Raw genomic sequence first — 55,892 nt, 5'->3', positions numbered from 1 at the left:
CGGTCTCGACCTGGCTCCCCTGGTCGCCGCGTTCGACGGCAGCACCCTGGTCACGACCGGCTCGCAGGTCAGCGCCAAGGACTTCCTGTCCGGTCTCCCCTCGCTCGGCGGCTCGGATCTGTATGACGAGATCGCCGAGCGCATCGGGGCTCGCAACGACGGCGAACGCGCCTGCGCGATCGAGCTCGCCCTCGAGGGTCTCTACCTGATCCGCAAGATCAGCAAGGACAGCGGGAACGGCGAAACCGTTTACGGCTGAGGAGGATTCGCAGCATGAGTCCACGATCGACATACGGCCGGTATGCCGGGGGGCCCGATCCCCTCGCCCCACCGGTGGACCTCGCCGACGCGCTCGACGCGATCGGCGAGGAGGTGATGGCGGGGTACTCGCCGGAGCAGGCGATGCGCGAATACCTGCAGCGGGGCAGCGACAAGCAGCGCGGCCTCGACGACCTGATGCGCCAGGTGCAGGAGAAGCGCGCCGAGATGCTCGCCAAGCACAACCTGAACGGCACCCTGGAGCAGATCAAGCAGCTGCTCGACGAGGCGGTGCTGGACGAGCGCAAGCAGCTCGCGCGTGACCTGGACGACGACGCGCGGTTCGCCGAGATGCGGATGGAGAACCTGCCGTCCTCGCCGGCCGCCGCGGTGAGCGAACTGTCGGACTACCAGTGGCGGTCCTCGGACGCGCGCGAGAAGTTCGAGCAGATCAAGGACCTGCTCGGGCGCGAGCTGCTCGACCAGCGGTTCGCGGGCATGAAGCAGGCGCTGGAGAACGCCACCGACGCCGACCGCGAGCGGGTCGGCGAGATGCTGCGCGACCTCAACGAGTTGCTGGAGAAGCGGTCGCTCGGCGAGGACACCGACGCCGACTTCGCCGAGTTCATGGACAAGCACGGCGAGTTCTTCCCGGAGAACCCGAGCAACCTCGACGAGCTGCTCGACGCCATGGCACAGCGCGCGGCCGCGGCCCAGCGGATGCTCAACTCGATGACGCCCGAGCAGCGCGAGGAGTTGATGCAACTGTCGCAGCAGGCGTTCGGCTCCCCCGAGCTAATGGACCAGTTGAGCCAGCTGGACGCCAACCTGCAGATGCTGCGCCCCGGCGAGGACTGGGGCGGGTCGGAGCAGTTCGAGGGTGAGCAGGGCCTCGGGCTCGGCGACGGCACCGGCGCGCTGCAGGACATCGCCGACCTGGACCGGCTGTCCGAGCAGCTCGACCAGCAGCGCTCGGGTGCGCGGCTGGACGACATCGATGTGGACGCGATCAACCGGATGCTTGGCGAGGAGGCCGCGGTCGACGCGCGCACCCTGCAGGAGTTGGAGCGCGCGCTGCGCGAGAGCGGCTACCTCAAGCGCGGCTCGGACGGCTCACTTCGCTTGTCCCCCAAGGCGATGCGTCAACTCGGCAAGGCTCTGCTGCGCGACGTCGCCAAGCAGATGTCCTCGCGCACCGGCCAGCGGGATCTGCGCCGGGCGGGAGCCGCCGGCGAGCGCACCGGCGCCAGTCGGGAGTGGCAGTTCGGCGACACCGAACCGTGGGATGTGACCCGCACGATCACCAACGCGGTGCAGCGCACGGTCGCCGACGGTGGCGACCCGCGCTGGCTGCGGCTGGACATCCGTGACGTCGAGGTCACCGAGACCGAGGCCCGCACCCAGGCCGCGGTCGCGCTGCTGGTCGACACGTCATACTCGATGATCCGCGCGGACCGGTGGGTGCCGATGAAGCGCACCGCGCTCGCTCTGCACCAGCTGATCTCGACCCGCTTCCGCGGCGATCACCTGCAGCTCATCGGCTTCGGCCGGCATGCCGAGGTGATGGACATCGAGGAGCTCACCGCGCTGGAGGGCATGCACTTCAAGGGCACCAACCTGCACCACGGCCTACTCCTCGCGAACCGGCACTTCCGCAAGCACCCGTCGGCGCAGCCGGTGCTGCTCATCGTCACCGACGGTGAACCCACCGCTCACCTCGAGCGGGACGGCAACTCCTTCTTCGACTACCCGCCCCACCCGATGACGATCGCGCTCACCGTGCGCGAGCTGGAGGCGGCCGGTCGGTTGGGAGCCCAGACGACCTTCTTCCAGTTGGGCGACGACCCCGGCCTGGGGCGCTTCCTGCAGGACCTTGCCCGCCGGGTCGAGGGCCGCGTGGTCACGCCGGACTTGGACGACCTGGGGTCCGCGGTCGTGGGTTCCTATCTCGGGTCGCGCACGCGGTTCGGCGACGAGCCGGACCTCGGCTGGTCCGATTGGTATGGCGGCCGCGGCTTCTGGTCCGGGTCCTAACCCGGCCGCGGCTTGGGTTGCTCAGACCGGGTCGAACCGTTCCCGCGCGGCCGCCATCCTGGCGAGCGCGACGACCGAGATCGCCAGCACGGCGAGGCTCGTGACCTCGCCGAACAGCGCGATCGGAGTCGAGCGCAACTCCTCGTCATACACCGCGACACCGAGCGCGACGCTCGCGAGCGGGTCGACGGCCGCGGTCCCGCCCACGACGGCGGACAGGGCCCCGCGTTGCAGCGCGGCCTGGGCGAGGAAGAGGGCGCACGCACCGCACGCGATCCAGGCGTAGAGCTCCCAGCTCAGGATGAGGTGGATCGGGCCTTGCTGCAGCCGGTCCGAACAGGCCTTGATGAGGACAGCGGTCGCGGCATACAGCAGCCCGACGGCACAGCCGAGCAGGGCGCCGCGGCGACCGCGGTCGGCGTGCCGCGACCACCACAGGCACCCGAGCACGGCAAGCACGAGGATCGCCCCGGCGATGAACGCCCGGATGTGGTGCGCCGGCGAGACCGGATTGGGCGCGCTGGTCGCGCCGGAGACGACGAGAAAGCTGATCACCGAGGCGACCAGCACGATGCCGACGCCGCCCTCGCGCCAGGTGAGCGGCGTGCCCGAGATGAAGTGGGCGAAGATCAGCGCGAACAGCACGGTCACCGCGAGCATCGGCTGCACGACCGACAGGGCGCCGTAGTGCAGGGCGATCACCTGCATCGCGAGCGCGCCGATGTCGGACAGAATGCCGCCGAGCCACAGCGGGTGGCGGACGGTGGCCTTGAGGAACGCCCCGATCCGCCTCAGTGAGAAGGACACCTCCGGGGCGTCGCCCGCGCTGCGATGCTTGAGGGCCGTGGACAGCGCCGCGAGCATCATCGACGCCGTGGCGAAGCCGATGACGGCGGTGTAGTTCACGGACGGTCCTGTCGCAGAGCGGCTCGGGCCCGGACAAGCTACCGCGCCGACCTGCACGAACCCTGCTCCCCCGCCATACCGATTGCCGCCCTGTGTCACCCTGGCGGGCGTGGCTGCACATCGCGAACCCGAGTGGGTCGAACACGCCCTGTGGTGGCACGTCTATCCGTTGGGCTTCCTCGGCGCCGACACGACCGGGGCGGTCCGGTCCGGCTCCCGGACCCTGCGCGACCTGATCCCGTGGCTGGACTACGTGCAGGCCCTGGGCCTCAACGGGATCGCGCTCGGGCCGATCTTCGAGTCGGCGACCCACGGCTATGACACCCGCGACTACTTCCGGATCGACTCGCGGCTGGGGTCCGAGGAGGACTTCGCGGCCCTCGTCGCCGCCTGCCGCGAGCGTGGGCTGCGGATCCAGCTCGACGGGGTCTTCAACCACATCGCCGCCGACCACCCCGATGCCGGGGGGCTCACCACTGGGTCCTCCTTCGAGGGGCACGACCGGCTCGCCGAGCTGGACCACTCCTCACCGGACGTCGTCCGGCTCGTCCAGGACGTGATGGTGCACTGGCTCGCGCGCGGAGCCGACAGTTGGCGACTCGATGCGGCGTATGCCGTGCCGCCCGCCTTCTGGTCGCAGGTGCTGCCGGCCGTGCGCGAGCAGCATCCCGACGCCTACGTGATGGGCGAGGTCATCCACGGCGACTATCCGGCGATCGTCTCGTCGTCAGGGATGGACAGCGTGACGCAGTACGAGCTGTGGAAGGCGATCTGGAGCGGGCTGCGCGACCAGAACCTCTTCGAACTCGCGCACGCCCTGCAGCGACACAACACCTTCCTGGACACCTTCGTGCCGTGGACCTTCACCGGCAACCACGACGTCACCCGGCTGGCCACCCAGCTCGACGGCGACGCGCTGCTGCCGCACGCACTCGTCGTGCTGATGACGGTCGGCGGCACCCCGGCGATCTACTACGGCGACGAGCAGGCCTTCCGCGGGCTCAAGGAGGAGCGCGAAGGCGGGGACGACGCCATACGCCCGCAGTTCCCTTCTGCCCCAGGCGAACTCGCGGCCGAAGGTGAGTGGATGTATCGGTTGCACCAGGAGCTGATCGGGCTGCGCCGCCGCCACCCCTGGCTGCACCGGGCGCGGGTGGAGCAGCTCTCGCTGGCGAACACGACCTTCGCCTATCGCGCCGTCGGCGAGAACGAGTCGTTGATCGTCGCGCTGTCCATCGGCGACGATCCGATCACGGTGAGCGGTGGTGAGCTGTTGTGCGGCAATGCTGCTCAGCGTGGCGACCAGTTCGAGGTCGCCCCCGGCAACTGGGCCGTCCTCACCCCTCCCGCCGGTTGAGGAAGGCCGAGGGACGAGGCCGCCTCGAAACCCGGTGCACCAGGGAGAGCCGCACCCTCTTGCCGATTGCGCGCTCAGGCCACCAGTTCGGCCAGATGGCGGGAGGTAGGCGGCCCGCTGGAGGGATGCTCCGGCGGGCGCTGGGCGGCGGCGCCGCACGCGCCGAAGGCGCCGCTCCCGTTGGGGCGCATCCCGAAGTGGGCCGCCGCTCCCGCCACCCAGCCCCGCCAGCATGGTTTCGACGCGCTCCCCCGCTTCGCTCCTCCGCTTGCTCAACCAGCGAGGGAGGGGTCTGCTCAACCGGCGGGAGGGGGCCTTGCTCAACCAACGAAGTTGGGCGGGCTAGAGCTCTTCGTGAGTGTCGGGGTCGCCGCCGAAGAGGCGTCCATCGTCCTTGCCGAGCGCGGTGATCGCCGCGACCTCGTCGGCGCTCAACGAGAAACCACCGACGTCGAGGTTCTCGCGCTGCCGCTCCGGCGTCGAGGACTTCGGCAGCGGCAGCGAGCCGATCTCCACATGCCACCGCAGCACCACCTGAGCCGGCGAAACCCCATGCGCCTCAGCGATTTTCGCGACCACCGGCTCCTCATACGGCTTGTCCCGCTTGCCGAGCGGGCTCCACGCCTCAGTCTGGATGCCGAGGTCGCGGTGGACCTGCAGCATCTGCGTCTGCGGGAAGTAGGGGTGCAACTCGATCTGGTTCACGGCGGGCGTGACACCGGTCTCGTCGATGATGCGTTGCAGGTGCTCGGCGGTGAAATTGCTGACGCCGATGGTGCGCACCTGTCCGCGCTGCTGGGCGTCGACGAGCGCGCGCCAGGCTTCGCCATACAGTCCGCGGCTCGGGTTCGGCCAGTGGATCAGCGCCAGGTCCAGCACGTCGACGCCGAACGCCGTCGCGGAGTCGCGCAGCGACTGCCGGGCCAGGTCGTAGGCGTGGAAGCGGCCTGGGATCTTGGTCGTCAGGCGCACCTCGTCGCGCGGCAGCCCGGAGCGGCGCAGTGCCTCCCCGACCTCGCGTTCGTTCTCGTAGTTGACGGCGGAGTCGAGCAGTCGATACCCGACCTCGAGCGCGCTCACCATCGCGGCGATGCCGTCGTCGCCCTTGAGTGGATAGGTGCCGAAGCCGATCGCGGGCAGCGTCGTTCCGTCATTGAGGGTGTAGGTCGGCAAACTCATGTCTCCAGCCTGCCTCACCCCGGGGGCACGCGCGGCGTCAGCCGCCCACCCGAGAAGAGATAGCCCCGTCCGTCGGGCAGCCGGCCGAAGCTCAGCGGCTGCCAGTTCTGCTCCGGTCCCGATCTCGCGACGAATTGCTCACCGCTCGGTCGGACCTCGTATTCTTCGTAAGGCCGTTCGGCGATCGCCAGCCGCGCTCCCGTGGCCCGCAGCTCGAGCACGAGACCGTCGCCCCGTTCGACAAGATCGAAGGAGAGTCCGGCTCGTTCGTAGTGACCGAGCACGCCCCGATCGTACGAATCGCCTTGTGGCGCAGGCAGATCCGGCGCCTTTACCCGCCATATCTGCTCGTATGCCGCGTCGAGCACCTCGCGCGCCGCCGCGGCGGAGGTGTCGAGATTTATGAAGAGACACACCGCCTCGGGCGCGTCGGCGGCCACCCGCAGGAAGGCGCATTGCCCGATCGTCATGCCGTCGTGGCCGAAGAACTCGCGCCCGCCGATCGCGTAGATCCGCCAGCCGAGACCGACGTCGGTCGAGCCGTCGCTGGTCACCGGGATCGGCACCTGCGGCTCGAGCATAGAGGCGTATGCCGGAGCCCGACCCACCTCGAGCGCGAACCGCACCAGGTCCTGCGCACTCAGGCAGAGCAGCCCGGCCGGGCCCATGCTGCGCGGCAGCTGCCAGGTGTGAACCGGGCGCGGCGGCGTGCCGGTGTGGCCGACGGCGGCCGAGTGCAGGATCGCGTCCTCCGGGAGGGTGAAGGTGTGTTCCAGCCCGAGGGGTTCGGTGAACCGGCGGCGCACCGTCTCCTCCCAGGTCGTGCCGTCGAGCGTGGCGACCAGATGCCCGAGCAGCGCGAAGCCCGCATTGCAATACGAATAACCCGTGCCTGGCGCCGTGATCTGCTCGGCGCCAGCCAGGGTGGCGACATAGCGCGCCAGGGCATCGTCGCCTCGCCCGGTGTCGTCGAAGCGGTCGCCGTCGAGGCCACTGGTGTGGTTCAACAGCTGCCGCACGGTGATGCGGTCGTCGATCGGGGCATCGGGCACGAGCTCGCGGATCGATTGGTCGAGATCCAACCCCCCTTCCCCGGCCAGTTGCAGCACCTGGGTGGCGGTCCACGGCTTGGTGATGGATCCGGCGTGAAACATCGAATCCCGTTGCACCGCAGCGCCGGTCGCGGTGTTGAGCACGCCGTGCGTGTGCACCTCCAGCGAATCACCGCGGGCGATGCCGAGCACGGCGCCCGGCACACCGTGCCGATCGCCCGCAGCGGACAGCACCTCGGCGAGCGGGCTCGGACTCACAACTGGTGGGCGATCCGCTCGGCGGCTTCGTGCAAGGGCGCGAGCGCCTCGCTGACGACCGCATCAGTCATCCGGGTGAGCGGGCCAGAGACCGACAGCGCGAGCCGCCGACCCGGGGCCGGCACCGACACCGCGACGCAGCGCACCCCAAGCTCCTGCTCCTGCTCGTCGAGCGCATAACCCCGCTCACGGGTCGCGTCGAGCTCGGCGTGGAAGGCGTCCCGGTCGGTGATGGTGTGCTCGGTGCGGGACGGCATACCGGTGCGGTCGAGCAGCGCATCGACCTCGTCCGCGGTCATCGTCGCCATGATCGCCTTGCCGACGCCCGTGGCGTGCGGCAGCACCGCCCGCCCGACCTCGGTGAACATCCGCATCGAGTTGTGCGAGGGCATGACCTGACCGATGTAGACGACTCGGTCGCCGTCGAGTTGAGCGACATTGGCCGACTCCCCGAGCCGGCGCACGACCTCCTCCAGCTGCGGCCGGGCCCACCGTCCGACCATCTGCGAGGTGACGTCACCGAGGCGAATCAGCTTGGGCCCCAACGAATATTCCCGGTTCGCCTCCTGCCGGACATAGCCGAGGTCGACGAGCGTGCGCACGATCCGGTGGATGGTCGGCAGCGGCATCTGCGCCATGGTCGCCAGCTGCGAGAGCCCCACCACCCCGCCGGCGTCGGCCATGGTCTCCAGCACGACGAACGCGCGCCCGAGCGACTGCACGCCCTTGCTGCGGGTCTCTCGCGCCGCGGAAGTCTGCTCTTGCGTCACGGAACGAGTGTATGCCGGGCCAGCGGCACCTGACCGCCGATCCAGACTCCCCCCAGGTCGGCGTCGGTGCCGAGTGCGAAGACCTTGGCCAGCGCGTCCTCGGCGTCCTTGGCGTGCTCCAGCGCACCGGCCAGCACACCATCGCTCCGCGGCGACACCCAGACCGCGTCGAATTCCTTGCCCACCGACAGGTCGCCGACCTGGTGCAGCCCGAGTGCGTCGGCACCCGCGGCGGTGGCCAGGTGCAGCAGGTGGGCCGCGGTCAGCGGTTCACCCTGGTTGCCGAGCAGCTGCTGCATGAAGTAGGCCTGCAAGCCCTCCTTCAACAGCGACAGCCCGGTCCCGGCACCGACATCGCTGCCGAGCGCCACCCGCACGCCGGCCAGCCGGTGCCGGCGCAGCGGGAACAGTCCGCTGCCCAGCGCGCTATTGCTCGTCGGGCAGTGCGCCACGCTGGTGCGGCGCGCCGCGAGCAACCGCAGCTCGTCGTCACTGGGGTGCACGTTGTGCGCGAGCACCGTTGAGCCACCGAGCAATCCGTACTTCTCGTAGGTCGACACGTAGTCCGTGCCATGCAGTTCCCGCACCCGCTCCACCTCGACCGGGTTCTCGTTGACATGCGAGGTCACGAAAACATCCGGCCGGGCATAGGCGACCGCACCGCAGGCGTCCAGCAGCTCCGATGACGACGACAGCGAGAAGCGCGGCGTCACGGCATACCGCAGACCCGTGTCAGCCCAGGCGTCGGCGAGGGCGACGGCATCGTCATACGCCCGCTGCGGAGTGGTCAGCAGCGACTCGGGCAGCACACGATCGGCGACCACGAGACCCGTCGTGATCCGCAACCCGCTCTCGTGCACTGCGTCGGCGAAAGCCTCCATCGCCGGGCGGAAGTGCGCCCCGAAGACCAGCGCGCTCGTCGTGCCCGCGGCGACCAGCCCGCGCAGGATCTCCGCGCCGACGGCCCGGGCGTATGCCGGGTCGGCCATCCGCGCCTCCTCGGGGAGGGCGCACTTGTCGAGCCAGTCCAGCAACGGCATCCCGAGCGCGCCGATGACCCGCACCTGAGGCAGGTGCACGTGGGTGTCGACGAAGCCCGGCAGCAGCAGTCCAGGGCGCAGGTCGACGACCTCGGCGTCGGGATAGTCCCGAACGACGTCAGCGAATCCGCCTCTCGCACAAACGATTCCGTCGTGCTCAACGGCAATCCCGCCATCATGATCGACGCGCAGCGCACCTCCCGTGAACGGGTCGTCCGGAGTGTCCAGAACGGTCGCACGGAAGATCCTCATCGCTGGACCCGCTCGGCCTGCGGCCACAGCGCGGCTGTGAGCTCGGCCGCCACGCTCAGTGCGATCATCGCCGGCGCCTTGCCGCCGATCGCCGGGTCACCGATCGGAGTCCGTATGCCGTCCACGCGCGCCTCGTCGTGTCCCTGCTCGAGCAACGCCTTGCGGAAGCGTGACCACTTCGCCCGGGATCCGATCAGCCCGACGGATGCCAGGTGCTCGCACCTGAGCGCAGCGTCACAGATGGCGGCGTCTTCGGCGTGGTCGTGGGTGAGCACGAGCACGTGGGTGCCGGGCGGAACTTCGCCGAGCACCAGCTCGGGGACCGGCGAGTCGTGGGTCACCACCTGCGCGATCGCGTCGGTGACCGCGAAAGCTGCCGCCGCGTGCGGTCGCGAGTCGACCAGGTGCAGTTCCACCGGATGCCGGGCCAAGATGTGGGCGAGCTCCAGCCCGACATGGCCCATGCCGAAGATCGCAATCGACGGCCGGACCGGCACCGGCTCGAGCAGGATCGACACCTCTCCCCCGCAGCACTGCTGTCCGAACTCGCCAGATGCCTTGTCCGACAACGGAATCGTCAGGGTCTGGGGGTCCACCGAGCCGCCGGTGATGAGTTCGCGGGCGCGGCTGATCGCCACCTGCTCGAGGTTGCCGCCGCCGATCGAGTCCCAGGTCTCGTCGGTGCCGACCACCATCTTGGCGCCCGCCGCCCGAGGCGCATGGCCCCGCACGGCCGTCAGCGTGACCAGCACTGCGGGGCGACGCGCGGACCGCAGGTGACCGAGCGCGGCATACCAATCCATCTCAGACTCCGACAGTTTCGCGCTCGGAGTCCGGGTGCCGGTCGCCCGCGGTGCGCGCGTGATCGACCGCAACATCGTCGTCGGGCGTCCACCCACCGGCGCGCGCGGACTCGATCGCCCAATAGACGGCTTCGGGGGTCGCCGGCGAGGCGAGGTCGACGCACACCCCAGGAGCGCCGAAGGCCGCGGCGGCCTGGCGGAGTGCCTCGCGCACCGAGAAGGCCAGCATCAGCGGGGGCTCGCCGACCGCCTTGGAGCCGTAGACCGCGCCGTCCTCGTGCGCATCCTCGAGCAGCCGGACGTTGAACTCGGCCGGCACCTCCGAGAAGCTCGGCAGCTTGTAGGTCGAGGCGGCCTGGGTGGCAAGGCGACCACGGGTTGGCCGGTCGGAGGTGTCCCACCGCAGGTCCTCCAGGGTCAGCCAGCCCGCGCCCTGCACGAAGCCGCCCTCAACCTGGCCGATGTCCACCAGCGGCGACAGCGAGTCGCCCACGTCGTGCACGATGTCCACCCGCCGGGTCGTGTAGGCACCGGTGAGGCCGTCGACCTCGACCTCGGTCGCAGCCACGCCATAGGCGAAGTATTTGAACGGCGAGCCCTGCATCACCGAGGAGTCCCAGTGCAGCCCCTCGGTGCGGTAGTAACCGGCCGCTGACAGCTGAACCCGTTGGAAATAGGCGGCTTTCACCAGTTCGTCCCACTCGATCGTCGCCTTGGTGCCGAGCCCGCTGACCACGCCGTCGGCGAACCGGATGTCCGCCGCGGGCACGCCGAGCTTGCCGCTTGCCACCACTCGCAACCGCTCGATGATCTGCTCGCACGCGTTCTTCACCGCCCCGCCGTTGAGGTCGGCACCTGAGGATGCGGCGGTGGCCGAGGTGTTAGGCACCTTGTCGGTTCGGGTCGGCGCGAGCCGCACCTTCGACAGCGGCAGCCCGAGCGCGGTGGCGGCGACCTGCAGCATCTTGGTGTGCAGGCCCTGACCCATCTCGGTGCCGCCGTGGTTGATCAGCACCGACCCGTCCTTGTAGACGAGCACGAGCGCCCCACCCTGGTTGAACGCGGTGAGGTTGAAGGAGATCCCGAATTTCACCGGCGTGATCGCCAGGCCGCGCTTGATGTCTTCGTGGCTGTCGTTGAAGCGCTGGACCTCGGCGAGTCGCGTCTCCAGGTCGCCGTCGCGCCATACCTGCTCCCAACAGGTCGCGGCCCGGGAGGCATGCCGGACCGGCTGGCCGTATGGCGTGGACTGGCCGTCGGTGTAGAAATTGCGCCGACGCAGCTCGTGTGCCGGTATGCCGAGCGCGGGGGCGCAGCGCCCGAGGATGTCCTCGAAGACGAGCATCCCCTGCGGACCGCCGAAACCGCGGAAGGCGGTCTGGGAGGTCTTGTGGGTCTTGGCAATCCGCCCGAGGGCGCGGAATTCGGGGATCCAATAGGCGTTGTCCAGATGACACAGCGCCCGCGCGAGCACCGGCTCGGACAGGTCGAGACTCCAGCCACCGTCGGCGGTGATGGTCGTGTCCAGCGCCTGCACTCGGCCCTCGTCGTCGAAGCCGACGCGCCAGGTGGCGTGGAACCCATGCCGCTTGCCGGACATGGTCATGTCTTGAGTTCGGTTGAGCCGCAACCGAACTGGCCGACCGGTGAGGGTCGCACCAAGCGCCGCGATGGCGGCGAAACCGTGCGGCTGCATCTCCTTGCCGCCGAAACCGCCGCCCATCCGCAGGCATTGCACGGTCACCGCGTGACCCGGCACACCGAGGACGTGCGACACGATGTCCTGGGTCTCACTGGGGTGTTGGGTGCTGCTCTGGATGAAGATCTGGCCGTTCTCGTCGACCACCGCGAGCGAGCAGTGCGTCTCGAGATAGAAGTGCTCCTGACCGGCGAACTCGAACTCCCCGCTGAAGACGCGCGTCGCCCGGGCAAATCCCGCGGACACATCACCGCGCTCCATGAGGGGCTGAGCGCCCTGAAAGCTTTCTGCCGCAATGGCTTCGGGCACGGTCATCAGGGCTGGCAGTGGCTCGTAATCGACCTCGACCGCCGCCGCGCCGAGCCGGGCCGCTTCCAGGGTTTCGCCGAGCACCCAGCAGATCGCGTGGCCGTGGAACATCACCTCGTCGGGGAAGAGCGGCTCGTCGTGCTTGATCCCGGCGTCGTTGACCCCCGGGACATCGGCGGCGGTGAGCACCCGGACCACCCCGGGCACGCGCAGCGCGGGCTCGACGTCGAGCCGGGTCACCTTCGCGTGCGCGACGGTTGACTGCACCGGATGCGCGTGCAGTATGCCGGGGTGCCGCACGACCAGGTCGTCCGTGTAGAGCGCGCGCCCGGTCACATGCTGGCTGGCGGCCTCGTGTGGAATCTCTTGTCCGACAACGGGTTTGCTCGGACGTTCAGACAGGGAGCTCATGCGGTGGCCTCCTGGGGGCTTTCGTCGCGGTGCAACCGCAGCAGAGCGGTGCCGAGCATCGCCTTGCGGTATGCCGAGCTGGCGCGGTGGTCGTCCATCGGCGTGCCTTCCTCGCGCAGGACGCCCGCCGCCCGCACGAAGGTCTCCCGGGACCACGGTGATCCTTCGAGCGCGGCCTCAGTGGCTAGGGCGCGGATGGGCGTGGCGGCGACTCCGCCGAGGCCGATTCGGGCCTTGCTGATGACGCCGGCCTCTGTCTCAAGCGCGAGGCCGACCGCGACGCTCGAGATGTCGTCGAAGCGTCGCTTGGCGATCTTGTGGAAGGCGGTGATCGGGCTGAGCGGCAACGGGATCCGCGCGGCCTTGATGAGTTCGTCCGGCGCGCACACGGTCTGTCGATAACCGGTGAAGTAGTCGGCCAGGGGCACGGTGCGCTCACCACCTGGCCCGGCGAGCACCAGCGATGCTTCGAGCGCGAGCAGGGCCGGTGGAGTGTCACCGATCGGCGAACCGGTGCCGAGGTTGCCGCCGATGGTTGCGCCATTGCGGATCAACCGGGACGCGAACTGCGGAAACAGCTTGTCCAGCAACGGGATTCGACCCTCAAGCTGGCGTTCGATCTCCGACAACGTCAGCGCAGCACCGATCTGGATGGCGTCCTCGCCGATGGTGAGCTCGCGCAGTTCGTCGAGCCGGTCGATCCCGATGAGGTATGCCGCGCGCGACCCGCGCAGGTTGGCCTCCACTCCCCAGTCGGTCGAGCCGGCGACCAGCACCGCGTCGGGGTGGGCGCTCAGCGCAGCCAGTGCCTCATCGAGCGTGCCGGGGCGCAGGAAGGTCGCACCGTCGACCGTGACTTCAGCAGTCGGGTGAGCAGGGGCCGGCGCGGCACACCGCGCTGCGAACCGGTCGTCGGTCTCCGGCGACCCCAGGGCGAAGGCTGCGTCCCGGATCGGCCGATATCCGGTGCAGCGGCACAGGTTGCCCGAGAGGGAGTGGATGTCGAAACCGTTGGCACCGTGCTCGGCATCGCCCTCGCCATGCCCTTCGCGACCGGGGCGGTAGTACTCGGACGCCATACTGCAGATGAATCCCGGTGTGCAGTAACCACATTGGGAGCCACCACGCACGGCCATCTCATGCTGCACGGGGTGCAGCGCGTCCGGCTCACCCAGGCCCTCGGAGGTGACGACCTCCTGGCTGGCGAAGGCGACCGCCGGGGTGAGGCAGGCGTTGAGCGCGGTCCACCGGCTGGCCTGGTCACCGTCGGGCCGGACCACGAGCACTGAGCAGGCACCGCACTCGCCTTCGGCGCATCCCTCTTTCGCGCCGGTCAGGCCTTGGGAGCGGACAAAATCGAGCAGGGACATCCACGGTGGTGTGCCGTGCAGGCTGTAGCTGGTCCCGTTCACCGAGACCGTTGGGCTGTCGGTCATGTCCCTCCTCGCGCCACGCCCCACGACGGAGCGCATCCTTCATGCTGCACCCACCCGAAGGCCGGGTGGAAGCATGGTTGCGGGTGAGATCACGTGCCGGTTATCCATGCAGAACACCACGTGACGCCGACCACACTAACCGGCGATGGCCGCTAATGGAACCCTTATTCCTCTATGTGGAATCTCGGGTTCCCCACAGGATGATGTTCGCCCGATCCCCTGGCGCCACCGCACCGACAAGTGCCGCATCGAAGGTTGCCAGCCGAAATCCATGCCGAGCGGCGCAGTTGACGAGGTGGAAGTCGGTGACGAGTTGGTGACCGATCGTCACCGACACGTCGGATCGCGGTGCGCAGCGACGTCCTCGTCGGTCACGACAGTTGCAGGATCGCCGACGAGAACCGGAGAGCTGGCGTAGCTGACATTGACGAGTGCGCGGCCGTCCGATGACCCGCCGCCGGCGAGCCCTCGCAACGCCAGGTCGGACACCGCACGACCGAGCGAGGTGCCCTGCGAGCGTGCCAATGATCGGGCCGCCGCCAGCACCTTGTCGTCGAGATCGAGCGTCGTACGCATCGCAACATCATGGCATCAGATGCAGCCGACAACACCCGGTGCGCCACCCGCCCACGTGGGCGTTTTGCGCAGGTCGCGAGGCGCTCCGGGTGCACCAATGGGCGTTTTGCGCCGGTCGCGAGGCGCCCCAGGCGCACCAATCGCCCACGTGGGCGTTTTGCGCCGGTCGCGAGGCGCCCCAGGCGCACCAATCGCCCACTTGGGCGTTTTGCGCCGGTCGCGAGGCGCCCGACGCACCCGGCCCAGCCGACCCGTCAGACGAACTGGCGCGACAACGTCATATGCCGGTTGACGTCCTTGTAGAGCAGATAGCGGAAGCGGCCCGGCCCACCGGCATAACAGGCCTGCGGGCAGAAGGCCCGCAGCCACATGTAGTCGCCCTCCTGCACTTCGACCCAGTCGGTGTTGAGCAAGTAGACCGCCTTGCCCTCCAGCACGTAGAGCCCGTGCTCCATCACATGCGTCTCGGGGAAGGTGATCGCGCCGCCCGGCTCGAAGGTCACGATGTTGACGTGCATGTCGTGCCGGATGTCGGCCGGGTCGGTGAACCGCTGGGTGCACCACTTGCCATCGGTGTCCGGCATGGCGCCCAGCTCGACATCACGCTCGTGAGTCACGAATGCCGGGGGCACTTCGATGCCGTCGATCTGCTGATAGGCCTTGCGGATCCAGTGGAATGATGCCTTCGCGCCGGTGCCATTGCGCAGCGTCCACTGCGCACCCGGCGGCAGGAAGGCATAGCTGCCGGGCTCGAGCTCGTGCGCCGCCCCGTCCAGGGTCAGGGTGAGGCCGCCGTCGACGACGAAGAGCACCGCCTCGGCGCCCGGGTCGGTCTCCGGGCGGTCCGAGCCTCCGCCCGGTGACACCTCCACGATGTAGTGGCTGAAGGTCTCGGCGAAGCCGGACAGCGGGCGAGCAATCACCCACAGCCGCGTCTCGTCCCAGAAGGGCAGCAGCGAGGTGGTGATATCCGACAGCGTGCGCCGCGGGATCACGGCATACGCCTCGGTGAACATCGACCGGTCGGTCGTCAGCTCGGTCTGGGGCGGAAGGCCGCCGCGCGGCACGTAATACTGGTTCATCGGATTCCCTTCTGCGACAAGTGATCTCGAGCGATCGCCGCGCCGATGCGGCGCAGGAGCGGAGCCGGTCGGGTCATCGCCTCGTCCGGATCCGTGGTCTGGTCCAGGAGCGCATAAACATCCCGTATGCCGGCCGCCCGCCACTCCCGCTCGGGCAGGTCGACGGTGCCGCACACCGCGATCACCGGGACTTCTGCGTCGCGAGCAGCCGCGGCCACTGCGGCCGGTGCCTTGCCGTGCAGAGTCTGCCGGTCGAGTTTGCCCTCACCGGTCACGACGAGATCGGCTTCGGCGAGCGCGGCCGCAAAGCCGGTGAGCTCGAAGAGCATCGGCGCTCCCGGGGCGGTCGAGGCACCGAGCACCGCGATCAGCCCGAACCCCGCACCGCCGGCAGCACCCGCGCCGGCGTCGTCGCGATGGTCGGCTCCCGTCGCACCAGCCACGACGTCCGCCCAATGTGCGAGACCGCTGTCCAGCTCGCGGACCTGGTCGGCTGATGCGCCCTTCTGCGGGCCATAGACCGCCGCCGCCCCGCGCTCGCCGAGCAGCGGGTTGTCGACGTCACTGGCGACGATGATCTCGGCGCGGGCCAGCCCCGGATGCAGATCAGCGAGGTCGAGCGTTGCCACTGACCTGAGCGCAGCCCCACCAAAGGACGCATCAGATCCGTTGTCCGACAACGCTTTTGCCCCGAGCGCTTGCACCAGACCGAGGCCCCCGTCGGTGCAGGCGCTGCCGCCGATCCCGACCACGATGCGGCGACAACCGGCGTCGAGGGCTGCCGCGATCAACTCGCCGGTGCCCCGCGAGGTCGCACCCATCGGGTCCAGCGCATCACCCAGCAAGGCAATCCCCGATGCCTCCGCGAGCTCGACCACCGCCTCGTCGCCGCGACGCGCCCAGGTCGCCGTCACCGGCGCACCGACCGGCCCGGTGACCTCGGTGGTGACCTGCTCGAAGCCGGCCGCCACCGCAGCCGCGACCGTGCCGTCGCCACCGTCGGCCACCGGCACCGTCACCAGGCGCACCGACGCATCGACCGAGGCGATCCCCGCACTGACCGCTGCGGCCACCTCGACCGCGGTCAACGTGCCCTTGAACTTGTCGGGGGCCAGCAGCACCGTTCCCACGCCCCTCGTCGCGCCTCTGGCCATCGCTCCGGGCCTCACTGCGTTCGGGTCCTCGCTCCGGTCGGCGCTCACGCCCCTCGTCGCGCCTCTGGCCATCGCTCCGGGCCTCACTGCGTTCGGGTCCTCGCTCCGGTCGGCGCTCACGGCCACACCTCAGCTGCCCCGATAGGTCGAATAGCCGAACGGGTTGAGCAACACCGGCACGTGATAGTGCTGAGCGGGGTCGGCGATGGTGAAGACCACCACCACCTCCGGATAGAACGACTCGACACCGAGCCCGTCGAAATACGCCTTCGCGGCAAACCGCAACCGGTAGTCGCCCGCCTCCAACACCTCCGGCCCGATCGTGCCTACCCGGCCGTCGGCGTCGGTAACCCCTTGTCCCACAACCGAACCCGCTGCGTCCTCCAGTGTGATGGTCACGCCTGGCGCCGGCCGACCGCGCGAAGTGTCGAGAATGTGCGTGCTGAGCGTCCCCATGTCAGAGCATCCCTTCCAGTCGCAACAGCGCGATCTCACGCAGCTGGGCGACGGTCTCGGCGCGTTCGGTCGCGTCGTCGCTGTCGAGGCGGCGGTGCAGCTCCCCGAGGATCTCCGGGGCCGTGCGCCCGGCAGCACGGATGATGAACACCCGCCCGAACCTTTGCTCGTATGCCGCATTGCCGCGCGCGAGTGCCGACGTCACCCCATCGTCGGACGCATCGACGCCGGCCTGCTCGCGCGCTGAGTGCTCCGCCTGGTGGTGCGGCGAGGTGGCGCGTTCGCCGATCCGCGGGTGGCCGGCGAGCGCCTGGTCCAGCTCCTCGTCGCTCAACCGCTCGGCAGCGCCACCGGCCGCCGCAAGGAGAGCCGAGCGGTCGCCATACGGCCGGCCGGAGGCGACCTGATCGACCCACCGCGCGACCGGCAGGCACGCGGCCAGCCGGGCGCGCACCTCCCCGTCGGGCAGTGTGTCGAACGGGAGGGTCATGCGTCCAAGCCTCCCATCGAGAACCGGGCGCTGGCGATGGGGTTGGCGTCGGCGACCAGGTTGTCGAACCGGTGGCCGGCAATCTCGCCGATCTCGATGAGGGCGGTCGCGTGCTCCTGGGCCGGGGAATTCGCCAACCGCTGCCAGCCGTGCCGCAGCACCTGCGAGAAGGAATCGCGGTCGCGCACGCAGGTGACCAGCGGGAAGCCGAACCGGTCACGGTATTGCGTGGTGAGGTCGGCCAGCTCGTCGTGATCCTGCTGGTCCAGCCGGGTGAGCCCCGCGACCGACTGGTCGCGATAGGACTCGCTGTCCTCCCCGGCCTCGGTGACACTGTCCGCGCCGAGATCGGGATAGGACTCGATCAGCTGCCGCTGCTCGTCCTGCGAGCCGGCGAACAATGCCTCCTGGAACGCCCGGCGCAGATCGAGGGTGTCCTCGAAGGGCCGCAGGTCGTAGGCCCGCTCGACCGCCCAGGCGGAACCCTGGAACAACCCGCCGAAGGTGTCCACGAACTGCTCGCGCGACATCGCGTTGACCTCGCTGAGGCGCACCTGGCCACCCGGAGCACCCGCGACGGCCGGGCCACGGTTGGTGCCGATGTGATGGAAGACCAGGTTGAGGATGATCGCGGTGAGGCTGCCCAGCGTGATGCCGGAGCCGAAGATAATCTCCGCCCAGCTCGGCACCGCCTTGGCCACATCGGGCTGGGCGGTGACATACATCGCCAGGCCGACCGAGGTGCCGACGATGACGACATTGCGGTGGTCGTGGAAGTCCACGCGCGACAGGGTCTGGAAACCGACGACGGCGACCGTGGCGAACATCGCGAGCGCCGCGCCACCGAGCACCGGATGCGGTATGCCGGCCACGATCGCCCCCGCCTTGGGCAGCATGCCGATGACGATCATCAGCGCACCGGCGGTCGCCACGACCCACCGGCTCTTGACCCGGGTCAGCCGCACCAGGCCGACGTTCTCGGCGAAGCAGGTGTAGGGGAAGGAGTTGAAGACGCCACCGAGGGCCGTGGCCGCACCGTCGGCGCGCAAGGCGCGGGCGATGTCGGTGCGGCCCACCCGCTTCTCGACGATCTCACCGGTGGCGAAGACGTCGCCGGTGGTCTCGACCGCGGTGATGATCATGACGACGATCATCGAGATGATCGCGGCGATGGAGAACTGCGGCCAGCCGAAGTAGAACGGCGTGGTCACCCCGACCCAGGAGGACTGCGACACCTCGCTGAACTGGGCGTCGCCGAAGGCCCAGGCGACCGCGGTGCCGATGACCAGGCCGGCCAGCACCGCGACGGTCGCCATGAAGCCCTTGAAGATGCGCTGGATGGCGACGATCAGCGCGAGGGTGCCGAGCGCATACGCCATATTGCGCCAGCTCTCCGGACGACCGGCCGGCCCGGCGCCACCGACGGCGTCGCCAGCGGCGACCGGCAGCAGCGCCAGACCGATGATGCTGATGACCGAGCCGGTGACCACCGGCGGGAAGAAGCGGATGAGCTTGCTGAAGTAGGGCGCCACCAGGAAGGTGAACAGACCGGCGACGATCACCGCGCCGTAGATGGTGGTGAGCCCCTCGGTCCCGGACGCGGCGGCCGTGCCGATCGCGATCATCGGCGACACCGCGGTGAAGGTCACGCCCTGCAGCAGCGGCAGCCGCACGCCGATCTTCCAGATACCGACCGACTGCAGGATCGAGGCGATGCCGCAGGTGAACAGGTCGGCGTTGATCAGGTGGACCAATTGGGTCGGTGACAGCTTGAGCGCGTTGGCGAGCAGGATCGGCACGACGACCGCGCCGGCATAGAACGCCAGCACGTGCTGGAAGCCGTAGGCGAGCAGCTTCGGCGCGGGCAGCACCTCGTCGACCGGGTGCCGGGACTTCCTCGGCGCAACGGCAGATGCGGTCATGGGGGCCATCCTTCGCTTCGGCGCATTCCGTATTATGGAATGCTGTTCTGCTATCGCGGAATCATGACCCAGGTCACAGGCCCCGGTCAACCGTTTGCGTCCATCGACTTCGCAGCGCGCCTCGCTACATTGCCGCCCATGAACCACCTCGCCGTCCATCGTCATCTGCAGATCCGGATGGCGATCGCCGCTGTCTGCGGGCTGATTTTCGGGCTGCTCACGCCCACCCCACCCGACGCGGGCGGCCCGGTCTTCCGCGGCCTGGCCGGGTTCGTGCTCGCCACCCTCGTCTTCTGCTTGCCGCTGCTGTGGTGGATGGTTCACCTGGACGCCACCGAGACCCGCGAAAAGATCACCGGCCTCGACCCGACCCGCACCGAGATCGACGTCGTCGTGCTGGTCGTGTCCTTCGTGGCACTCGGAGCGATCGGGCTGATGCTCGCGCAGAGCAAGGCCAAGAGCGCGTCGATCGGCGCCACCAGCGAGGCCTTGCTCGCGGTGATCTCGGTCGCCGGCGCCTGGCTGATGCTGCACACGACCTATGCGCTGCGCTACGCCAAGCAGTGGTTCAACGCCCAGCCCGGATGCATCGATTTCAACACCGACGACCCGCCGATGATGTCGGACTTCGCCTACCTGTCCTTCACCCTCGGGATGACCTACCAGGTCAGCGACACTAACCTGAAGACACCGGCGGTGCGGCGCCTCGTCCTGCAGCACACCTTGTTGGCCTATCTGTTCGGCACGGTCATCATCGCGAGCACGATCAACCTCGTGGTGGGCCTGGCCGGCTAGGACAGCACCTGAAAAGAGCCGGAGGCCCTGTTGTCCACCGTCGTCCCCCAGGGCCCGAAGCCGGGCTACGACCGCAGCCGCGACGAATCACTGGCCGCGCGCCTGCGCGACATCTTCGGGATCCGCTGGCTGTCGCTGATCCTGGCGATCCTGCTCGTGCAGCTTGGGTTCATCGCCTCGTATGTCGGGGCCTTCCACGACCCGCGCCCGCAGCAGCTGCAGGTGACCGTCATCTCCAACCACAACTGGCAGGAGTACGTCGCCAACCAGCTGAACAAGATCTCCGGGCAACCGGTCTGGGCGTATGCCGAGTCCAACGAGACCACCGCGACCCAGGACCTGAAGTCCGGCAAGCGGCAGGGCGTCTACGTCTTCGACCCGCAGGGCGACACCGACAAGCTGCTGATCGCCACCTCGACGGGATCCTCCAATGCCGCCGCCATCGAGCTGATCTTCACCAAGGTCGCCGCCGACAAGGACCGCCAGCTGGTCGTGCAGGATGTCGCGCCCGTGCAAGCCGGTGACAACCGTGGGCTGACCGGCTTCTATCTCGTCGTCGGCTGGCTGGTCGGCGGTTACCTGATGGCCTCGATGGTCGGGGTGATCCGCGGCGGCCGCGCGCGCAACTGGCGACGGATGCTGTGGCGGCTGGTGCTGTGCGCCGGCTACGGGGTGGTCTCGGGCCTGCTCGGAGCGCTCATCGTGGACACCTGGCTGGGCGCGCTGACCGGTCACTTCTGGCAGCTGGCGCTGCTCGGCGCCGTCGTGTCGATGACCGCCTCGATCGTGACGATGGGCTTGTCCGCGGTCTTCGGCGTGATCGGCGTCGGCGTGTCGATCCTGCTGTTCGTCGTGCTCGGCAATCCCTCGGCCGGCGGCGCGTTCAACTACGGCCTGCTGCCGCAGCCGTGGCGGTTCATCGGGCAGTGGCTGCCCAACGGAGCGGGCGTCGACGCGGTGCGCAGCATCGTCTATCTCGACGGGGAAGGCCTCGGCTTCCACTACCTCGTGCTCGCCTGGTGGCTGGCCCTCGGCCTGTTGCTCTTCCTCGCGGCCGCCAACAACACCTACTGGGGCTTCCGACGGCCCGACCTCATCCCGGCCCGCTCCGGCGGTGCTCGCCACGCGACAGCCGACGGCCGCCACGCGGCGGCCGAGGACGACTGAGCGTGTGACAGCATCGACGGGTGGACTTGCCTGCTGCCGTCACCGATCGCACCACGGCCCACCTGGCCATGCTCGAGCAACGGCTGCCCGGTTATCTCACCGGTCTCTACCTGCACGGCTCGCTGTGCTGGGGTGAGTTCTTCCCCGGCAGCGACATCGACTTCGTCGCCACCACCTCCCGTCGCCCCGGCGAGGCCGAAATCGCCACGCTCCGCACGATCCACGACGAACTCGCTGTGGGCACGGACGAGGCAACGCCGGCATACGACGGGTTCTATGTCCTGGAGTCCGATCTGGCGCTCGACCCGACCACGATCTCGGTGCAGCCGGGGGTGCTGGCCGGCGATTTCGCGGTCGCCCACCACGGCGACGCGAGCCTGGTGACCTGGCACGAACTGGCCGAACGCGGCATCACCGTCGCGGGCAAGCCGGCGAGCGAACTCGACATCTTCACCAATCTGCCTGTGCTGCAAGCGTTTTCGCGGGACAACCTGCAAACCTACTGGGCATCTGCGGCAGCCCGCGTGGCGGCCGAGCCCGACCTGTCACCGGCCGTAGGTGCGTGGTGTGTCCTGGGCATCACCCGGCTCGACCACCTGATCCGCGAGGGCAGCCTGACCTCGAAGTCAGGTGCTGGACGGTGGGCGCTCAACCACCTCGACCGGCGCCATCGACCGGTCATCGAGGATGCACTGGCCTGGCGCGAAGCGGGCCAGGAGCGACTGGAGCCGAGCGCTCGCGCCGTCGCGGTCGCCGACCTGATGTATGACGTGCTCGCGGCCTACGACATCACGCCGGAGCCCGATCACTGCTAGGGCTGCGGGGACGCGCTGGACGTCAGCGGCCGCGCATCCGCCGGCCGATGGCGAGCAGGACGACCCCGGCGACCAGCGCCACGGCATACCCGCTGGCGAAGACGGTCAAGACCGGCGCGGCGCTCGGTGCGGGACGGCCGACCATCGCCCAGAGGAGATAACCGAGGAAGGAAAGGAAGAGCACCGGCGACAGCACAATGACGCCGGTGAGGGTTCCTGCTCCCAAACTGCGCAGTCGTGCTCCCCTGCCGTCGGTGCCCGCTGGGGCACCACGGAGTGTGTCGGTCAGGGATGACGGCATCGGTTCGGGTGCTCCTACCCTCCCGATGCTGACGCAGCGGGATCGTCCGGGTGTGTGCAGGCCGAACCCTCTTATGAGGATTCTGTGGTCAGCCTAGCCACCCCCGTTGAACGATCAAGAGGGATTGCGCGATTACCGCCGATGTTGCGGTGACTTGGCGCCGAAGCGGCTGCGCCTCAGGTGGCGTCCTTGCCCCAGAGGCCGGTGAGGGAATCCTGCGATCCCGGCGCCGAATAGCTGCAGGTGCCGCCGCCCCACTGCTTGAGCGTGGCGTCCATCTGCAGCTTGGTCGCGCCGATGCCGGTGGCGGTGTCGATGTTGAACACGACATTCGTGCAGGAGTTCGGCGCGATCGGTGTCGTGGTCGTGGCCGTGTAGGTCACCGAGGTATTGGTGCCGGTGGGGTTGAGCGTCGTCCCGGTCGCCGGGTCGAGCACGTAGCCGGCCGGGGGCGCGGGCGTGATGACGATGTCCTTGTCGCCCGAGGTGTTGCCGGGCGCCTTCAAGGCCGTGAGCACGATGGTGTAGCTCGTGCCGGCCGGGATCGGCAGGGTGCCGTTGTTGCAGATCTGCAAGGTGAAGGTGCCGACCGTATGACCGTTGGTGCCATTGGTCGTGGTGGTCGAGGTGATCTTCAGATCGGTCGAGTAGTAGTTGCGGTCGGTCACCGAACAGGTCGCGGCCTGCGCGGCGCTGCCGGCGACCAGGAACGGTGCCGACCAGGCGATGCCGGCAGCTACCGTCCGGCGGCTGACCCCACGAGGCGTTTCCAAAGCTGTCACTGTGATCCCCTCCTGAGTGACGCAGCGGCCCCCGCGGTCGGGGGAAACCTACGCGAACGTAACAGTTCGGCTACGACCGCAATCCATACTTAAGGGTGAAAATTCCCTCCCGAGGGGTGGAGAGAAAAGTCGCTGTGAGGCGGCCGAAAACCGTCGGTCCCGGCCCCCTTCACGAGGGGCCGGGACCGCTGGTTCTGCGGGTCGAACGAGCCGATCAGAACGCGCTGGTGCCGTTCGGCGTGCCCAGACCGGTCGGGCCGTCCCAGCCGGTCTTGGCGGTGCACCAGCTGGCGCACGTGCCATTGCTGCCGCTGGTCACATCGAACAGGCCGCCCTGGTTGGAGTACGGAATCGAGTTCGCGTAGCCGGCGGTGTTGCCCGACAGTGCGTACACCGACGCGACGAGCGGCGAGGACAGCGAGGTGCCGCCATACTGCGCCCACGCCGACTGGGTGGAGCTCGTCGGGGCGTAGACCGCGAGACCGGTGTTCGGGTCGGCGACTGCGGAGACATCCGCCATCGCGCGGCCGGAGCAGTTGGTCATCGCCGTGGTCTGACCAGCCGGCGGCTGGTTCAGCGTGGTGCACCCGGAGCCGGCGCCGGACCAGGCCGACTCGGTCCAGCCACGGGTGTTGGACGCCGAGTAGAGCGAGGTGCCACCGACGGCGGTGACATAACCGGACGAGGCCGGGTAGCTGCCGCCCTGGTAGCCGTTGTCACCGGTCGAGGCGGTCACCGCGATGCCGGGGTGGTTGTAGTACTTGCCGTAGGTCGAGTCGGCTGCGTCGCCACCGCCGTAGCTGTTGGAGATCGCGACGACACCGGCCTGCTTGGCCGCGGTCTGCACCGCGGTCCCGAGGTCGGCGAAGGAGGCCGACTTGGCCTGCACCAGCATGATCTTGCAGCTCGGGCAGGCGGCCGAGACGGCGTCCAGGTCGAGCGCCTGCTCCTGCGCCCAGCCGACGTCGGTGCGCGGCAGGTTGGTGCCACCGTTCTGGTCCATGATCTTCAGGCAGCCGTTGGCCTGGGTGCAGGAGGACAGGCCCCACTGGTTGCGGTAGACGCCGAGGTCACGCTCGGCGTTGGGGTAGCCGTAGGCGTCGACGATGGCGACGGTGCGGCCGCCCGCGGACAGGCCGGCGAGCTTGTACGCGCTCTGGATGTCGTTCGGCGTCTTGCCGGAGATCGCCGACGGAGTGATCGGCTTGCCGTGCGGGTTGACCGCGGCTCCGGTGCTGCTCTGCAGCCGCACCGCATTACACGCGGCGGTGCCCGGCGCGGCCGTGCCGCAGACCCGGTGGTGCTGCACGCCGACACCCGCCGCTGCCGCGGTGGACACCGGCATCGCGCCGACGATGGCCGCCGCCGCGGTGGCGGCAGCGGTCAACAAGGAAAGCTTGCGCATGAATCGTGCTCCTCATCTCCGGCGTCGGGGGTGGCGCCGGTGACCGTCACTGTGGACCCGGATCCAGGCTCGTGGGGCAGACCTGTCGTATCCGCACCGATTCCTGACCGAAACCTGGCCGAGTTCCCAGGATGTCTTCAGCTTCGCGGGCCGCAGCGGCCACTCCTCCGGGCGCGGCCGGCGCTCATTAGGGTGACGCCCGTGACCGACTTGCCCGACTCCTCCGCCTACTACCGGCGGCTCGGACCGCACACCTATGCCCCGACGATCAACGCCCAAGGAGCCTGGCGCGACACCGAGCAGCACATGGCGCCGATCAGTGGCCTGATCACCCACGAGCTGTGCACGCACGAGCCGCGCGAGGACATGCAGATCGGGCGGATCACCTTCGAGATCCTCGGGATCATCCCCGCGGTCGAGACCTCGATCGAGGTCACCACGGTGCGCCCCGGCCGCACCATCGAGCTGCTGGAAGCGACCGCCAGCGCCGGTGGCCGGCCCGTCATCCGGGCGCGCGCCTGGCGTCTCTCGCGCCAGGACACCACGGCGTATGCCGGGTCCGAGCTGCCCGCGATGGACCCGCCGGATGCGGGTCGACCGGTGGACACCACCTCCGAATGGCCCGGCGGCTTCATCCGCACCCTGCGCACCCTGGAGCTGCCGGGCGGACGCGCTGGCCGCCGTCAGGTCTGGGTCCGCTCGGCGTGCACCCTGCTGGAGCAGGAGCCGGCGGCAGGACTCGCGGCATACGTCATGCTCGTGGACGGCGCGAACGGGATCGCCACCCGCATCCGGCCCAGCGAGCTGATGTTCCCCAATGTCGAGCTGTCGATCCACCTGCTGCGGCAGCCGGCCGGACCCTGGCTGGGACTGGACACCGCGGTCTCCTTCGGCCCCGGCGGCCTGGGGATCACCTCGACGACGCTCAACGACGAGGACGGCGCGTTCGGGCGAGCCGAGCAGGAACTCACCGTGCGCGAGTTCCCGAGCTGACCGGATGAGCGCCGCGGCACCGGCGGCTGTGGCAGGCTCGAGGCAACGACATTTCCGCGATTCGAGGAGGATCGAGCATGGGTTCAGTGGTGTGGAAGGTGCTGTCGCTGGTCGCGAACCTGCTGGCCGGCAAGGCCGCGACGACCGCGTCGCGCAAGGGCTGGCAGGTGGCGACGGGCAAGAGCGCGCCGGACAGCCCGCACGACCCGAAGGTCACCACCGGTGAGGCGGTGGCCTGGACCATCATCAGCGGCGCGCTCATCGCGGGCGTGCGGCTGTTCGCCCAGCGCAAGGCGATGAGCTTCTACACCAAATCGGCCGGCGCTCCGCCGCCCCCGGTGCAGAAGAAGCAGAAGAAGACCGCCTGACCGCGGGCGCTTCACTCGGCGCCGGCATCCCACGGGGTGCCGGCGCCGCGCTGTTCGTCGAACACCAGCCAGGTGCGGGTGTCCTGCACCCCGGCGATCGCCTGGATCCGCTCAAGCACCGTGGTGCGCAAGGTCGCGTTGTCGGGCGCGTGCACCTGCACGAGCACGTCGAACTCCGAGGCGAGCAGACTGATCGTGTCGAGATAGGGCAACTGCTGCAGCGCCGCACTGACCGAGCGCCAGGAGTTCTGCTCGATATTGATCGCCACGTATGCCGTGGTCGTCAGGCCGGCCGGACCGGGCGCCACCCGCGCGCCGAAGCCCTCGATCACGCCCCGCTGGACCAGCCGGTCGATCCGGGCGTAGGCGTTCGCGCGGGACAGGTGCAGCCGTTCGGCGAGCGCTCGCACCGAGACCCGCGCATCGACGGTGAGTATGCCGAGGATGCGCCGGTCGGTCTCGTCGAGCGCCGACCGTCCAGCCGAGGTGGACTTCAGGCCGACCGGCGTGGACGATTGGCCTCTCTTTGTGCTTGGCATGAGCCGATTGTCTCGCAATCGTCGCCGGAGTTGAGCCAGATGGGCCTCTCGTCCGACGATGGTGTGATGCAGAGCACAGCCAGGCAGGTGGGGGTCGAGCACCTGCTGCCGTCGCCCGAACCGGTCCGTCTGCTCGACGAGCACGGCACCCAGGTCCTCCCGTCGTCGGCCCGCCGTGACTACGTCATGCCTACGCCTGAGCGGCTGCGGGCGGTCTGGCGCGCGATGGTGATCGGCCGACGGCTGGACGCGCAGTCCACCGCGCTCACCAAGCAGGGCCGGCTTGCCGTCTATCCGTCGGCGCGCGGGCAGGAGGCCTGCCAGGTCGCGCCGGTGCTCTCGCTCGGGCCGGGTGACTGGCTCTTTCCCACCTACCGCGAGTCGATGGCGCTGTTCACCCGCGGCATCGACGAGGTCGAGGTGCTGTCGCTGCTGCGGGGTGACCGGCACTGCGGCTACGACCCGATGCGACACCGCACCGCTGCCCAATGCACTCCCCTCGCAACGCAATTGCCGCACGCGGCGGGCGCGGCATACGGGATGAAGCGCAGGGGCGAGGACGGTGTCGCGCTGGCCTTCGTCGGTGACGGGGGCACCAGCGAGGGCGACTTCCACGAGGGGCTGAATTTCGCGGCCGTCTTCGGCGCCCCGGTGGTCTTCTTCGTGCAGAACAACAACTACGCGATCAGCGTGCCCCTGTCGAAGCAGACCAAGGCGCCATCGTTGGCGTACAAGGGAATCGGCTACGGGATCAGCAGCGAGCAGGTCGACGGCAATGACGCCGCGGCGGTGCTGTCGGTGATGGACGTTGCGCTCGCACACTGCCGGTCGGGCAACGGCCCCTTCCTCATCGAGGCGCACACCTACCGCATGGAGGCGCACACCAACGCCGATGACGCCACCCGCTATCGCACCGGCGAGGAGGTGAGCACCTGGATCTCCCGCGACCCGGTGACCCGCCTCGAAGCCTGGTTGCGCGAGCGCGGCGTGATCGACGACGAGACCGTCGCGGCCGTCCAGGCCGAGGCAGAGGAGCAGGCCGCGTCGCTGCGCGACCGCATGCACGACGACGCGACCCTGCGGCCGATGTCGTTGTTCGACAACGTCTTTGCCACTCCGACGCCGCAGGTTCGGGCGGCCGAGGCGATGGTGCGCGCGGAGTCCGAGGCGGGTGAGCAGGCATGAGCGAGATCGAGACGGTCACCTTCGCCGCGGCGATCAACCGCGCACTTGGTGACTCGATGGCAGCCGACGACGACGTGCTGGTCTTCGGTGAGGACGTCGGCACCCTCGGTGGTGTCTTCCGGGTCACCGACGGCCTGGCGCAGCGGTTCGGTGAGGACCGGTGTTTCGACACCCCGCTCGCCGAGTCGGGCATCGTCGGCTTTGCGATCGGCTTGTGCCTCACCGGTTTTCGCCCGGTGGTGGAGATGCAGTTCGACGCCTTCGCCTATCCCGCCTTCGAGCAGATCGCCTCGCATGTCGCCAAGATGCGCAACCGCACCAGCGGTGCGGTCCACCTACCGATGGTGATCCGGGTGCCGTATGCCGGGGGCATCGGTGGCGTCGAGCATCACTGCGACTCCTCCGAGGGTTACTACGCGCACACCGCGGGGCTGAAGGTCGTCACCCCGGCCACGCCGGCCGACGCCTACAGCCTGCTGCGCGAAGCGATCGAGGATCCCGACCCGGTTGTCTTCATGGAGCCCAAGGTGAGCTACTGGACCAAGGGTGAGCTCACGCCGGCACCCGGCTTCGGCCAGGCGGTGGTGCGCCGCCCGGGCACCGAGGTCACCCTCGTCGCCTACGGGCCGAGCGTGCCGGTCGCGCTGAAGGCGGCCGAGGCTGCCGCCGAGGACGGCTATGACGTCGAGGTGATCGACCTGCGCACCCTCGTGCCGCTGGATGACGCCACCGTGATGGAGTCGGTCGCCCGCACCGGCCGGTGTGTCGTGGTGAGCGAGGCCTCCGGATTCGCAGGTGTCGCAGGCGAATTGGCGGCACGCATCAGCGAGCAGTCCTTCCACTCCCTCGCCGCGCCGGTGCTGCGAGTGAGCGGGCTGCCGATCCCCTATCCGGCACCGATGCTCGAGCACACCTACCTGCCGGGCGTGGACCGCATCCTCGATGCGATCGACCGGTTGCAGTGGCAGGACACCCCCGGTGACTTCAGCGTGGCTGCCCGATGAGCCGGGTCTTCACGTTGCCCGATCTCGGCGAGGGCCTGACTGAGGCCGAGATCGTTGAATGGCTGGTCGAGGAGTCCACCGCGGTCACCGTCGACCAGCACGTCGTGGTCGTCGAGACCGCCAAGGCCACCGTCGAACTGCCTTGTCCGTATGCCGGCACCGTCGCCACCCGGCACGGCGCCCCTGGCGATGTGATCGCGGTGGGCGCGCCGCTCGTCACCATCGCCGTCGACGGTGAGGCGGCTGCGTCTGCCGCGCAGGGAAATTCGGTGAGCACGGCCGGCGACCGCGGTCCGGCATACGCCGGGAGTGAGGGCGCGGGTGACGGCGGTTCGGGGAACGTCCTGATCGGCTACGGCACCGGCGGTGAGCGCACCCGGCGCCCGCGGGCACGCCGGGACGCCGAGCGCGCCCAGCGCAGCGAGGCACCCGTCGAACAGGCGGCGCCGCAGCCAATCGCGGACCCGGCGGAAGCGCCGCGCGTCATCTCGCCACTGGTGCGCAAGCTGGCTCAGCAGCACGGGCTCGACTTGGCGCGCCTGACCCCGGCATACGGGAAAGTGTTGCGGCGCAAGGACATCGACGACGCCATCGCGCTGGGCAGCCGCGCGACCGACACCGGTGACGAGCGCATCCCGCTGACCGGGGTGCGGCGCGCGATCGCCGACAAGCTCAGTCAGTCGCGTCGGGAGATCCCGGATGCGACGACCTGGGTCGACGTCGACGGCACCGCGCTGGTGCGCACCCGCGACGAGCTGCGGGCGGCCGGAGTAGAGAAGGTCGGTCTGCTGGCACTGCTCGCCCGGGTGAGTGTCGTTGGGCTGCAACGGTTTCCCGAGCTCAACGCCGAGGTCGACATGGCGTCGCAGGAGATCGTCCGGCACCGGGCAATCCACCTCGGTTTCGCGGTGCAGAGCCCGCGCGGGCTGGTGGTGCCGGTGGTGCGCAACGCCGGTGAGCTGACCACCTCGCAGCTCGGCGCGAAACTCGCCGAGTTGACCGCCAAGGCACGGGAGGGCACCCTGCAGCCGGCCGAGCTGACCGGGGGAACCTTCACGCTCAACAACTACGGCGTCTTCGGCGTCGACGGCTCCACGCCGATCCTCAACCACCCCCAGGCCGCGATGCTCGGCGTGGGTCGCCTGCTCGATCGCCCCTGGGTGGTCGACGGCGAGCTCACCGTGCGCACGATCACCCAGCTGTCGTTCACCTTCGACCACCGCGTCTGCGACGGTGGGTCGGCGGGAGGATTTCTTCGCTATGTCGCGGATCTGATCGAGGCGCCGGTGCGTCTGTTGGGAGAACTGTGACCGGGTCGCCCGGTCATGCACGTGGTTCTAGGATGCATGTCGGACACCGTCTCTCCGGGAGGAACACCATGACCGTCACCCTGCGCCGCGGCGCCGCTGCGATCGCGAGCAGCGCTCTGCTCATCGGCGGCCTGGCTGCCTGTGGCCAGAACGCCGTCAGCAAGTCCAGCGTGCAGAGCACGATCAAGAGCAAGCTCGCCGAGAAGGGTGTGTCGGCGAGCGATGTGAAATGCGAGAAAGACCTCAAGGCCGAGAAGGGCGCAACCACCGACTGCACCGCCAAGGTCAGCGGCTCCACCCAGAAGTTCAAGGTCGTGGTGGACTCGGTCAACGGCAAGACCGTCAACTACACCATCAAGAAGGGCTGACCTCGTCCAGCGATCGGGCGATCGGCACCCCCGGCCGGTAGGCCAGGTGCCGGTATGACGGTGCGTCCAGCACCGTGAGGTCGGCCCGTTTGCCGACCGCGATCACGCCGATGTCTTCGCGCCGCAGTGCGCGGGCGCTGCCCAGGGTGGCGGCGCGCACCGCTTCGAGCGGGGTGAGCCCCATCTCGCGCACCGCGAGCGCGATCATCAGCGGCATCGAGGACGAATAGCAGGTGCCCGGGTTGCAGTCGCTCGCCAGCGCGATGCTGACTCCGGCGTCGAGCAGCCGACGCCCCGAGGGATAGGGCGAGCGGGTCGAGAACTCCACCCCCGGCAGGAGGGTGGCGACGGTGTCCGACCCGGCGAGCGCCGCGATGTCGTCATCGGACAGATAGGTGCAGTGGTCGACGCTCGCGGCGCCGACCTCAACCGCCACCTGCACGCCCGGACCGTGGCCGATCTGGTTGCCGTGCAGGCGAATTCGCAGTCCCGCTGCCCGTCCGGCGGCCACGATGTGTCGGGTCTCGTCGGCGTCGAAGGCGTGCGGGCTGTGCGGCTCGCAGAAGACATCGATCCAGCGGGCGTGCGGTGCACAGGCACGCAGCATCGGGCCGGCGACGAGGTCGACATACGCCTCACGAGTGGCATCGCTGGGCACGACATGGGCTCCGAGATAGGTCGTCTCGGTCGTGAACTCCCGAGCGATCTTCAGAGCGCGCACCTCGTCGTCGATGGTGAGGCCGTAGCCGCTCTTGATCTCGACCGTCGTCGTGCCCTGGTGGTGCATCTCCTCCACCCGGTGCGCGACCAGGGCCCGCAACTCGTCGTCGCTCGCCGCGCGGGTCGCCGCGACGGTCGTCGCGATGCCGCCACCGTCATAGGGCTCACCGGTCATCCGCGCGGCGAACTCGGCGCTGCGGTCACCGGCGAACACCAGGTGACTGTGGCTGTCCACAAAACCGGGGATGACGGCGCGGCCGCCCAGGTCGATCGCCTCGTCGGCGGCAGGCGCCTGGGCGGCCGGTCCGACCCAGCCGATGGTGTCGCCGGCGAGGACGACGGCGGCGTCCTCGACGATCTCGCGCTCGGGGTCATTCGTCAGCAGTTCGGCAATGCCGGTGACCAGCGTGGTCGTCATACGTCCTCCCAGAACGGTGCGATGGCGTCATGCAACAGGCCGCCGATGTCGCCGAGGTGATGCCGCCCGTCAGTCACCACCGGCTCACCGTCGCGGATGACCGAACGGATGTCGGCGGCGGTCGCGCAGGTGATGATCTGAGCCGGGTCGGCGCCCGCGGTGCGGGGCGTGTCGAGCGCGATGGTGACCAGGTCGGCCGCCGCCCCTGGCGCGATGGCCCCGGCCTCCGGCCAGCCGATGGTGGCGTGCCGCGTCGCCATCGCCATCAGGTCGGCGGGTGCGAACCGGCCGCGTTCGTGCGAGGTCAGCCGCTCGTGCAGCTCGACGGCGCGAGCATCCTCCAGCAGGTCGATGACGGCATGCTGGTCGCTGCCGAGGGAGATGCGAACTCCGTTGTCGTACAGCGCTTTTGCTGGTCCGATGCCGTCCGCGAGATCCCGCTCGGTGGTGGGGCAGAAGCTCGCGACAGCATCGGCCTGAGCGAGCAGAGCGATGTCCCTGCTCGTGAGATGGGTGGCGTGCACCGCGGTGAAGCGCTCGGTGAGCAGGCCCGTCTGGTGCAGAAGCTCGACGGGTGTGCGGTCGTAGAACGCGAGGCTGGCGGTGTTTTCGGCCGGCTGCTCGGAGACATGGGCGTGCACCGGCCAGGTCGGGTCGATCACCTCGGCGGCACGCCGCAACTGCTCAGCCGGCACGGCCCGCACCGAGTGCAGGGCCGCACCCACGCGGAAACCCTCGTCCGGTCGCAGCTGCCCGGCGCGCGCGATCCAGCCGTCGACATCGCCGTCACCGAACCTGCGTTGCTGTGGGCCGAGCGGCTGGTGGCCGTCCGCGGTCAATCCGCCGGCGAGATAGCAGGTGTCCAGCAGCGTCAGCCGTATGCCGGCCTCGCGCGCCGCTTGCTGCAACGCGCGGCCCATCGCGTTGGGGTCGGCATAGGGCGTGCCGTCGGGCTGGTGGTGGACATAGTGGAATTCGCCGACCGAGGTGACCCCGGCCAGCGCCATCTCGGCATAGGTGGCACGGGCGAGGGCGAGGTAGTTGTCCGGATTGAGTTGGGCGGCAACGTGATACATCCGCTCTCGCCAGGTCCAGAAGGTGCCGCCGTCGCTGTGCGTGCGGCCCCGCAGCGCGCGGTGGAAGGCATGGCTGTGCGTATTGGCGAAGCCGGGCACGGTGATCCCGCGCAAGGGTGTCGACGACCCGGCCGGCTGGTCCGGCCGCACGTCGGTCACCCGGCCGTCCTCGATGTCGATCCGCACATTGCGCGCGACACCCGTTGGCAGCCAGGCGAATTCGCACCAGTAGGTCACGAGGCCAGCTCTCGCACGACCGTGGTGAGCGCGTCGACTCCGGCATGACAGTCGTCCTGCTCGGCGAATTCGTCCGGCGAGTGGGAGGTGCCAGTGGGGTTGCGCACGAAGAGCATCGCGGTCGGGACACCGGCGGCCGCCAGGATGCCGGCATCGTGACCGGCGCCGGTGCCGAGCATCGGCGTCTGCGGGCCGAGCAGGTCGCGCAGTCGGGTGCACAGGGCCTGGTCGAAACGCGTGGTGCCGGTCCATGATTCCTCGCGGAGGGTGCCGGGGAAACGCTCGTGCAGCGCGGTGACCAGGTCGCGCACCAGTCGTTCGTCGCTGCTGCGAGCGTCCAGCCAGGCCGAGACTCGGGAGGGAATGGCATTGACCCCGCCCGGTGTGACCTGCAGTTTGCCGACCGTTGCGACACAACGGTCTTCGCCGTCTCTCGCCTCCGCTTCTTCACGCGCCGCCAGGGCAAAGGCGGCTGCCTTGAGCATCGCGTCCTCCCGATCGACCAGCGCCGTCGTGCCGGCGTGGTCGGCGCGACCGGCGAAATCGGCCCGCCAGCGGCCATGCGGCCAAATGTCGGTGCCGACGGCCACCGCACTCGTCGCCGCGTCGAGGTTGGCGAGTGCCTTGCCCTGCTCGACGTGCAGCTCGACGAAGACCGCGACGCGGGCGAGGGCTTCGTGGTCGGGGCCCAGTTCGGCGGGATTGCGTCCGGCGCGCTGCCAGGCCTCGGCGAGTGAGAGGCCGTCGGCATCTTTGAGACCGCGAGCCCGGTCGGCCTCCAGTGCGCCGGTGATGATCCGCGAGCCCGCGCAGGCGATGCCGAAACGGGCGCCCTCCTCGTCACCGAAGTTGACCACTCCGATCGGGCGTTGCGGATGAAAACCGCTGTCCCGCAAGCGTTTCACTGCTGTCAACGACGAGACGACGCCAAGCGGTCCGTCATACGCACCGCCGTCCGGGACCGAGTCGAGGTGTGATCCGATCGCCAGGCCCGGCGCGGAGTCCGGGTCTCCCCACCAGGCCCACTGGTTGCCGGCGCGGTCCTCCACCAGGTCGAGCCCGAGCGCAGCGCATTCGCCGGCGAACCACTCGCGCAACGTGTGGTCGGTGTCGGTCCAGGCAAACCGCCGGTAGCCGCCGCTGTGCGCATCGCGGCCGACGGGCAGCAACTCCTCCCACATGCGATCGAAGTGCGCGCTGCTCACCGGATCCTCCTTGCCCATCGACTCATCCTCAATCGTGCGCTCTACTGGCTGGTATGGACGCCCGCGTGAGCTTTGTGACCCTGGCCGTCGCCGACCCGGACGGCTTTCGGTGGGAGGTCTGCTGGAATCCCGGCGAGGTCGGCCGCCTCGTGCTGCCTGAGGTGTCCCAGCAGGGGTGAGGACACCATCGGCTCAGCCTTCCTGCGGATAGATCGTGCGCTCCGGCGGCCGGGAGGTGGCCTTGGCCCAGGGATAGTAGATGAGCGCGGTGGCCACCAGCCCGACGATCCAGCTCACGTCCGCCCCGCCGAGCGCCTTGGTCACCGGTCCGGTGTACATCGACTGGGCGAGGAAGGGCACCTGCGCCGCAATCCCGATCAGGTAGCTGATCACACCGGCCGAGTTGATCGCGCCGTACCGGCCGGAGACGTCATACAACGCCGGAATGTCGACCCGCTCGCGCGAGACGAGGTAGAAGTCGACCAGGTTGATCGCGCTCCACGGGGTGAACACCATCAGCAACAACAGGACGAAGTTCTTGAAGTTCTGCAGGAAGTCGGCGGACGCGGCCAGGGCGATCACCACCGAGGCGGTGAGGAAGCCGAAGACGAAGGCGGCCCGCAACGCCGGCCGCACGACGGCCTGTCCCTTGAAACCGGTGGCCGTGGTGAGCATGGTCATCGCGCCGCCGTAGGCATTGAGGGTGTTGACCGTCAGCTTGCCGGTCACGATGACGACATAGATGACGAATGCCAGCAGACCGCCACCGGCGAGATCGCCGACGAAGCCGACCTGGTTGTCGAGGAAGGTCGATTTCGGGATCGAGGCCAGCAGGGCGCCGATCGCCATCGACCACATCGACCCCAGCACCGAGCCCCACAAGGTGGCGTGGAAGGTGCGCTCGGCCGAGGTGTCGGCCGGCAGGTAACGCGAGTAGTCCGCGACATACGGACCGAAGGTCAACTGCCAGCCGGCACCCAGCGAGATCGCGAGCAGGAAGGGCACGATCTCGAAGCTGGGGTGCGACAGCAGGCCGACCCCGTCGTGGTCGGTGAAGATCTTCAGGGTGACCCAGCCGAAGCCCAGGGCGCCGACGATGGAGGCGACCCGGCCGAGGCGATGGATCCAGCGGTAGCCGAAGACAGCGACGGCATACGTGAGAAGACCGAAGATGACGATGCCGACCCAGGTCGCATCGACCTGCAGGATGCGGTTGATCGCCTGCCCGGACAGCACGGTGCCGGTGGCCGCGAACCCGAGGTACATCAGCACGACCATGACCAGCAGCAGTGCCGCACCGACGACACCGAACTGAGCGCGGCTCGAAATCATCTGTGGCAGACCGAGTTTCGGGCCTTGTGCCGAGTGCAGCGCCATCACGGCGCCGCCGGCAAGGTTGCCGATCAGCAGCCCGATGATGGCCCACAACGCGTCCGCGCCGAAGATGACGGCGAGTGCGCCATCGACGACCGCGGTGATCTGCAGGTTGGCCCCGAACCACAGGGTGAACTGGCTGCTCGGGCGGCCGTGTCGTTCGCTCGGCGGGATGAAGTCGATGCTCCGCCGCTCCACCTGTGCCTTAGACATGGCGCATCGGAATCTGGACGTCGCGGTCACGGGCGACCTCGTCGGCCCGGTCGTAACCGGCGTCGACGTGGCGGATGACACCCATGCCCGGGTCATTGGTGAGCACGCGGGCGAGCTTCTGCGCGGCAAGTTCGGTGCCGTCGGCGAGGCTCACCTGGCCGGCGTGAATGGACCGGCCGATGCCGACCCCGCCGCCGTGGTGGATCGACACCCAGGACGCGCCCGAGGAGGTGTTGACCAGGGCGTTGAGCAGCGGCCAGTCGGCGATGGCGTCCGAGCCGTCGGCCATCGCCTCGGTCTCGCGGTAGGGCGAGGCGACCGAGCCGCAGTCGAGGTGGTCGCGGCCGATGACGATCGGGGCGCTGACCTCGCCGCGGGCGACCAGGTCGTTGAAGGCGAGGCCGGCCTTGTCCCGCTCGCCGTAACCGAGCCAGCAGATGCGCGCGGGCAGGCCCTCGAAGTGCACCTTCTCCCGGGCACCCTTGATCCAGCGATGCAGCCGCTCGTTGTCGGGGAAGAGGTCGAGCACGGCCTGGTCGGTGCGATAGATGTCCTTCTCGTCACCGGAGAGCGCGACCCAGCGGAACGGGCCCTTGCCCTCGCAGAAGAGCGGCCGGATGTACTTCGGGACGAAACCCTCGAAGTCGAAGGCCCGATCGAAGCCGCCCTTGCGGGCCTCGTCGCGGATCGAGTTGCCGTAGTCGAAGACCTCGACGCCCTTGTCCTGGAAGCCGACCATCGCCTCGACATGCTGAGCCATCGAGGCCTGCGCGCGGTCGGTGAACTCCTCCGGCTTCTTCTCGGCGTACTCGAACCACTCGTCCACGTCGATGCCGATCGGCAGATAGCTGAGCGGATCGTGGGCGCTGGTCTGGTCGGTGACGATGTCGATCGGCACCTCCCGGCGCAGCAACTCCGGGAAGACCTCGGCGGCATTGCCGACGACGCCGATCGACAGCGGCTTCTTGTCCCGCTTGGCCTGCAGCGCGAGCTCGACGCCCTTGTCGAGATCGTCCGCGACGACGTCGAGATAACCGTGGTCGACCCGGCGACGCAGCCGCTGGCCGTCGACGTCGACGATGAGGCAGACGCCGTCGTTGAGGGTGACCGCGAGCGGCTGGGCGCCGCCCATGCCGCCGCAGCCTCCGGTCAGGGTGAGGGTGCCGGCCAGCGTGCCGCCGAACTTGCGCTCGGCGATCGCGGCGAAGCACTCGTAGGTGCCCTGCAGGATGCCCTGGGTGCCGATGTAGATCCAGGAGCCGGCGGTCATCTGGCCGTACATCGTGAGGCCGAGTTGCTCGAGTCGGCGGAACTCCGGCCAGGTGGCCCAGTCCGGCACCAGGTTGGAGTTGGCGAGCAGCACCCGTGGCGCCCACTCGTGGGTCTGCATCACCCCGACCGGCCGGCCGGACTGCACGAGCATCGTCTCGTCCGGAGCGAGGGTGGTGAGCGTGCGCACCATCGCGTCGAACGACCGCCAGTCGCGCGCGGCGCGCCCGGTGCCGCCATACACGACCAGATCGTCGGGTCGCTCGGCGACTTCGGGGTCGAGGTTGTTCATCAGCATCCGCAGTGGGGCCTCCGTGGTCCAGCTGCGGGCGGTGAGCTGGGTGCCGCGCGGTGCGCGGACCGGTCGAGCGCCGTCCATGTCGAATCTCCTTGTGCCGTATGCCGATTCGCCCGCCTCACGCGGGCTCGTGGAACTAGTCGAGGGGGATGCCGGTGGCGGCAAGCACGCCGCCGTCGGTGATGAGGTCGTAGGCGCGCTCGATCTCGGGCGCGAGATAACGGTCCGGGCCGGGGCGCCCGGCGTCGAGGGATTGGAGGACCGAGGCGATGGGCGCGGACGGCTGGAGCGGGGCGCGCAACCGGATGCCACGGGCGGCGGTCAGCAACTCGATCGCGAGCACGCGCTGCAGCCCGTCGACGGCGCGGCGCAGCTTGCGGCCGGCGGCCCAGCCCATCGACACGTGGTCCTCCTGCATCGCGCTCGACGGGATCGAGTCGACGCTCGCCGGAGCCGCGAGTCGCTTGAGCTCACTGACGATTCCGGCTGCGGTGTACTGCGCGATCATGTGGCCGGAGTCGACGCCCGGGTCGTCGGCGAGGAAGGGCGGCAGGCCGTTGCTGCGCGCGACATCGAGGAAGCGGTCGGTGCGCCGCTCGCTGATCGAGGCGACATCGGCGATGGCGATGGCCAGGAAGTCGAGCACGTAGGCGACCGGTGCGCCATGGAAGTTGCCATTGGACTCGACCCGCCCGTCGAGGGTGACCACCGGGTTGTCGATCGCAGCGGCGAGCTCGCGCTCGGCGACAGCCGTGGCGTGCGCGAGTGTGTCGCGGGCGGCGCCGTGGACCTGGGGCGAGCAACGCAGCGAGTAGGCGTCCTGCACCCGGGTGCACGCCGACGGATCACGGTGGCTCTCGCGAATACCGCTGTCGGCCAACAGCTTTCGCAGGTTGGCGGCGCTGGTCGCCTGGCCGGGGTGAGGGCGCAGCCGGTGCAGGTCAGCGGCGAAGACATCGTCGGTGCCGAGCAGCCCGTCGACGCTCATCGCCGCGGTCACGTCCGCGGTGGCGAGCAGCATGCGCAGGTCATGGATCGCCAGGCACAGCATCCCGAGCATGCCGTCGGTGCCGTTGATGAGCGCCAGGCCCTCCTTCTCCTCCAGCACGACGGGCGTGATCCCAGCGGCGGCCAGAGCCTGGGCGGCGGGCACCTGGGCGCCGTCGCCGTCATACACCTCGCCCTCGCCCATCAGGGCGAGCGCGCAGTGCGCGAGGGGTGCGAGATCGCCTGAGCAGCCGAGGGATCCGTATTCGCGCACGCAGGGCGTGATGCCCGCGTTGAGCATCGCGACATAGGCGTCGAGGGTCTCGGGACGGATGCCGGTGCGGCCGGTGGCGAGCGTGGAGATGCGCAACAGCATCAGCGCGCGCACGACCTCACGCTCGACGGCGTCACCCGAGCCGGCGGCATGCGAGGCGACCAGGCCGTGCTGCAGCCGGCGGCGCTTGTCGGTCGGGATGTGCTTGGTGGCGAGGGCGCCGAAGCCGGTGGAGATGCCGTAGTGCGGCACCGGGTCGTTCGCCAGCTCCTCGATGATGCGGCGCGACCGCGCGACCTCTGCGCGGGACTCGGCCGACAACTCGATCGGCGCACCGTGCCGGGCCACGGCGACGACGTCCTCGATCGACACCGGGCCCACGCCGACGATGACAGCGCTCTGCGTGCTCATCCCTCCATCAGAGCGCTCCAGCGGTCGCCCGCCCAGCCCCGGGGTGCTGGTTTTGTCTCATATTTGAGACAGTGCCGGTATGACGAGCGCGCGGCATACGGTGAATCTGCTGCAGCTGCTAGCCCGCCGCGGGTCGCCGCAGCCGGGAGCAGTGATCGCCCGTGACCTCGGCCTGCCGCGCTCGTCCACCTATCGGCTGTTGGCAGTGCTGCGCGACGCCGGCTTCGTCACCCACGACGCCGATGACCGGCGCTGGGGGCTGGGGGTCGCGGCATACGAGCTCGGTTCGGCCTACACGCGGCAGGCGCCATTGCAACGGATCGCCCGGCCACCGCTCACCCGGCTGGTCGACCGGACGGGGCACAGCGCGCACCTCGCGGTGCTGCACGGACGCGACGTGCTCTATGTCATCGAGGAGCGCGCGCCGGGCCGACCGCTGCTCGTCACCGACGTCGGCGTGCGGCTCCCCGCGACGCTGACCGCGAGCGGGCTGGCGATGCTCGCGCAATTGCCCGTGGCACAGGTGCGGGCGCTATATCCCTCCCGCGCGGATTTCGTTGTGCGACATGGGGTTGGCCCGTCGTCGCTGACCGCGCTGCGGTCGGAGCTGGCACGCGTGCGGCAGCGCGGCCACGCGACCGAGGACGGCTCGGTCACGCCTGGACTCGCCTCGGTCGCGGTCGCCGCCTTCGACCACACCGGTCAGCCCGCCGCGGCCGTCGCCTGCACCTTCCCCACCGACACCGTCTCAGCCTCCGAACGGACGGCGCTCGTCGGCGAGGTTGCCGCCACCGCGGCCGAGATCGGACGGCGGCTCGGGCACCGGGGGTGACCACCTACGGTGGTGCGGTGAAGCGCGCGCCCGACTCATCCGTCATACCGCTGATCCTCGCCGGCCTGGCAATGCTTGGGCCGTTCTCGATCGACACGCCGTTCCCGGCCTTTGCCTTGATCCAGCACGAGTTCGGCGTGGGACAGGAGGCGACCCAGCAGCTGGTGTCGACCTACATGATCGCGTTCGCGGTGATGAGCATTTTCCACGGTCCGCTGTCGGACGCGCTCGGCCGCCGCACGGTGATGATCGGCGGCCTCGTGGTGTATGCCGTCGCGTCGGCCGGCGCCGCGCTCGCGCCCTCCTTCGCGCTGCTGCTCGTCTGCCGGGTGCTGCAAGGGCTGGCCGCGGGCGGCGGCGTCATCGTCAGCCGTGCGGTGGTGCGCGATCTCTATGACGGTGCCGAGGCGCAACGGCTGATGTCGCGGATCGTGATGATCTTCGGGCTCGCCCCGGCCATCGCTCCGGTCGTCGGCGGCTGGCTGGTGACCTTCGGGTCGTGGCGGGCGATCTTCTGGATGCTTGTCGCGATCGCCGCGCTGCTCATCGCTCTGGTGGTGCTGGTGCTGCCCGAGTCGCACCCCGTTGAGCGCCGAACTCCGTTGCAGGTCAAGGAAATTCTTGGTGGACTGGCCGAGGTGTCGAAGTCGGGAGCCTTCCACCGGGTGGCCTTCGCCGGTAGTGTCGCGTTCGGTGGTTACTTCCTCTACATCGGTGCTGCGGCGATCGTCGTGGTCGACCTCTTGCATCGTGGCGCGACGGACTTCTGGATGCTTTTCGTACCGATGATCGCCGGGATGGTCTGCGGGTCCTTCATCAGCGGCCGCGCCGCCGGCCGGATCTCGATGCTGCGCCTGGTCACCGGCGGCCTCGGCGTCGCCTTCGTTGCGGCCGTCGTCAACGTGATCCTCGCGTCCGTGCCGGCGACGGCCACCCTGCCGTATGCCGTGATCGGTCCCTCCCTGCTCGGCCTCGGCATCGGCTCGGTCTATCCGTCCATGCAACTCGCTGTGCTCGACATGTTCCCCCGGCACCGCGGGGCTGCGGCGTCGGGCGCGGCCTTCATCACGCTGATCCTCAACGCAATCGGCGCCGGTTTGTTGGCGCCCTTCTTCACCCGCTCGCTCGCGACGATGGCCTGGGCAGCCCTCGCGTATGTCGTTGTCGGCTCGGCGTTGTGGGCCTGGCATGTGACCGCGGTGCGCCGTTCGCGTCGGATCGTGGCAGCTGTGCAGCCTGGGTGAGTGGTTTCGACACGCTCCCCCGCTTCGCTCCTCCGCTGCTCAACCACCGAGGCTCTCTTCCGCTGCTCAACCGCCACGCCACTTGCATGCGGCTGCGGCGCATGCAGACCGTGGTCACCGCATGCGAGTGACGCGGCAGCATGCAAGTGGCCACGGTGCATGCGAGTGTGGCTGCCGGGTAGGTAGGCGCCGCGCCCAGTCGGCGGTTCAGGGAGCAGATCTACGGCCGCGGGTCATGTCGTGGCGCGGCGCCGGGCCGAACTCGTCCTCGAGGCCGGCCAGCAGCCGCGCGAGCAATCCGTCCAGGCGTCCCAGTTGATCGGGGGTCAGCGCGTCACCGAAGAGCCGGCTCTCCACCTGGGTGCGGGCCAGCGTCGCTGCGCCCCACCGCTGCATCCCGGTCGGGGTGAGCCGCACCGGTCGCTGGCGTCCGTCGGCACCCGGCACGTCCTCCACCAGTCCGGCCGAGCGCAATCGCTCCAGCCGCACGCTGACCGTGCCCGAGGTCAGCGCAAGTCGCTCGCCGATCTGGCCGGGGGTCAGCCCATCCGCCGCGCCGGCGCGCGCGAGCGCGGACAGGGCCTCCCAGTCGCCGATGCTCAGATCGTGCTCGGCCGCGACCACCGCGAGCACCCGATCGAACTGCCGGGCGATGCGGCCGATGCGCTGACGCACCGCCTCGACTCGGGCATCGACCTCCCCCGGAATGGCGGCCAGCCATTCGTCCAACTCGGCCGACAGCGAGTCGCGCGACGACGTCATACGGGGTCCTCTCTTGTTATCTCTTGAGTCTCAAGATATACCTGAACCATGAGCGACTCCACACCCGTCTGGTTCATCACTGGATCCAATACCGGCTTCGGCGACGCGATCGCTCGCGCTGCGCTCGCCTCGGGAGCACGCGTCGTCGCGACCGCACGGCGGCCCGAAACCATCCAACTCAGCGACGACAACATCCTCGCCCTGCATCTCGACGTCACCGACCCGGAGAGCATCGAGGCGGCCGTCGCAGCCGCCATCGAGCGGTTCGGGCGCATCGACGTGCTCGTCAACAACGCCGGGCACGGACTGGTCGGCGCGCTCGAAGAACTCTCCGAGAAGCAGATCGACGACGTCCTCGCGGTCAACCTGCGCGGCGTGATGCGGGTGACGCGGGCCGTGCTGCCGACGATGCGCGCCCAGCGGTCCGGCACGATCGTGCAGCTGTCGTCGGTCGGTGGCGTGATCGCCAACCCCGGTCACGCCATCTACGCGACCTCGAAGTTCGCGCTCGAAGGTATGTCGGAAGCCCTCGCCGGCGAGGTCGGCCCGCTCGGCATCAGGGTGCTGATCGTGGAGCCGGGACCATTCCGCACCGAGTTCGCCGGACGGTCGATGAGTTTCGCCGACCCGATCGAGGACTACGCGACGACGCCGGCTGGGGCGTTGCGGGCGCGCTTCCGTGACCAGAACGGCGTGCAGCCCAACGACCCCGAGCGCGCTGCGGCTTTGATCCTCGAAGCCGTCGCCGACCCCAACACACCGCTGCGAATCCCGTTGGGGCCAGAGGCGATCGACCGCATCCGCACCAAGCTCACCGGCCAGCTCGCCGATCTGGAGGCGTGGGCACCGAGAGGCGCCGACACCCGCTTCTGACCGGTCCGAAGCCGCGGTCATCACCAGCGATCGCGTCTGGCACGGGAGCGCACGTCTGGCACGCATGCGACCGCACCACTTGCATGCGGCCACACCACTTGCATGCGACCGCCGCACCTGCAGGCCGTGATCACGGCATGCCAGTGACGCTGGAGCATGCGAGTCACCACAACGCATGCGAGTGGAGCACCCCCCCCCCCGCCGGACCCGAGCCACCCCTGGGCGAGGCGTCAGACCGTGAGGAGCACCTTGCCGATGTGCTGGGAGGCGTTGAGGATGCGGTGCGCCTCGGCGGCGTCGGCGAGCGGCAGGGTCTGGTCGATGACCGGCCGCACCGCACCGGAGGCGATCAGCGGCCACAGCCGCTCGCGCACCTGCGACACGATGCGTGCCTTGTCAGCCAGGTCGCGGCCACGCAGTGATGTCGCGATCACCGAGCCGCGCTTGGCGAGCAGCTCACCGATGTTGAGCTCGCCCTCCCGGCCACCCTGCAGCCCGATGATGACCAGCCGGCCATCGGACGCAAGCGCAGAAACGTTGCGGGACAAGTACTTTGCCCCGATGACATCCAGGATGATGTCGGCTCCGCGACCGTCCGTTGCGGCCTTGATCTCCTCGACGAAATCCTGCTCGCGGTAGTTGATCAGGATGTCCGCGCCGAGCTGGCGGCACCGCTCCAGCTTTTCGGCCGAACCCGCCGTCACCGCCACCCGACCACCGAGCGCCTTGACCACCTGAATCGCCATCGTGCCGATGCCGCTCGAACCCCCGTGCAGCAGCACCGTGTCGCCACCGGTGAAACGGGCCGTCATCACGATGTTGGACCACACGGTGCAGGCCACCTCCGGCAGACCGGCCGCCTCGACGAGCGACACTCCGCTCGGGATCGGCAGCAGCTGCCCGGCCGGCACGGCGACCCGCTCGGCATACCCACCGCCGGCGAGGACGGCACACACCTCGTCGCCGATCGACCAGCCGGTCACGCCGTCGCCGACTTCGGCGATGCGGCCGCTGACCTCCAGTCCGGGCAGCTCCGAGGCGCCCTTCGGTGGCGGATAGAAGCCCTGCCGTTGCATCAGATCGGCCCGATTGACACCCGCCGCGGCGACATCAACGAGGACTTCTCCTTCTGCCACAGGCGGATCGGGCACCTCGGCGAGGGTCAGCACCGATTCGTCACCGAACTCCGGGATCGTGATCGCACGCATGCCTCCACGCTAATCAGCCGGGAACGCGCGCAGGTCACCGACGGTGTCGATGTCGTATGCCGCCCGCTCGTCCACGGTGACTTCGACCAGGTCCAGCGCGTCCCAGAGGCGGCGCATCGGCGCTCCGGAGACTTCGCTCGGCAGCGCGCGGCGGAGGGCGTCGGTGCGGTAGGCGGCGAGCAGCGGTTGCCGGCGGTCGGTCACCGCGATGGCGGCATTGGGCGAGTTGGGGGTGGTTTCGACTCGCTGCGCTCGCTCAACCAGCGAAGGACGCGCTCGACCAGCGACAGGTGGGTGGTCCTCAACCAGCGACAAGGGGGCGACGAGGACGGGGAGGGCGCGGCCGGCATACGGCATATCTCCCCCGAGCACGACGCAGACCGGGTCCTCGACGACCGCGAGTCCGGCCGCGAGCCCGGCGAGCGGGCCACCGAACGGCTCGGCTTCCTCCACCCACCGCACCGCACGCTGCACCGGACGCTCCGCCCCGACGCAGACGACCGGCCACGACGCCGGCACGCCGGCGAGCGTTGCATCCAGCACGGTGCGGCCGCCGGGCAGCCGTGCCGCGAGCTTGTCGGCGCCGAACCGCCTGGCCCGGCCGCCGCAGAGCACGATCGCCGTCACCATTCGCCCAGTGTGCTTGAGGCTCCGGCCCTGCGGTACGCCTATCCACCGGGCAGAATGGAGCGTATGCCGAGCACTGACGGACCGCAGCAGCCGCAAGACGAGCCCGACGACGGCCGCTTCGTCGTCATCACCCAGGACGGCATGGGCGCGGTGCCCAACGGCGACGACGAGGGCTCGGGCAAGAAGCTCGAGCGCCCCACCGAGCTCGTCGAGCAGCCCGCCAAGGTGATGCGGATCGGCTCGATGATCAAGCAGCTCCTGGAGGAGGTGCGCGAGGCCGGGCTCGACGAGGGCGGCCGCAAGCGCCTCGCCGATATCCACGCTCGCTCGATCGCCGAGCTCAAGGACGGGCTGGCGCCCGAGCTCGCCGAGGAGCTCGACCGGATCGTGTTGCCCTTCGGTGAGGAAGCGCCGTCGGACGCCGAATTGCGGATCGCCCAGGCTCAACTCGTCGGCTGGCTGGAGGGGCTGTTCCACGGCATCCAGACCGCGATCGTCGCCCAGCAGATGGCAGCGCAATCGCAACTGCAGGCGATGCGCCGCGGGCTGCCGAGCGGACAGGCACCGACCGGTGAGGAACCGCCGCAGGGCCCGACCGGTCAGTACCTCTAGGTCACTCGTAGAGCACGTAGTCCGGCGGCGGCGTCAGCGCGAGCACCTGCGCCGGCGTCATCAGCGGCGCCACCCGCTGGTCTTCGTCATAGAACAACTTGAAGCCCGGCCGGACGAACGACGGCGTCCCCGCCATCACGATGTCGTAGGCCTTGATCTTGTCCTTCATCTGGCCGATGCCGTCGACGCTCTTCACCAGCGCGACGCCGGTGCGCTCGCGCAGGTCTTGCTCGCCAGTGAGGATCGACCGGCGCAGCACGTGCACCACGAGGGCTTTCTGCGGCAGGTCGTTCGCCGTCACCAATCCTGACAGGTATGCCGCGACCTCGTCCACGGCGGCGCCTGTCGTGGTGCCGAACTCCCGACCCGGCACCTGCCCCGGGCCAATGGCCCACTCCGGGTCCAGCGCCAGGCCGACATGCGGTTCGAGCAGCCATTTCTCGAACTTCTTGGCCTCCTCCAGGAAGGTGGACCGGCCGGGTTGGATGTTCAGCAGCAACAGCGCGCCGACCTCCTTGGCCTTGGCGTTCCATTCCTCGACGATCGAGTCCGCCACCCGGGCGCGCCACATGCCGTCGACCCCGGGCTTGGGCTGCACCACGCAGGCGATGAGCTCCATGACGGGCAGGACCGGGCGAGCCGGCTCGGCATACGCCTTGATTTTGCTGAGCATCCCGGCGACCTCGTCGGACAGGTTGCCGACGCCGAGTTGGCCGAGGGCCGGCGCGCCCGGCAGCCCGCAGTAGCCGACCAGCCGGTGCTCGGGAAAGATCGTCCGGCCGCCGCCGGGCAGCGTGGCTTGTGGGACGGATGAGGTGCGGGAGGAGCTCGTTCCGCTGGACGAGCTCCTCCCGCTGCGCGCCGGGCCGGTGGAAGTCCCCCGACCGTCCCCGGGTTGCGACGAACAGGCAGCGAGTCCGAGAACTCCAGCCGCGCTGATCGCCGTCCGGCGCGAGATCATTGTGCCCACAAAATGTCCCCCATGTCCCACGCGTTTCACCCTAAAACGGGGCTGTCGCCCGCCCAAGCGCAAAGCCCTCGTGCAGCGTCACGATCTGATTACTGTCACGTTCTCGCGGTCGACCGGGCACCTGGACCGGCCGACCAGGCGGCCCCTCGCCGAGGCTGCATGATGGACTGAGGCGAGCGGACGCCATACCAACAAGGAGCATTGATGAGCCGGATCGGCAACCTGTATGGGCCCGACTTCACCTTCCTCGGGGTGCCGAAGGCGGACTTGGAGGACCCGGAGAGCTACGCGGGCGCCGATGTGGTGATCCTCGGTGCGCCCTTCGACGGCGGCACGAGCTATCGGTCGGGCGCGCGCTTCGGTCCGCAGGCGATCCGGGCGACCGACTACCTGCCGCACGACGGTTCGCGGCCCTCGCTCGCCTTGCGCACCGACGGTCTGCGCGATCTGAAGGTCGTCGACGTCGGTGACTTGGAGCTGTACTCCGGCGACATCGAGAAGTCGCTCGGCCAGATCCGCGCCGCCGTCGCTGCGATCACCGAGTCGGGGGCGCTGCCGCTCGTGCTGGGTGGCGACCACTCGGTCACCTATTCCGATGCATCCGGCGTCGCCGACGTGCTCGGTCAGGGCCGAATCTCGTTGATCCACTTCGATGCTCACGCCGACACCGGAGACGTCGAGTTCGGCTCGCTGTGGGGCCATGGCCAGCCGATGCGCCGGCTGATCGAGTCCGGCGCGGTGCGCGGTGACCGCTTCCTGCAGATCGGCCTGCGCGGCTACTGGCCCGGGCCGGAGACCCTCGACTGGATGGCCGGGCAGCAGATGCGCTCCTACGAGATGACCGAGGTCGGTCACCGCGGGCTCGAGACCTGCCTCACCGAAGCCTTCGACATCGCCAATGACGACACCGACGGCATCTTCTTGTCGGTCGACATCGACGTGTGCGACCCAGGACACGCGCCGGGCACCGGCACCCCCGAGCCGGGCGGGTTGTCGGCGCGTCAGCTGCTCGACTCGGTGCGCCGGATCTGCCTCGAGCAGCCGGTCGTCGGTTTCGACATCGTCGAGGTCGCGCCGCCCTACGACCACGCGGATATCACTGCGGCACTTGCCAATCGGGTCGTCCTCGAAGCGCTCAGCGCGATCGCTCGCCGTCGCTACGACGAGGCCCATGGCACCCGTTGGGATCCCGCCCAGCCGCTGCTGTCCGACCGGGTTGCGCCCGTGCCGGAGGGCGAGATGCGCGGTCACCAGCACTGATCGTCCGGCCTCGGGGTGCGCTGATCGCCCACTTGGGCGTTTTGTGTGGGTATGCCGGACCAGGTGCCGCACCGATCGCCCAGTTGGGCGTTTTGTGTGGGTATGCCGGCCCGGGCGCCCCACCGATCGCCCAGTTGGGCGTTTTGCGCGGGTCGGGTGCTGCTCACCTCCTGGGCGCCGCCCTCAGCCGTATGCCGCCCGCCGCCGGTCCGCGTGCACGAGCACGTCCACGTTGTCGCTGCGCTGCTCGGCGGTGCCGACACCCCGGGGCAGCGCGCGGACCTGAGGATCGGTGATCGATCGGTGCAGCACCTCGACCACTTCTGACCGGATCGACTGAAAGGGCCTGTCCCAGAAGGGTTCTATCGGGTCATCGACCGTGGGGAGCCCGACCTCAGCCTGCCTCTGGTGCAGGACGCGGAGGGCCTCGACCAGGCCAGCTTCCCGGTCTCGCCACTCCGGCGAGCGCAGGGCATTCGTCAGTGATTCGATAACAGCGCTGCCGTGCGGCAAGGTCGCGAGGATGGTGCCGAGCCACTTGGCATAGGGCGGCCACCGCCGCTCCAGCAGGTGCGCCAGATGCATCGCAATGTGCGCCAATCGCGTTGCGATCACTCGTGATCCGAGGTCGTCGCCGCGCTGGCCCGTCCGCCCGACGAAGGGCAACTCTTGAGCGAGACGCGCCCAGTCGGTCGCGACGGCATACCGCCAGATGTCGTCGGGGTACCACGCGAGGCGACGCCGCATCTGCGTCAGCTCGCCGTCGCTGTCGGCGAAGACCGGACCAGCAATGATCTCGAGGACAGCCTGACCGGTGAGCGAGAGCCAGTCGGCGAGTGCCAGCTCGCGCGTGGCGTCGATGCCGAGTCGCGACCGAGTGAACGCCGCAACCGTGTCGACGTCCGCGTGGTGCCACTCGCGCTGATCCCAGGTGACGGGGAAGCGTACGGGACGCCCGGCGAACGTCTCCGGCAACCGTGCTTGCATCTCGGCGTCGATCTCAGCGGTAAGTGCCTGTGGAACAAGGAGATTCAGCCGAAGACCAAAATCGTGATCCTGCGACATCTCATCGTCGGTACCGAGAACATCCGACCCCGAGCCGAGCCGGGCGGCAGCGTGCGGCAGACCCGGCCAGCGATCATCCAGCAGTGGGCGGACCACCTGGTCGTAGTACGCCTGTGACAGCTCAGCACCGGTCTGCACCTGCAGCATCGTGTCAGCATTCGGTGCCGCCGTCGCGCGGATAACGATGCAGCGCCGATCGCCCAGTTGGGCGTTTTGCGCTGGCACCCCAGCCCAACCGCCACACCGATCGCCCAGTTGGGCGTTTTGCGCGGGCGGGCTGCCCTGTGTCGGTGGGCCGCGGCAGGATGCGGCAGGTGAGCATCCACCGCCAGATCGCCGACCTCGTCCGCGGCCTTCCCGCCGACATACATCACCACTCGGCGGCGCTGGACTGGTTGGCGAGCACCGACGACATCTGGCGGCGCGAGAAGCCCCGCACGCCCGACCCGCACCTGGTCGCCTATGTGGTCCCCGTCGACCGTATGACGGGGCGGGTGCTGCTCGCCGACCATCGGCTCTCTGGTCTGCGGCTGCCTCCTGGCGGCCACGTCGAGCCTGGCGAACACCCGGTCGACACCGTGCGTCGAGAGACCGTGGAGGAGCTAGGCGTCGAGGCCCGGCTCGACGGTGACCGGCCGTTCTTCCTGACGATGACCGAGACGGTCGGCGACGCGAGCACCCGGCATACCGACGTGAGCTTGTGGTTCTCGATCGCGCTCGGGGAGAACGACCCGGTGACGCCCGACCCCCGCGAGTTCGACGGCGTGCGGTGGTGGTCCCGCGCGCAACTCGAGGCCGAGCCGGCCGACCGCTTCGACCCGTGGATGCGGGAGGCGGTCGGCCGGCTCGGCCTGTGAAAAGTCTTGCGGCAGAAGGTGATTCAGGCCTTGAGCGAGACCTCGTCCACCCAGAACTGGGTCGGGTTGCTCGCATCGTTGACGCCCTGGAACTTCAGCGTCACCGTCTGCCCGGCGTAGGCGGACAGGTCGACCGTGGTGCTGAAGAACGCGCCGCGCGGCGAGGTGTTCGACAGGCTGGTGAGCGTGGTGCCGTTGACCTGCACGTTGAGCCGGTCATAGACGGTCGTGGTCGAGGCATTGCTCGTCACATAGGTCTTGAAGGTCAGCGGGGCCGAGGTCACCCCGGCGGGGATCGTCACCTGCTGGGTCGCCGACTGGGTGGTCGAGACCGTGCCGCCGAGGGTGAGTGACTTCGTGCCCGCGGAGGCGTGGGTGGTGCTGATTGCGGCGCCGCTGCCGAGACTCCAGTAGGACGCGTTGTTTTCGAAGCTGCCGTTGACGATCCGCTCGGCGCCCGACGGTGCGCTCGACGAGGACGAGGTCGAAGACGAAGACGAGGTCGACGTCGAGGTCGAACCGGTCCCCGCCAGCCAGTCGGTGGCGTTGAGCGCGAGCGCCGCGTCGGTGCCCGCCGGGTCGTTCCAGCCGTCGTAGAGGGTGTTGCCCGACTGGCCGGTGCCGTCGTCGATCGGTGAGCTGTCGCCCCAGAAGGCCACCCGCCCGCTGCCGAAGGTGCTGGTCACGAAGGCCGCGCCGGTCGTGCCGCTCGCCGAATAGCCGGCACGGAAGAGCTCGCCACGCACGGCTGCGTTGCTCGATGGGCTGAGCGTCGCGGTGGTGCCATTGCGGATGATCGTGCTCTTCACCGCTCCGAACGGCCCGGCGATGATCGGGTCGCCAGCGGCCTTGGCGCCGATGACGTTCGGGTTTTCGTTGCTGATGTTGAGCACGTCGATCGAGAAGCCGAAGGGGTTGGTGGAGTCGACCGAGTTGTTGGTCATCAGGTCGTTGAGCACACCGACCGAGTCGATGCCGTCGTTGTTGCGGTCGGACTGGTCGTGATCGCTGACCATGAACAAGCCACCGCCGTTCTTGACGAACGTCATGATCGCGGTCTTCTCGGTCGCGGTGAACGCGATGTTGGGCTCGGGCAGCACGAACTCGTCATACTTCGAAAGGTCCTGGGCGTTGGACGCGTCGCCATACGTGATCCGCCCGCTGCTCGGCAAGGTGTTGAGCGCGTAGTTGCCGGTCTTCTGCAGGGCGACGCCCCACGCGGAGATGGCACCGGTCCAGCTGGTCTCGGAGGTGGGATTCGCGTTCTGCTGCAACGGATCCGGCTGCGAGGTCGAGATGATCCAGTCGGCGTTGCCGGCGGTCTCGGCCTTGGTGTTGTCGAAGAGCACACGCTTTTGCGTGGCGGCCTGAGCGTGCGGCGCCGGGACGGCGACGATGACGGTGACGCCGGCGGTGAGTGCGAGCGAGGTGAGGCCCGCGAGGAGTTTGGTCGATGGCATGCCGAGCAACGTAGGCGCGCCAGCGAAGCGGCGGGTGAACATCGGGCAAGGCTCCGGTCAGGATTGGTCAAAGCCTTCGGCGTTCGAGGTGAGCGCGGGAGCGGGCCAGGGGTCAGCCGAGCACCCGCCCCACCGGCGGCGGGCACTGGGTGGCCTGCACCGCCCGCAGGATCCGGCTGGTCGCACCGTCGATGTCGTCGAAGTGCGAGATCGGCAGCCAGTCGTATGACGTGGCCTCGCTCGCCAGCCGCACCACCGGCCGGTTGTCGCACACCACCCGGAAGACGATGTCGCAATGCCGCAGCCGGGTGTCGAAGGCCGTTGTCCAGATGCCGCCGGGATCGATGCGCAGCCCGGTCTCCTCGAGCACCTCCCGGGCCACGGCCTCGACCGGCTGTTCCCCCGCGTCGACCAGACCGCCCGGCAGCGACCACCCCTTGCGATGCGTCTGCCGCAGCGCCAGCAGCGTCGGGCCGTGCTCGATCAGCGCGATCGCGCCCAAGGTGTAGGTCGGCGCGACCAGCCGCACGATCTGCTGACTCGGCCGCGCGGGCAACCGACGGTAGGCGCGCATCGCGGCCCGCCGCACCGGCCCGGGCTGTGATGCCGACATCAGGTCCTCGCCTGCTGGTGACTGCGCACGGCCCGGATGGCGTTGTTGACCACGGCCGCCAACGGCACCGCGACGAACGCGCCGAAGGCTCCCGCCAGGATCGTCCCCGCGGTCACACACACCAGGATCGCCAGCGGGTGGATATCGACGGCCTTGCCCAGGATGATCGGGTTGAGCAGGTTGCCGAAGAGCTGCACCACCACCACGAGCACGATCGCCAGCACGATCGCGGTCGTCAGCCCCTGGGTGATGAACGCGACCAGGCACACCACCGCCCCGGCGATCAGCACCCCGACGAGCGGCACCAACGACCCGAGGAAGAGCAGCACGGCGAGCGGCACCACCAGCGGCAACCCCGCAATCATCATCGCGGGCACCATGGCCAGGGCGTTGATCGCCGCGAGCAGCACGAGCGAGCGCGTGTATGCCGTGAGCGTGCGCCAGGCGACCTGACCTGCCTCCATCGCGTGCGCGTGGGTCGGGCGCGGCAGAAAACGCACGAACCAGCGCCAGATCGACCCGTTGTCCAGCATCAGGAACAGCGTCGCGAAGACGCACAGGATCACCCCGGACAGGATGCCGATCGCCGAGGTCGCCGCCTGGAAGGCGCCGGTGATGATCTGGTGCTGGTGCTCGCTGAGGGTCTGCACCAGATCGACGCTGAAGCGGTCGGCCTGCTTGGGCGTCATCCGCAGCGGACCGTTGATCAGCCAGTTGCGGATCTCGTCGGCCGCGCCCTGCAGCTGACCGGTGAGCGAATCCTTGGCATAGGCGATCTGAGAGATAACGAACCAGCTCAGGTAACCGATCACCCCGATGCCGCCGATGAAGACGATCAGCACCGCCGGCGGCCGCGGCAGCCCGACCCGTTGCAGCAGCGCCACCATCGGTTGCAGCAGAGCGCAGATCATCACCGCGATGGTGATCGTCACGGTGACCAGGCCGATCCGGCTGAGCAGCACCACGATCGTCCACAGCCCACCGACGACGAGCATCAGGCACAGCGACCACCAGGCGGCGACCTGCACCCCGAAGCTCACGTGATCGAGCGCGTGGTCGCCTTCGGGCCGGTCGCCCCATGCGGGCAGGTCCTCCGAAGGCGCCGGATCGTCCGGTGGCGGAGTCGGTCGAGGTCGCAGTCCGCTCAGGCGGGCGGCGGCGGATCGGGCTTTCATCACCCCAAGTCTGCCGCGAGCGAGCGTCCGGCAGCACGTCCGGAGAAGATGCACCCGCCGAGGAAGGTCCCTTCGAGCGCGTTGTAGCCGTGCACGCCGCCGCCACCGAACCCGGCGGTCTCGCCGGCGGCATACAGCCCGGGGATCGGAGCACCCGATCCGTCGAGCGCGCGGGAGGCGAGGTCGGTCTGCACACCGCCGAGTGTCTTGCGGGTGAGCGTGTGCAACATGACGCCGATCAGCGGGCCGTGATCGGGGTCGAGGATCCGGTGCGGTGCGGTCACGCGAGCGAGCCGGTCACCGCGGTAGCGCCGCGCGTTGTGGATCGCTTGCACCGACGCGTCCTTGGTGAAGGGGTTGTCGATCTCCCGGTCCCGTGCACGGATCACCCGCTCGACCTCGCCGGCGTCGAGCAGCGGTGCCTCGGTCAGGTCGTTCATCTTGGCGACAAGTTCACCGATCGTGGCCGCGGTGACGAAGTCGGCGCCGTGGTCGATGAACGCCTGCACCGGGGCGGTCGGCCCCTTGCTGATCCGCTGTTTGAGGGTGAGCTTCATGTCCCGGTCGGTGATGTCCGGGTTCTGCTCCGAGCCCGACAGCGCGAACTCCTTGGCGGCCATCGTGGTCGTGAGCACGAACCAGGAGTGGTCGTATGCCGCGAGCTCGGGCTTCGTGCGCAGGTAGCGCAAGGTGCCGAGGGTGTCGTATGACGGCAGGTAGGGCGCCGGCAGGGGTCGGCCGAGCGCATCGAGCCACATGGGCGAGGGCGCGGACAGGATGCGGATCGCGTGGTCGGGCCAGACGGGATCCCAGTTGCGGATGCCTTCGACGTAATGCCACATGCGATCGCGGTTGACCAGCCGGGCGCCGGCCTGCTCGGTGATGCCCAGCATGCGGCCGTCGACATACGCCGGGACCCCGGTGATCATCTGCCGCGGCGGCCGGCCGAGACGCTCGGGCCAGAACTCGCGAACGATCTCGTGGTTGCCGCCGATGCCTCCGGCAGCGACGACGACAGCCTGCGCGGACAGCTCGAAGTCACCGACGACCTCACGGCTGCTCGCCACGCCTCGTTCGGACTCGTCCGGCGCAAGGACCGAGCCGCGCACTCCGGTGACCGCACCGTTGGTCACGACGAGTTCGTCAACGCGGTGGCGGTGGTAGAAGCGGACCAGCCTGCGTTGGGCTGCCTCGAGCGCGATGTCGACAAAGGGTCCGATGACGCCGGTGCCGGTCCCCCACGACACATGGAAGCGCGGCACCGAGTTGCCGTGTCCAGTGGCTCGTCCGTCACCGCGCTCCGCCCAGCCCACCAGCGGTGTGAAGCGAATTCCCTTGTCGCGCAGGTAGTTTCGCTTTTCGCCGGCCGCCCACTCGACATACGCCCGACCCCAGCGCTTGGCCCAGTGGTCCTGGTCGCCCTCGCCGTCGAGTCGGTCCCATTGCGCGCTGCCCTGCCAGTCCTGCCAGGCGAGTTCGATCGAGTCCTTGATGCCCATCCGGCGCTGCTCGGGGCTGTTGACCAGGAACATTCCACCGAAGCTCCACCAGGCCTGACCGCCAAGATTGGCGGCGTTCTCCTGGTCCACGACGGCCACCCGGTAGCCCTTGGCGACCAGCTCGGAGGTCGCCACCAGCCCGGCCAGCCCGGCTCCGACCACGATCACATCGGCGTCCACGCGCACTCCTTCGTCGGCATTGCGCACCAACCTACGGTGACGGGCGCTGTGCGAGCGCCCTTTCGGTCGGACAGGATGGCCGTATGTCGCTCACCCTCGCCGATGCGGTCGACCGGTTGTATGCCGGTGCTCCCGAGGAGTTCGTCGCGACCCGCAAGGAGTTGGCTGCGCAGGCACGGTCCGACGGGGACCGGGAGCTGGCCAAGGAGGTCTTGGCATTGCGGCGGCCGAGCACTGCGGCGCATCTGGTGAACATGCTCGCCCGCCGGACCGACCCACCCGGGCTGGCCAACCTCACCGAGGTCGGGGAGGGTTTGCGCTCGGCCCAGCACTCCCTCGACGCCCCGGCGATGAAGCAGTTCGCCGCTCAGCGCCAGCGAGTCATCGACCAGCTCCTGCGTGAGGCTGCGGACCTCGGCAGTGTCACCGGCAACGTTCGTGAGCAGTTGGTGCAGACCTTCACCGCGGCCATCGCCGACCCGGCAGCGCAGCAGGCCGTGACGAGCGGGCAACTGGTGAACCCGTTGTCCTACAGCGGTTTTGGTGAGGTCGACCTCGACGGAGCGGTTGCCGCTACCTTGCCGGAACGTCCACCGTCGACGTCGAGCTCAAGTTCAGGCAAGACGTCGGGCTCAGCCTCCGAGAAGACCTCTGGCTCCGGATCCGACAAGAAGAAGCGATCGCCACGATCGACGTCAGCAAAATCGGCATCGGCCCAGCCTTCCGCGACGTCGGCCGGGCGTGCAGCGAAGAAGCCGAGTCCGGCGAGGGTTGCGCAGGAGAGGGAACGCCAGCGCGTCGAGCAACTCGCTGCCCAGGCGGTGCAACGGGCTCAGGCCGACCTCGACCGGGCCGAGGCTGCCGTCGCGCGGGCACGCGCCACCCTCAAGGACGCCGAGGCGACCCGAGCGTTAGCACAGGATCGGCTGGAACGCGCGCAATCGGCATACGACACCGCAACCTCCCCTTCCGACTAAGCGTCCCCTCATCGTTGGTTGAGCAAGGCGCGAGCTTGCGAGCGCCGCGTCGAAACCACCCTCTCGATGCCCGCTGGTTGAGCGCCCTTCAATCGTTGGTTGAGCGCCGTCCTGAGCAGCGCGACGGAGGAGCGCGTGTCGAAGGGCAAGCGGAGGAGCGCAGCGGAGGAGCGCGTCGAAACCACGCGGACGAACGCGTTATCCACAACGCGAGCCGCGGCCGTCAGCACGCGATCCCACCCCACGCGATGCTTGATCGATGCCTTGGACCTACATGCTGCGCTGCGGTGACGGAAGCTACTACGTCGGTAGCACGCGCAACCTCGAGCAGCGCCTCGATCAGCACAGCAGCGGGCTCGGCTCGCGATACACCTCTACTCGGCTTCCCGTGGAACTCGTGTGGTGCATCGAATACGACAACGTGGGCGATGCGTACTGCATGGAGAAGCGCATCCAAGGGTGGAGCAGGGCGAAGCGCGAGGCGTTGATCGCCGGCGACTATGAGCGATTGCCGGCGTTGTCCCGGAACCACAGACGCGACCGATCCTGAGTCGCGGGTGGTTTCGACGCGCGTCGTCGCTGCGCTCCTCCGCTTGCTCAACCAGCTGTAAGTGTGTGGGTGGCTGGCCTGGGGCTGGCTGGCAGGGTAGGTGTTGGCTCTCGCGTGGTCTGTCTCATCAACCAGCTGACCCGGCCCGTGTGGTCGGTGTCTTTGCC

At 69.1% G+C, this 55,892-nt stretch carries 53 protein-coding genes (1 of these 53 running past the window's edge); 20 read left to right on the top strand and 33 right to left on the bottom strand.

What is annotated here, in order from left to right:
• A protein-coding gene (locus G9U51_RS14955) for a magnesium chelatase (protein WP_166197966.1) crosses the window boundary here: on the top strand, positions 1–259 show its final stretch. 1,130 nt of this gene lie to the left of the window's left edge; 259 of the gene's 1,389 nt are visible here — the last part of the coding sequence; the start codon falls outside the window, past its left edge; the stop codon is at positions 257–259.
• Between the two features lie 14 nt (positions 260–273).
• The gene (locus tag G9U51_RS14950; protein ID WP_166197964.1) at positions 274–2,292 is read left to right on the top strand and encodes a vWA domain-containing protein; all 2,019 of its coding nucleotides are present in this window, start codon (positions 274–276) and stop codon (positions 2,290–2,292) included.
• A gap of 21 nt (positions 2,293–2,313) precedes the next feature.
• Here G9U51_RS14950 and G9U51_RS14945 read toward each other — a convergent pair whose 3' ends face one another.
• The gene (locus tag G9U51_RS14945) at positions 2,314–3,198 is read right to left on the bottom strand and encodes a DMT family transporter (RefSeq protein WP_166197962.1); all 885 of its coding nucleotides are present in this window, start codon (positions 3,196–3,198) and stop codon (positions 2,314–2,316) included.
• 109 nt (positions 3,199–3,307) lie between these two features.
• On the opposite strand from G9U51_RS14945, the gene G9U51_RS14940 reads away from it, so the two are divergent.
• Positions 3,308–4,555 carry an alpha-amylase family protein gene (locus tag G9U51_RS14940; protein WP_166197959.1) on the top strand — a complete coding sequence of 416 codons (1,248 nt, stop codon included), beginning with the start codon at positions 3,308–3,310 and terminating at the stop codon, positions 4,553–4,555.
• A gap of 342 nt (positions 4,556–4,897) precedes the next feature.
• Here the strand turns inward: G9U51_RS14940 and G9U51_RS14935 are convergent, their stop codons facing one another.
• The 13 genes from G9U51_RS14935 to uraD (G9U51_RS14875) form a co-directional block, all read right to left on the bottom strand.
• A complete protein-coding gene (locus G9U51_RS14935; RefSeq protein ID WP_166197957.1) occupies positions 4,898–5,734 on the bottom strand; it encodes an aldo/keto reductase in 837 nt (278 codons plus the stop codon).
• A gap of 14 nt (positions 5,735–5,748) precedes the next feature.
• A complete protein-coding gene (locus G9U51_RS14930; RefSeq protein ID WP_207948366.1) occupies positions 5,749–7,044 on the bottom strand; it encodes a serine hydrolase domain-containing protein in 1,296 nt (431 codons plus the stop codon).
• Positions 7,041–7,814 (bottom strand): IclR family transcriptional regulator, encoded by a 774-nt coding sequence (locus G9U51_RS14925; RefSeq protein ID WP_328823502.1) that lies wholly within the window; start codon positions 7,812–7,814, stop codon positions 7,041–7,043. Before G9U51_RS14925 ends, G9U51_RS14930 begins: the two co-directional genes overlap by 4 nt.
• Complete coding sequence (locus G9U51_RS14920; protein WP_166197955.1) at positions 7,811–9,106, bottom strand: guanine deaminase; 1,296 nt, start codon at positions 9,104–9,106, stop codon at positions 7,811–7,813. The genes G9U51_RS14925 and G9U51_RS14920 overlap by 4 nt, the downstream gene beginning before the upstream one ends.
• The gene (gene xdhC, locus G9U51_RS14915; RefSeq protein WP_166197953.1) at positions 9,103–9,909 is read right to left on the bottom strand and encodes a xanthine dehydrogenase accessory protein XdhC; all 807 of its coding nucleotides are present in this window, start codon (positions 9,907–9,909) and stop codon (positions 9,103–9,105) included. Before xdhC ends, G9U51_RS14920 begins: the two co-directional genes overlap by 4 nt.
• A 1-nt stretch (position 9,910) precedes the next feature.
• Complete coding sequence (xdhB, locus tag G9U51_RS14910; protein ID WP_166197951.1) at positions 9,911–12,328, bottom strand: xanthine dehydrogenase molybdopterin binding subunit; 2,418 nt, start codon at positions 12,326–12,328, stop codon at positions 9,911–9,913.
• Positions 12,325–13,764, bottom strand: a complete 1,440-nt coding sequence (locus G9U51_RS14905) for a xanthine dehydrogenase small subunit (RefSeq protein WP_166197949.1) — start codon at positions 13,762–13,764, stop codon at positions 12,325–12,327. The genes xdhB and G9U51_RS14905 overlap by 4 nt, the downstream gene beginning before the upstream one ends.
• Positions 13,765–14,091: 327 nt before the next feature.
• A complete protein-coding gene (locus G9U51_RS17520; RefSeq protein WP_166197947.1) occupies positions 14,092–14,340 on the bottom strand; it encodes a DUF2191 domain-containing protein in 249 nt (82 codons plus the stop codon).
• 254 nt (positions 14,341–14,594) lie between these two features.
• Positions 14,595–15,422, bottom strand: a complete 828-nt coding sequence (locus G9U51_RS14895) for a bifunctional allantoicase/(S)-ureidoglycine aminohydrolase (protein ID WP_166197944.1) — start codon at positions 15,420–15,422, stop codon at positions 14,595–14,597.
• On the bottom strand, positions 15,419–16,543 hold the full coding sequence (locus tag G9U51_RS14890; RefSeq protein WP_328823501.1) for a glycerate kinase: 1,125 nt from the start codon (positions 16,541–16,543) through the stop codon (positions 15,419–15,421). Before G9U51_RS14890 ends, G9U51_RS14895 begins: the two co-directional genes overlap by 4 nt.
• A gap of 162 nt (positions 16,544–16,705) precedes the next feature.
• Entirely contained in the window at positions 16,706–17,032 is a 327-nt protein-coding gene (gene uraH / locus G9U51_RS14885; protein WP_166197940.1) for a hydroxyisourate hydrolase, read from the bottom strand.
• Position 17,033: 1 nt separating this feature from the next.
• The gene (uraD, locus tag G9U51_RS14880) at positions 17,034–17,522 is read right to left on the bottom strand and encodes a 2-oxo-4-hydroxy-4-carboxy-5-ureidoimidazoline decarboxylase (RefSeq protein WP_166197938.1); all 489 of its coding nucleotides are present in this window, start codon (positions 17,520–17,522) and stop codon (positions 17,034–17,036) included.
• On the bottom strand, positions 17,519–19,444 hold the full coding sequence (gene uraD / locus G9U51_RS14875; RefSeq protein ID WP_166197936.1) for a 2-oxo-4-hydroxy-4-carboxy-5-ureidoimidazoline decarboxylase: 1,926 nt from the start codon (positions 19,442–19,444) through the stop codon (positions 17,519–17,521). The genes uraD (G9U51_RS14880) and uraD (G9U51_RS14875) overlap by 4 nt, the downstream gene beginning before the upstream one ends.
• A 138-nt stretch (positions 19,445–19,582) precedes the next feature.
• Between uraD (G9U51_RS14875) and G9U51_RS14870 the strand changes: the two genes are divergently transcribed.
• From G9U51_RS14870 to G9U51_RS14860, 3 genes are read left to right on the top strand one after another with little or no spacing between them, the layout of a single operon-like run.
• A complete protein-coding gene (locus tag G9U51_RS14870) occupies positions 19,583–20,239 on the top strand; it encodes a DUF1345 domain-containing protein (protein ID WP_166197934.1) in 657 nt (218 codons plus the stop codon).
• A 30-nt stretch (positions 20,240–20,269) separates the two neighbouring features.
• Positions 20,270–21,406, top strand: a complete 1,137-nt coding sequence (locus tag G9U51_RS14865; protein WP_166197932.1) for a DUF3533 domain-containing protein — start codon at positions 20,270–20,272, stop codon at positions 21,404–21,406.
• A gap of 20 nt (positions 21,407–21,426) precedes the next feature.
• Complete coding sequence (locus G9U51_RS14860; RefSeq protein WP_166197930.1) at positions 21,427–22,221, top strand: aminoglycoside adenylyltransferase domain-containing protein; 795 nt, start codon at positions 21,427–21,429, stop codon at positions 22,219–22,221.
• A gap of 22 nt (positions 22,222–22,243) precedes the next feature.
• Here the strand turns inward: G9U51_RS14860 and G9U51_RS14855 are convergent, their stop codons facing one another.
• The 3 genes from G9U51_RS14855 to G9U51_RS14845 form a co-directional block, all read right to left on the bottom strand.
• The gene (locus G9U51_RS14855; protein ID WP_166197928.1) at positions 22,244–22,522 is read right to left on the bottom strand and encodes a hypothetical protein; all 279 of its coding nucleotides are present in this window, start codon (positions 22,520–22,522) and stop codon (positions 22,244–22,246) included.
• A gap of 176 nt (positions 22,523–22,698) precedes the next feature.
• Positions 22,699–23,304, bottom strand: a complete 606-nt coding sequence (locus G9U51_RS14850; RefSeq protein ID WP_166197926.1) for a hypothetical protein — start codon at positions 23,302–23,304, stop codon at positions 22,699–22,701.
• 214 nt (positions 23,305–23,518) lie between these two features.
• A complete protein-coding gene (locus G9U51_RS14845) occupies positions 23,519–24,709 on the bottom strand; it encodes a S53 family peptidase (RefSeq protein WP_166197924.1) in 1,191 nt (396 codons plus the stop codon).
• A gap of 201 nt (positions 24,710–24,910) precedes the next feature.
• On the opposite strand from G9U51_RS14845, the gene G9U51_RS14840 reads away from it, so the two are divergent.
• Both G9U51_RS14840 and G9U51_RS14835 read left to right on the top strand, forming a co-directional pair.
• The gene (locus G9U51_RS14840; protein ID WP_328823499.1) at positions 24,911–25,702 is read left to right on the top strand and encodes a thioesterase family protein; all 792 of its coding nucleotides are present in this window, start codon (positions 24,911–24,913) and stop codon (positions 25,700–25,702) included.
• A 77-nt stretch (positions 25,703–25,779) separates the two neighbouring features.
• Positions 25,780–26,070, top strand: coding sequence for a DUF4235 domain-containing protein (locus G9U51_RS14835; RefSeq protein ID WP_166197922.1), 291 nt, complete (start codon positions 25,780–25,782; stop codon positions 26,068–26,070).
• Positions 26,071–26,081: 11 nt separating this feature from the next.
• Here G9U51_RS14835 and G9U51_RS14830 read toward each other — a convergent pair whose 3' ends face one another.
• Positions 26,082–26,609 carry an Lrp/AsnC family transcriptional regulator gene (locus tag G9U51_RS14830; RefSeq protein WP_166197919.1) on the bottom strand — a complete coding sequence of 176 codons (528 nt, stop codon included), beginning with the start codon at positions 26,607–26,609 and terminating at the stop codon, positions 26,082–26,084.
• Between the two features lie 66 nt (positions 26,610–26,675).
• Here G9U51_RS14830 and G9U51_RS14825 point away from each other — a divergent pair, with 66 nt between their 5' ends.
• From G9U51_RS14825 to G9U51_RS14810, 4 genes are all read left to right on the top strand, one after another.
• Positions 26,676–27,794, top strand: coding sequence for a thiamine pyrophosphate-dependent dehydrogenase E1 component subunit alpha (locus tag G9U51_RS14825; RefSeq protein WP_235946194.1), 1,119 nt, complete (start codon positions 26,676–26,678; stop codon positions 27,792–27,794).
• Positions 27,791–28,798 (top strand): alpha-ketoacid dehydrogenase subunit beta, encoded by a 1,008-nt coding sequence (locus tag G9U51_RS14820; RefSeq protein WP_207948365.1) that lies wholly within the window; start codon positions 27,791–27,793, stop codon positions 28,796–28,798. Before G9U51_RS14825 ends, G9U51_RS14820 begins: the two co-directional genes overlap by 4 nt.
• On the top strand, positions 28,795–30,108 hold the full coding sequence (locus G9U51_RS14815; RefSeq protein WP_166197915.1) for a dihydrolipoamide acetyltransferase family protein: 1,314 nt from the start codon (positions 28,795–28,797) through the stop codon (positions 30,106–30,108). The genes G9U51_RS14820 and G9U51_RS14815 overlap by 4 nt, the downstream gene beginning before the upstream one ends.
• A 68-nt stretch (positions 30,109–30,176) precedes the next feature.
• Positions 30,177–30,476, top strand: a complete 300-nt coding sequence (locus tag G9U51_RS14810; protein WP_166197913.1) for a DUF4333 domain-containing protein — start codon at positions 30,177–30,179, stop codon at positions 30,474–30,476.
• Here the strand turns inward: G9U51_RS14810 and hutI are convergent.
• The 6 genes from hutI to hutH form a co-directional block, all read right to left on the bottom strand.
• A complete protein-coding gene (gene hutI / locus G9U51_RS14805) occupies positions 30,463–31,614 on the bottom strand; it encodes an imidazolonepropionase (RefSeq protein ID WP_166197911.1) in 1,152 nt (383 codons plus the stop codon). The genes G9U51_RS14810 and hutI overlap by 14 nt on opposite strands.
• A complete protein-coding gene (locus tag G9U51_RS14800; RefSeq protein ID WP_171715615.1) occupies positions 31,611–32,927 on the bottom strand; it encodes a formimidoylglutamate deiminase in 1,317 nt (438 codons plus the stop codon). Before G9U51_RS14800 ends, hutI begins: the two co-directional genes overlap by 4 nt.
• Positions 32,924–34,108, bottom strand: coding sequence for an allantoate amidohydrolase (locus tag G9U51_RS14795; protein ID WP_166198103.1), 1,185 nt, complete (start codon positions 34,106–34,108; stop codon positions 32,924–32,926). Before G9U51_RS14795 ends, G9U51_RS14800 begins: the two co-directional genes overlap by 4 nt.
• Before the next feature lie 216 nt (positions 34,109–34,324).
• Positions 34,325–35,719, bottom strand: a complete 1,395-nt coding sequence (locus G9U51_RS14790; RefSeq protein ID WP_166197909.1) for a purine-cytosine permease family protein — start codon at positions 35,717–35,719, stop codon at positions 34,325–34,327.
• Positions 35,712–37,367 (bottom strand): urocanate hydratase, encoded by a 1,656-nt coding sequence (gene hutU / locus G9U51_RS14785; protein ID WP_166197907.1) that lies wholly within the window; start codon positions 37,365–37,367, stop codon positions 35,712–35,714. The genes G9U51_RS14790 and hutU overlap by 8 nt, the downstream gene beginning before the upstream one ends.
• Before the next feature lie 55 nt (positions 37,368–37,422).
• The gene (gene hutH / locus G9U51_RS14780) at positions 37,423–38,958 is read right to left on the bottom strand and encodes a histidine ammonia-lyase (protein ID WP_166197905.1); all 1,536 of its coding nucleotides are present in this window, start codon (positions 38,956–38,958) and stop codon (positions 37,423–37,425) included.
• Positions 38,959–39,037: 79 nt separating this feature from the next.
• On the opposite strand from hutH, the gene G9U51_RS14775 reads away from it, so the two are divergent.
• On the top strand, positions 39,038–39,790 hold the full coding sequence (locus G9U51_RS14775) for an IclR family transcriptional regulator (protein WP_166197902.1): 753 nt from the start codon (positions 39,038–39,040) through the stop codon (positions 39,788–39,790).
• A gap of 17 nt (positions 39,791–39,807) precedes the next feature.
• Positions 39,808–41,034 (top strand): multidrug effflux MFS transporter, encoded by a 1,227-nt coding sequence (locus tag G9U51_RS14770; protein WP_328823497.1) that lies wholly within the window; start codon positions 39,808–39,810, stop codon positions 41,032–41,034.
• Positions 41,035–41,241: 207 nt separating this feature from the next.
• Here the strand turns inward: G9U51_RS14770 and G9U51_RS14765 are convergent, their stop codons facing one another.
• Positions 41,242–41,796 (bottom strand): MarR family winged helix-turn-helix transcriptional regulator, encoded by a 555-nt coding sequence (locus G9U51_RS14765; protein WP_207948364.1) that lies wholly within the window; start codon positions 41,794–41,796, stop codon positions 41,242–41,244.
• Positions 41,797–41,844: 48 nt separating this feature from the next.
• On the opposite strand from G9U51_RS14765, the gene G9U51_RS14760 reads away from it, so the two are divergent.
• Complete coding sequence (locus G9U51_RS14760) at positions 41,845–42,669, top strand: SDR family NAD(P)-dependent oxidoreductase (RefSeq protein WP_166197899.1); 825 nt, start codon at positions 41,845–41,847, stop codon at positions 42,667–42,669.
• 230 nt (positions 42,670–42,899) lie between these two features.
• Here the strand turns inward: G9U51_RS14760 and G9U51_RS14755 are convergent, their stop codons facing one another.
• A complete protein-coding gene (locus G9U51_RS14755) occupies positions 42,900–43,877 on the bottom strand; it encodes an NAD(P)H-quinone oxidoreductase (protein WP_166197895.1) in 978 nt (325 codons plus the stop codon).
• Between the two features lie 9 nt (positions 43,878–43,886).
• Positions 43,887–44,507, bottom strand: a complete 621-nt coding sequence (gene mobA, locus G9U51_RS14750) for a molybdenum cofactor guanylyltransferase (protein ID WP_166197892.1) — start codon at positions 44,505–44,507, stop codon at positions 43,887–43,889.
• A gap of 63 nt (positions 44,508–44,570) precedes the next feature.
• Between mobA and G9U51_RS14745 the strand changes: the two genes are divergently transcribed.
• Positions 44,571–45,119, top strand: a complete 549-nt coding sequence (locus tag G9U51_RS14745; RefSeq protein ID WP_166197888.1) for a bacterial proteasome activator family protein — start codon at positions 44,571–44,573, stop codon at positions 45,117–45,119.
• Position 45,120: 1 nt separating this feature from the next.
• Here G9U51_RS14745 and G9U51_RS14740 read toward each other — a convergent pair whose 3' ends face one another.
• Positions 45,121–46,080 carry a hypothetical protein gene (locus G9U51_RS14740; protein ID WP_166197885.1) on the bottom strand — a complete coding sequence of 320 codons (960 nt, stop codon included), beginning with the start codon at positions 46,078–46,080 and terminating at the stop codon, positions 45,121–45,123.
• Between the two features lie 213 nt (positions 46,081–46,293).
• Here G9U51_RS14740 and speB point away from each other — a divergent pair, with 213 nt between their 5' ends.
• Positions 46,294–47,349: an agmatinase gene (speB, locus tag G9U51_RS14735; protein WP_166197882.1), complete on the top strand. Its 1,056-nt coding sequence runs from the start codon at positions 46,294–46,296 to the stop codon at positions 47,347–47,349.
• Positions 47,350–47,532: 183 nt separating this feature from the next.
• Here the strand turns inward: speB and G9U51_RS14730 are convergent, their stop codons facing one another.
• Positions 47,533–48,561: a DUF4037 domain-containing protein gene (locus G9U51_RS14730; RefSeq protein WP_166197878.1), complete on the bottom strand. Its 1,029-nt coding sequence runs from the start codon at positions 48,559–48,561 to the stop codon at positions 47,533–47,535.
• A gap of 167 nt (positions 48,562–48,728) precedes the next feature.
• Here G9U51_RS14730 and G9U51_RS14725 point away from each other — a divergent pair, with 167 nt between their 5' ends.
• Positions 48,729–49,271 (top strand): NUDIX hydrolase, encoded by a 543-nt coding sequence (locus G9U51_RS14725; RefSeq protein ID WP_207948362.1) that lies wholly within the window; start codon positions 48,729–48,731, stop codon positions 49,269–49,271.
• A gap of 23 nt (positions 49,272–49,294) precedes the next feature.
• On the opposite strand, the gene G9U51_RS14720 is transcribed toward G9U51_RS14725, so the two are convergent.
• The 4 genes from G9U51_RS14720 to G9U51_RS14705 form a co-directional block, all read right to left on the bottom strand.
• A complete protein-coding gene (locus G9U51_RS14720; protein ID WP_207948361.1) occupies positions 49,295–50,731 on the bottom strand; it encodes a hypothetical protein in 1,437 nt (478 codons plus the stop codon).
• A 112-nt stretch (positions 50,732–50,843) separates the two neighbouring features.
• On the bottom strand, positions 50,844–51,344 hold the full coding sequence (locus G9U51_RS14715; protein ID WP_166197874.1) for an NUDIX hydrolase: 501 nt from the start codon (positions 51,342–51,344) through the stop codon (positions 50,844–50,846).
• Positions 51,344–52,519, bottom strand: a complete 1,176-nt coding sequence (locus tag G9U51_RS14710; RefSeq protein ID WP_166197869.1) for an AI-2E family transporter — start codon at positions 52,517–52,519, stop codon at positions 51,344–51,346. The genes G9U51_RS14715 and G9U51_RS14710 overlap by 1 nt, the downstream gene beginning before the upstream one ends.
• Positions 52,519–54,198, bottom strand: a complete 1,680-nt coding sequence (locus G9U51_RS14705; RefSeq protein ID WP_166197867.1) for an FAD-binding dehydrogenase — start codon at positions 54,196–54,198, stop codon at positions 52,519–52,521. Before G9U51_RS14705 ends, G9U51_RS14710 begins: the two co-directional genes overlap by 1 nt.
• 83 nt (positions 54,199–54,281) lie before the next feature.
• On the opposite strand from G9U51_RS14705, the gene G9U51_RS14700 reads away from it, so the two are divergent.
• The gene (locus G9U51_RS14700) at positions 54,282–55,175 is read left to right on the top strand and encodes a hypothetical protein (protein ID WP_166197865.1); all 894 of its coding nucleotides are present in this window, start codon (positions 54,282–54,284) and stop codon (positions 55,173–55,175) included.
• Positions 55,176–55,434: 259 nt separating this feature from the next.
• Positions 55,435–55,725 carry a GIY-YIG nuclease family protein gene (locus tag G9U51_RS14695; RefSeq protein ID WP_166197863.1) on the top strand — a complete coding sequence of 97 codons (291 nt, stop codon included), beginning with the start codon at positions 55,435–55,437 and terminating at the stop codon, positions 55,723–55,725.
• Positions 55,726–55,892: the final 167 nt, after the last annotated feature.

Source organism: Metallococcus carri (assembly GCF_011440275.1).
In the GTDB taxonomy this organism is placed as follows: domain Bacteria; phylum Actinomycetota; class Actinomycetes; order Actinomycetales; family Dermatophilaceae; genus Metallococcus; species Metallococcus carri.
This window is presented reverse-complemented; position numbering and strand designations above follow the sequence as displayed.

What these genes read in the sequence shown, in the direction of transcription:
- G9U51_RS14950 (WP_166197964.1), top strand. Translation starts at nt 274, where the DNA reads ATGAGTCCACGATCGACATACGGCCGGTATGCCGGGGGGCCCGATCCC.
- G9U51_RS14935 (WP_166197957.1), bottom strand. Translation starts at nt 5,734, where the DNA reads ATGAGTTTGCCGACCTACACCCTCAATGACGGAACGACGCTGCCCGCG.
- G9U51_RS14920 (WP_166197955.1), bottom strand. Translation starts at nt 9,106, where the DNA reads ATGAGGATCTTCCGTGCGACCGTTCTGGACACTCCGGACGACCCGTTC.
- xdhC (WP_166197953.1), bottom strand. Translation starts at nt 9,909, where the DNA reads ATGGATTGGTATGCCGCGCTCGGTCACCTGCGGTCCGCGCGTCGCCCC.
- xdhB (WP_166197951.1), bottom strand. Translation starts at nt 12,328, where the DNA reads ATGAGCTCCCTGTCTGAACGTCCGAGCAAACCCGTTGTCGGACAAGAG.
- G9U51_RS14905 (WP_166197949.1), bottom strand. Translation starts at nt 13,764, where the DNA reads ATGACCGACAGCCCAACGGTCTCGGTGAACGGGACCAGCTACAGCCTG.
- G9U51_RS17520 (WP_166197947.1), bottom strand. Translation starts at nt 14,340, where the DNA reads ATGCGTACGACGCTCGATCTCGACGACAAGGTGCTGGCGGCGGCCCGA.
- G9U51_RS14895 (WP_166197944.1), bottom strand. Translation starts at nt 15,422, where the DNA reads ATGAACCAGTATTACGTGCCGCGCGGCGGCCTTCCGCCCCAGACCGAG.
- uraH (WP_166197940.1), bottom strand. Translation starts at nt 17,032, where the DNA reads ATGGGGACGCTCAGCACGCACATTCTCGACACTTCGCGCGGTCGGCCG.
- uraD (WP_166197938.1), bottom strand. Translation starts at nt 17,522, where the DNA reads ATGACCCTCCCGTTCGACACACTGCCCGACGGGGAGGTGCGCGCCCGG.
- uraD (WP_166197936.1), bottom strand. Translation starts at nt 19,444, where the DNA reads ATGACCGCATCTGCCGTTGCGCCGAGGAAGTCCCGGCACCCGGTCGAC.
- G9U51_RS14870 (WP_166197934.1), top strand. Translation starts at nt 19,583, where the DNA reads ATGAACCACCTCGCCGTCCATCGTCATCTGCAGATCCGGATGGCGATC.
- G9U51_RS14855 (WP_166197928.1), bottom strand. Translation starts at nt 22,522, where the DNA reads ATGCCGTCATCCCTGACCGACACACTCCGTGGTGCCCCAGCGGGCACC.
- G9U51_RS14845 (WP_166197924.1), bottom strand. Translation starts at nt 24,709, where the DNA reads ATGCGCAAGCTTTCCTTGTTGACCGCTGCCGCCACCGCGGCGGCGGCC.
- G9U51_RS14835 (WP_166197922.1), top strand. Translation starts at nt 25,780, where the DNA reads ATGGGTTCAGTGGTGTGGAAGGTGCTGTCGCTGGTCGCGAACCTGCTG.
- G9U51_RS14830 (WP_166197919.1), bottom strand. Translation starts at nt 26,609, where the DNA reads ATGCCAAGCACAAAGAGAGGCCAATCGTCCACGCCGGTCGGCCTGAAG.
- G9U51_RS14825 (WP_235946194.1), top strand. Translation starts at nt 26,676, where the DNA reads ATGCAGAGCACAGCCAGGCAGGTGGGGGTCGAGCACCTGCTGCCGTCG.
- G9U51_RS14820 (WP_207948365.1), top strand. Translation starts at nt 27,791, where the DNA reads ATGAGCGAGATCGAGACGGTCACCTTCGCCGCGGCGATCAACCGCGCA.
- G9U51_RS14815 (WP_166197915.1), top strand. Translation starts at nt 28,795, where the DNA reads ATGAGCCGGGTCTTCACGTTGCCCGATCTCGGCGAGGGCCTGACTGAG.
- G9U51_RS14810 (WP_166197913.1), top strand. Translation starts at nt 30,177, where the DNA reads ATGACCGTCACCCTGCGCCGCGGCGCCGCTGCGATCGCGAGCAGCGCT.
- hutI (WP_166197911.1), bottom strand. Translation starts at nt 31,614, where the DNA reads ATGACGACCACGCTGGTCACCGGCATTGCCGAACTGCTGACGAATGAC.
- G9U51_RS14795 (WP_166198103.1), bottom strand. Translation starts at nt 34,108, where the DNA reads ATGTGGGAGGAGTTGCTGCCCGTCGGCCGCGATGCGCACAGCGGCGGC.
- G9U51_RS14790 (WP_166197909.1), bottom strand. Translation starts at nt 35,719, where the DNA reads ATGTCTAAGGCACAGGTGGAGCGGCGGAGCATCGACTTCATCCCGCCG.
- hutU (WP_166197907.1), bottom strand. Translation starts at nt 37,367, where the DNA reads ATGGACGGCGCTCGACCGGTCCGCGCACCGCGCGGCACCCAGCTCACC.
- hutH (WP_166197905.1), bottom strand. Translation starts at nt 38,958, where the DNA reads ATGAGCACGCAGAGCGCTGTCATCGTCGGCGTGGGCCCGGTGTCGATC.
- G9U51_RS14775 (WP_166197902.1), top strand. Translation starts at nt 39,038, where the DNA reads ATGACGAGCGCGCGGCATACGGTGAATCTGCTGCAGCTGCTAGCCCGC.
- G9U51_RS14765 (WP_207948364.1), bottom strand. Translation starts at nt 41,796, where the DNA reads ATGACGTCGTCGCGCGACTCGCTGTCGGCCGAGTTGGACGAATGGCTG.
- G9U51_RS14760 (WP_166197899.1), top strand. Translation starts at nt 41,845, where the DNA reads ATGAGCGACTCCACACCCGTCTGGTTCATCACTGGATCCAATACCGGC.
- G9U51_RS14755 (WP_166197895.1), bottom strand. Translation starts at nt 43,877, where the DNA reads ATGCGTGCGATCACGATCCCGGAGTTCGGTGACGAATCGGTGCTGACC.
- mobA (WP_166197892.1), bottom strand. Translation starts at nt 44,507, where the DNA reads ATGGTGACGGCGATCGTGCTCTGCGGCGGCCGGGCCAGGCGGTTCGGC.
- G9U51_RS14745 (WP_166197888.1), top strand. Translation starts at nt 44,571, where the DNA reads ATGCCGAGCACTGACGGACCGCAGCAGCCGCAAGACGAGCCCGACGAC.
- G9U51_RS14740 (WP_166197885.1), bottom strand. Translation starts at nt 46,080, where the DNA reads ATGATCTCGCGCCGGACGGCGATCAGCGCGGCTGGAGTTCTCGGACTC.
- speB (WP_166197882.1), top strand. Translation starts at nt 46,294, where the DNA reads ATGAGCCGGATCGGCAACCTGTATGGGCCCGACTTCACCTTCCTCGGG.
- G9U51_RS14730 (WP_166197878.1), bottom strand. Translation starts at nt 48,561, where the DNA reads ATGCTGCAGGTGCAGACCGGTGCTGAGCTGTCACAGGCGTACTACGAC.
- G9U51_RS14720 (WP_207948361.1), bottom strand. Translation starts at nt 50,731, where the DNA reads ATGCCATCGACCAAACTCCTCGCGGGCCTCACCTCGCTCGCACTCACC.
- G9U51_RS14715 (WP_166197874.1), bottom strand. Translation starts at nt 51,344, where the DNA reads ATGTCGGCATCACAGCCCGGGCCGGTGCGGCGGGCCGCGATGCGCGCC.
- G9U51_RS14710 (WP_166197869.1), bottom strand. Translation starts at nt 52,519, where the DNA reads ATGAAAGCCCGATCCGCCGCCGCCCGCCTGAGCGGACTGCGACCTCGA.
- G9U51_RS14700 (WP_166197865.1), top strand. Translation starts at nt 54,282, where the DNA reads ATGTCGCTCACCCTCGCCGATGCGGTCGACCGGTTGTATGCCGGTGCT.
- G9U51_RS14695 (WP_166197863.1), top strand. Translation starts at nt 55,435, where the DNA reads ATGCCTTGGACCTACATGCTGCGCTGCGGTGACGGAAGCTACTACGTC.